This is a genomic window from Pseudomonas sp. 8O, assembly GCF_902506495.1.
GTDB classification, from domain to species: Bacteria; Pseudomonadota; Gammaproteobacteria; order Pseudomonadales; family Pseudomonadaceae; genus Aquipseudomonas; species Aquipseudomonas chaetocerotis.
Genome location: NZ_LR733264.1, coordinates 1,150,378 through 1,205,471, shown reverse-complemented (window position 1 = coordinate 1,205,471; position 55,094 = coordinate 1,150,378). Strand labels below are relative to the sequence as shown.

Here is a 55,094-nt window from a genome sequence, read left to right as displayed (position 1 = left end):
ACGTGCTGAGTCTGGAGAACCTGTCACGCATCAATGCCGACTGGATCTTCCTCGCCACGCTCAATCCGGATGGTCGCAAGGCCCTGGAAGACGCGCGCAAGCAACCTGCCTTCACTCGCCTGTCAGCCGTCGTCGACGGTCATGTGGTGACCGTCGACGGCCAGATCTGGAGCAGCAGCTCCGGTTACCTGGCGGCTCAACAGGTACTCGATGACGTGGAGAAGGCTCTGCTCGACTGATGCTCGCTGCACGCCTTTCCGTCCCTCAGGCGCTGAGCTACACGGCTGTGTGCCTGTTGCTTTTGTGCGTCGCGAGCCTGCTGTTGGGCGCGGGTGACATCGGCATCCTGCCCAGCCTGCAAGCCCTGCTCGGCGGCAGTGATGAGGATGCTCGCTTCATCGTCTTCGAACTGCGCTGGGTGCGCACCGAACTGGCCCTGTTGGTCGGCCTCGCCCTTGGCGCGGCCGGTGTGCTGCTGCAAGCGGTGACGCGCAACCCGCTGGCCGAACCCGGATTGCTCGGGGTCAGCGCCGGCGCCTCGTTCGCCGTGGTGCTGGCGATCAACCTGGGCGCCTCGGCTGCCAGCCTGCATCTGGGCGTGGCGATGCTCGGCTCGCTTGTCGGTTGCGTGCTGGTATTGCTGGTCACGCGTATGCGTGGCGTCGGTGACGATCCCGTACGCCTGGTGCTGGCCGGCGCCGCGTTCTCCAGCATGCTTGGCGCGCTCAGTAGCCTGCTGCTGTTATGGGACCAGCGCACCGCCGATGAAATGCGCTTCTGGGTCATCGGTGCCCTGGCGGGTCGCCCGCTGGACACGCTCGACTGGAGCCTGCCGGGGTTGCTCGGCGGACTGTTGATGGCGCTACTGGTGGTGCGTCCGCTGGCGGCCCTGGCGCTGGGCGAGCGCGTCGCCAGCGGCCTGGGTCACCATCCGCAACTGACGCGCCTGGGCACCTTGCTTGCGGTCGCAATCCTGGTCGGCACCGCCACCGCTGCAGCCGGCCCCATCGCCTTTATCGGTCTGATCGTGCCCTACATCGCACGTCGCCTGGTCGGCTCGGACATCCGCCGCACCCTGGGCTTGAGCATGCTGCTCGGCCCCTGCGTCCTGCTGCTGGCTGACGTCATCTCGCGCCTGCTGGTGCGCCCCTACGAACTGCCGGTGGGCGTGGTGACCGCCTTCGTCGGCGCGCCGATCCTGATTGCCGTGGTGCGCAACCACCGCTTGCCGACCCTGTGACATGAATATTTCTTCCTCACGCCCCCTGCTCGCCCCGGCCGGCCATCACCTGCTGCGCCTGGGTGACTACAGCCTGATGCTGCACAGGCGCAGCATGGTCGTCGCATTGATCCTCAGCCTGCTGCTGGCCACTGTCGCCACCTGGATACTGGCGGCAGGCGACGACGCCCTCACGCCCAGCAAAGCCCTGCTGGCCGCCTTCGGCCAGGGCGAGGCGCTGCAGGTGTTCCTGATTCAGGAGCTGCGCATGCCCCGGCTGATCGCCGGCCTGCTCAGCGGCGCCGCTCTCGGGGCTGCCGGATGCCTGCTGCAGACCCTGGCGCGCAATCGCCTGGCCACGCCGGGGGTGATCGGTATCGACAACGGCGCCACCGCCTTCGCCGTCGCGTCCATCGTCGCCGTACCTACCAGCCTGGCGCCATCGGCCCTGGCGCTGAGCGGCGCCGCCAGCGCTGCGATACTGACCTTTGCCCTGGCCGCCGGCGGTGGCGCACGCGGCTATCGCTTCATCGTCGTCGGCATCGCCATCGGCGCATTGTTCGGCGCGCTGACCAACCTGATGCTGGCACGCAGCGACATGGATGCCGCCAACGCCGCCTACCCCTGGACGGTCGGCAGCCTCAATGCACGCCCGGCCGACTCGGTTCTGCTGCTCGGTATCGGCCTGGCCGCGGGCCTACCGCTGGCCAAGCTGCTGGTCAATGCCCTGAGCCTGATGCGCTTTTCCGACAACGTCGCCATCGGCCTCGGTGTACGTCTACAACGCATGCGCCTGCTCACCCTGGCGCTGTGCGTCTGGCTCACGGCGCTGGCCGTTGCGGTGGTCGGTCCGGTCGGCCTGATCGCCCTGGCTGCGCCGGAAATGGCCCGCCACCTGTGCAACCGCCACGGCGTGCCGGTGCTCAACGCGGCGCTGTCCGGCGCACTGATGATGATCCTCGCAGACTGGCTCGGTCGTACCCTGCTGGCGCCCATCGAAATCCCGGTCGGCATAATCGCTGCTGTGGTGGGCGGCCCCTACCTGCTGTGGATTCTGCTGCGCCAGGCCCCAAGGAGCTCGACATGACCCTGCTTTCCTCACTGCTCGGCGACGCACGCCAGTCCGACGTGCGCCTCGAAGCCCGCGACCTGAGCATGGGCTATGCCCAGACCCGCATCATCGAAAACCTCGACCTGATGATTCCCAGCGGCCAGGTAAGCGCCATCGTCGGCCCCAACGGCTGCGGCAAATCCACCCTGCTTGCCGGCCTGGCTCGTTTGCACAAACCCTTATCAGGCAGCGTCCTGCTCGACAGCAAGGCCATCGGCAGCCTGCCGTCACGTGAAGTGGCGCGTAGGCTTGCACTGCTGCCGCAAGATGCCAGCGCCCCAGACGGCCTGACGGTCAGCGAACTGATCCGCTTCGGCCGCCAGCCGCACCAGAGCCTGCTGCGCCAGTGGAGCGAGGAAGACCAGGCCATCGTCGATGCGGCACTGGTCGCCGCCGATCTGCTGGAACTGGCCGACCGGCCGCTGGAGTCGATGTCCGGTGGTCAGCGCCAGCGCGCCTGGATCGCCATGGCCATCGCCCAGGCCACGCCTCTGCTACTGCTCGACGAACCCACCTCGGCACTGGACCTGGGCCATCAGATCGAAGTGTTCGAACTGATCCGCCAACTCGCTGCAGCCGGCAAGACCATCGTCATGGTGGTACACGACCTCTCCAGCGCCTGCCGCTACGCCGATCACCTGATCGCCATGCACCAGGGCCGGATCGTCGCCAGCGGCCGCCCGGATGAGATCGTCACGTCGGATCTGGTCGAGCGTCTTTACGGCGTACGTTGCACGCTGCTGCGCGATCCGCTGAGCGGCACGCCAGTGATTGCGGGGGTCAGCAGGCTTTGAGCAGCAGGGAATCATCTTGCCATCATCATCTTAAAAACATGTAGGAGATCACCTCATGAAATATGTCGCCATCTCTTACACGGACAGAGTTTTGCCGACCAATCAATCAGTTATATATCCAAACTGAGTTACGGCCGCTCAAGCCGAGAATGCGCATTCTTTGAGCACGGGGGAGGTCTGGACTATGGTCCAAACAACTCCATTTCGAAGGGACTCGACCGATGAAGCCCGTCACGAGAACCGCCGCCCTGGCACTTTCGCTCTTCGCTGCACCGGCTTTCTCTGCCGGCGAGCTGCAAGGTCAACTCAACGTTCAGATCACCATCGGCACCGGCTGCACGGTAACCAACGGCACGGCCGGCGGCTCCAGCAACACCTTCGGATCACTGTCCTTCGGTGACTACAACGACCTCGCCAACCTGATCGATGGCCGCTCCTTCGGCAGCGCCGGGGGCAGCTCGTTTGGCTTGCAATGCAGCTTGGGAACCGACTACAGCGTTGCACTGAGCGCCGGGCAGAACGCGTCCGGCAGCCAAAGGCGCATGATCAATGCCGGTGAGTACGTCGCCTACAACCTCTATCAGGACAGCAGCCGCACCGAACCCTGGGGAGACGGTGGCGCCACAGGCACAGTGCTTTCCGGCACTGGCACCGGTGCCAACGAAGAAATGATCGTCTACGGCCGCGTGCCCTCACAGACCACCCCAAGCCCAGGTACCTACACGGACACCGTACAAGTCACCATCGCCTGGTAGGTACCACACACCCAAAGCAAGAGGATCTCGAACTTTTCCGGGAAGAATAGCCATGCGCTGCCTGATCGCCTCCCTGCTTTTGATGGCCCCAGCAGTCCTGCCGGCAGTCGACAAGACCGCCACCATCGGCCTGAATGTCGAGGTGTTACCGGCCTGTCAGGCGGGCAGCAGCAGCGGTTCGGGCGTCAGCTTCGGGACCCTGGATTTCGGCACCCACCTCAGACTCGACAACCTGCTTACCCTGGTTGGTCAACCAGACGCAGGTGCCTTGCGCGTCAATTGCCAGCAGAACATCCCCTATCGCGTACTGATCAATGCCGGCTACAGCGGCACCACCAACAATCGGCAGATGGTCGGTCCCGACTCCGCCGTAATCAGCTACAACCTTTACACCGGCGCGGACTACGCCATCGTCTGGGACAACAGCACGGGAGTCAGCGCCACCGGCAATGGCCAGGATCAGTGGCTGGCAATCTACGCCCGCGTGCCGGCACAGAATGCCCCGCCTCCCGGAAGCTACAGCGATACCCTGACCGTCACGGTGAGTTGGTGATGCCGTGCCGGGCCCATTCACTCGTGGTCACTCACCTTCTCTGCCTGACCGTACTGGTCATGCACGCCTTGCCGGCTCGTGGCGACACGGGCATCAACGACCAGATCGTCAGCCAGAGCTTCCAGTTGCGCGCGGAAATCGTACCGGGCTGTCTGCTCGGTGCCGGGGGCAGCGACGCCACCTCGTTCGGCAACATTTCATTCGGCCAGGTCAGCACCCTGCCCAGCAACCTGGATGCGGCCAGCACACCAGACAATGGGTCCATCGTACTGCAGTGCTCTCCCGGCACTGCCGTCACGCTGTCGCTCAATGCCGGGCTCAATACCGGCAGCGTGGCCGGCGGACGCTACCTGGCGCGTGGCGCGGAGCGCCTGCGCTACCAGCTGTACCAGGACGCCGCACGCAGCATCATCTGGGGCGACGGCAGCAACGGAGGCACGCGCATGAGCATCAATTTCCCTGTTGGCGGCGCCACCCAGACCTACACGGTCTATGCCCGCCTGTTCAGTGTCAGCCCGTTGCCTTCGGCCGGCATCTATACCGACACCGTCACCGTGACCGTGAGTTATTGAATCATGAGCACACGCCCCCTCTTCGCCTGCTGCCTGGCGCTGACCACAGCGCTGGCGAGTCTGGCCATACAGGCTGCCAGCTCCATCCTGATCTGGCCGATCAATCCGCTGATCGAAGCCGATCGACAGAAATCAGCCGCGCTGTGGCTGGAGAATCGCGGGCAGGAACCAGTGGATGTGCAGGTGCGCGTACTGGCCTGGGAGCAGGAGGAATTCGAAGATCGCCTGACGTCGCAGAAGCAGGTCGTGGGCAGCCCGCCAATGGCAACGCTGCAACCGGGCAAGCGGCAGCTGGTCAGGCTGGTCAACCTGGAGCCGCCGAGTGCCGGCACGCTGCGCACCTACCGTGTGCTGGTCGACGAGGTTTTGCCGCCACAACCGCGGCCGTCCCAATTGGGCGTGCAATTCCAGATGCGTTACTCGGTGCCCTTGTTCGTGGTCGGGCCTGGGGCCTATCTGGATGACGGTGCGCGAGATGCGCCAGGCCAGGGCCAGCCACTGGCTCCCGATCTGCGCTACCGCGTCGTTGACGGTAGCAACGGCGCCTTCCTTTACCTGCGCAACCTCGGCCCCGCCCCGGCCCGGCTATCCCAGGTCGATCTATCGCGAGACAGCGGCAAACAGCCACTGGCCGAAGGGCTTCTCGGTTATGTGCTACCTGGTGCGCAGATGCGCTGGCCTCTGCCGACAGGCGTGCGCAGCGGCCAGGTGCAGGCACGCATCAACGAAAGTCGACAGAAGCAGCCGCTGGCCGCTGAGTAGATCGCTGGTACTGCTGCTACTGGCCACCTTGCTGTCAGTCCCGTCAGCCCATGGCGATGACGCACAGCAGTTCGCCGAGGCGCAGTTGCTCTACCTGGAGTTGATCGTCAATGAGCTGTCCAGCGGCAAGGTGGTGGAAGTGAGAGAACATCAGGGCCGTTTATTCGCCCAACGCGACGATCTGCTCGCCGCAGGCGTGCGCCTGCCCTCGGAGACGACGCCCTGGGTCGCTCTGGACCGGATCGACACCCTGCGCAGCGAATATCAACAGGACAGCCAGCGTCTGCTGCTCACCCTGCCCAGCGAATGGCTGCCACATCAGCGTTTCGGCCCCAGCAGCCTGAGCGAGCCGATGCAGGCGCAGAGTGCGTTCGGCGTGCTGTTCAACTATGACCTCTACTACAACCACACCGACAACGCTGGCCACTACGCCAACACCTGGCTGGAACAGCGGGTGTTCGACGGCTTCGGCATGATTTCCAACACGGGCGTCTATCGCCACAGTTTCTCCGGGCCGGGCTATCGCGATGGCTATACCCGCTACGACAGCACCTGGCGTTTCAACGATCAACAACGCATGCTCAGCCTCAGCGCTGGCGACCTGATCACCGGCGCGCTGACCTGGAACAGCGCGGTCCGCCTTGGTGGGCTGCAGATTTCACGCAACTTCTCTTTGCGTCCGGACTTGGTCACTTACCCATTACCGCGGTTCGATGGCGATGCTGCAGTGCCCAGCACCGTGGATCTGTTCATCGACGACGCCCGCCTCGGTCAACAGGAGCTGCGCCCCGGCCCCTTTACCCTCAACACCGTGCCTTACATCAGCGGCGCCGGCACCGCGACGCTGGTGACCACGGATGTGCTGGGGCGCCAGGTATCCACCACCGTACCCTTTTATGTGACCGATACCCTGCTGCGCCAGGGGCTTTCGGACTTCTCCCTGTCGCTGGGCAAACTGCGCCGCAACTATGGCGTGGACGATTTTTCCTACGGCAGCCTGGTGAGCAGCGGCAGCCTGCGCTATGGCCTGACCGACAGCCTCACCCTGGAAAGCCATGCCGAAGCCGGCGCAGGCCTGCGCCAGGCTGGTATCGGCGCTACCGTCGGACTTGGTCTGATGGGCACCCTGACCAGTTCCGTGAGCCAGAGCAGCGGTATCGGCAACGGCCAGCAGTACAGCCTCGGCTACAGCTACTACGCGCGTCGCTTCGGCATCACCGCGCAGCGCATCCAGCGCACCTCGGGCTATGCCGACCTGAGCGTCGCGAACGCCCTGGATAACGACCTGGCCGGCGGCCCGCTGAGCAAGATCCTCGATCAACTGACCTTCAGTTTCAGCCCGGAGGGGCTAGGATCATTCGGCATCGGCTACTTCGCCAGTGAGGAACACAGCGGGCGGCGCACACGCCTGCTCAACCTGTCCTGGTCACGCAGCCTGTGGGGCAGCGCCAGCTTCTTTCTCTCCCTCAACCGCCAGCTGGACGACGCCTCGCATGCCATCCAGGCACAACTGGTCATCCCGTTCGACCTGTACTCCACTCTGACCACAGGCGTGGAGCGAGACAGCAACGGTAACCAGCGCGCACGCGCCAATTACAGCCGCAACCCACCCAGCGACGGCGGTCTGGGCTGGAACCTTGGCTATGCCGGCGGCGACAATGAATACCGCCAGGCTGACCTGACGTGGCGTACCCAACATGCACAGGTGCAGGCAGGCGCCTACCAGAACGACGGCATCACTACCCGGTGGGGCGGCGTCAGCGGCTCGCTGGTGGCCATGCAGGGCCAGGTATTCGCCAGCAACCGGATCGACGATGCCTTCGTGCTGGTCAGCACCGAGGGTTATTCAGATGTGCCCGTGCGCTACGAACATCAATTGCTGGGTCGTACCGACTCGGCAGGTTACCTGCTGGTGCCCTGGGTGCCGTCTTACTACCCCGGCCAGTACGAAGTCGACCTGCTGAATCTGCCGAGCAACCTGCAACTGTCGGAAACCCAGAAGCGCATCGCCGTGCACCAGGGCAGCGGCGCATTGCTCGCCTTCCCCATGGTGATGAGCCTGTCAGCCAGCATCCAGTTGGTCGACGGCCTGGGACAACCACTGCCACGCGGCAGCCAGGTGCTGCATCGCCCCAGCGGTCAGCGCACCTACATCGGCTGGGACGGCCAGTTGTATTTCGAAGGGCTGGCGAAGGACAACCAACTGGAGGTACTCCTGGCCGATGGCGGCAGCTGCAGCAGCCGCTTCTCGCTGGACGACAGCGCCGTGGAAATGGCCGTGGTCGGCCCCCTCGCCTGCCTGCAGCAGGACGGTCAGCCATGATTCGCTGGCTGATTTACGCACTCCTGCTGTGCGGCACACTGGTAAGTGTGCCGGCCCATGCCTGTAGCACTTATGCCGGGGGCTCGGTCAATCTGGGCAACACCAACTCTCTGAGTTTGCGCACCTCACAGCAACAAGCAGCAGCCGGCGCGGGCCTCGCCTGTCCGGGATTGCTGCAGGTACTGGCGGGTGCTTACGTCCGGGTCACGTTGCAGAACCCCGGCACTCTGGCTCTGCAGGACGGCCAGGGCAATCAGATCCCTTTTCAGGTGTTTCAGGACGCCGGCTACAACCAGGCGCTGGTAGCCGGTCAACCGCAACAGCTCGGTGCAATCAACCTGCTGGCGCTCGGTGGCAGCTCCAGCGCCATCGGCCTGTATTTCCGCACCAACCCGGGCCCCAACGTACCAGCCGGCACCTACACCGCCACCATCACCCTGCGCTGGGACTGGGCGATCTGCACAGTCGGCGCGCTCAATATCTGCGCCTGGAACCGCAGCCCCGGATTGACGCAAAGCTGTGTCGTGATCTGCGGTGCCCCCACCAACTGGGGTACAGGGTCACTCGCCACACTGACCGTCACCCTGGTGGTCAGCAAGGCCTGTCGCGTCGATACCTTGCCCAACGTGGACTTTGGCGCCAACGCCCTGATCAGCCAGTTCAGCGCGCAACAGCGCACCTTCGCCGTGACCTGCACCAACACCGAGGGCTACACGCTGAGTTTCGACAACGGGCAGAACTACCAGGCGCCCTGGCGACGCCTGACCAATGGTAGCCAGTTCATTCGCTACAACCTCTACTACAGCGGCAGCAGCCTGATCTGGAACGCCGCCTCACCGCTGACGGCCAGCGGCACGGGTAACTCGCAGAGCTTCAACTACCAGGCGATTCTGGACCCCGGGCAAGCCAACGCGCCGGTGGGCGTCTATACCGACAACGTGTTGCTGATCATCAACTACTGAAGCATTACCAGTAGATCACCAGCGTCGAGCCGGCATCACCGCCGGCAGGCAGCACCATCGAGGTCGCCTCTGCATTCAGGCTCGACGGTAAGGCTCGCCCGTGAGCGTCCTGCACCTGATAGACGGCATGCTCACAGTCACGCGCGGACAAGTGCACGGCAGCAACATCGCCACGAACAGCAACCTCGCAACGCTTCAGAATGGTCAGGCTGATCTGTAGCTGCCCGCTGATCTGCTCAGCAAAACAAAGGTTGGCAGTGGCGCACAGCGCGGTGGCCACGAACAAGGCAAGAAATCGGTGAAACAACATGATGACGGTCTACGGTAAGGATGGCCTGCTGCGGTGAAGGTCAAAATCCATCCGTAGAAACGGTCACGACATCAGGATGTGGACCGCAGGCAGGAGAATACGGTGATATCACATTGAAATCACCGTCATTCCGACGAACGTGGTTCAGGCCAAGGGTTGCGCGACGAAGCGCTTGCCCGGCACCACGATCTGCTCCTGCGCGGCGATCAACGGCAGATCGCGCGCGCCGTCCGCAGTCTGCTCGACCAAGGCGTAGAGCGTTGCCGTAGCCAGTTCCAGTGCCTGCGGCAACGCTTGCCCGGCCAGCAACCGGCCCAACAACGTGGCCGAGAACACATCGCCCATGCCGTTGGGTAGCGGGTGCAGTGCCAGGCGCGGGGTGCGTACCAGCCAGGCGCCCTCGCCGTTCACTGCCAGCGTGCCCAATTCGCTTTCAGGGATGTCCGGCGTCGCCAGGCTGGTGACGATGACCACGTCAGGGCCTCGACCGCGCAACTGCCGAGCAATCTTCACCGCCTCCTGCAGATCGGCCGGTTTCGAGCCCGTGAGCAGTTCGAACTCGAACTGATTGGGCGTGATGATATTGGCGAAAGGAATCGCCTGATCGCGCAAAAAATCGGGAATCGCCGGGTTGACGAACACGCCGCGCCCGACGTCGCCCATCACCGGATCGCACAGGTAACGCAGCGTCGGGTTGTGCTGGCGAATCTCGCCCACCGCTTCAAGGATCACCCGGCCCGTATCGGCATCGCCCAGGTAGCCGGACAGTACCGCCGACAACCGCGGCAGCACCCCACGTTCACGCAGCCCGAGCAGCACTTCGCGCACATGCTCGGCACCGAACACCTGCCCGCGAAACTGGCCGTAACCGGTGTGGTTGGAGAACTGCACCGTGTGAATCGGCAGCACCTCGAAGCCCAATCGCTGCAACGGAAATACTGCAGCAGCATTGCCGACATGCCCCCAGGCGACATGCGACTGAATGGACAGAACGAGGGGCGGTAGCGTGGCGCTCATGACGATCTCTGCTGGCTGGGTACGACGGGGCACAGATTATTCGCCAAGCGGCCTGGGCATACCACTACCTGTTCAAGCGCCGAGCTGTTAGAGACGGTGCCCGGTGACTGAGTCATGTCTCGACAGCTTGAACGCCTCGGCAAGCCAGAGACTTGAGGTGCACTACAAAGACTTGCCGACACCCCGGACAACGCCTCTCGAACCGGGCGCCCGACGAATGGGCAATTACCGCATTGACATATCGGTAAATCTCGATACTATTACCCCCCATGGAACTGATCAATGTATTCAAAGCCCTCTCGAATCCCACCCGCCTTGGAATCCTCAAGGGGTTGAAGGATCCGGTTAAGAACTTTCCTCCCCAAGATGAAGGGGACGTTCATACCGTGGGCGTGTGCGTCAGCAGTATTCAGGAAGGTGTCGGTCTGTCGCAGTCGACGGTGTCCGACTACCTCGCGACGCTGCAACGTGTAGGCCTGGTCGAAGTCCGTCGGATCGGACAGTGGACCTACTACAAGCGTAATGAAGCCAATATCCGTGCTCTGGCCGAGCTCATAGGCAAGGAGCTGTAATTTTTTGACCTTTAACATCGATATTTCCCGATATCCCTTTTAACCGAAACAAAGCCTGACAACAGAGAGCCCCTAGGCACAGTCGCGTAATTTTTTTGCATCATTACATCGAAAATTCCCTATATCCCTTTTTCCAGAAGTGAGGAAACACAATGAAAGCGCAAATTCTCAAATCCTTTGGCGGCCCGAACGCGTTCGAACTGAGCGAAGTGGCCAAACCCGTACCGCAGGCAGGACAAGTACTGGTGCGGGTTCACGCAACCTCCATCAACCCGCTGGATTACCAGGTACGCCGGGGCGACTACGTTGATTACGTCCCTCTCCCCGCCATTACTGGGCATGACGTATCCGGCGTCGTCGAAGCTGTAGGCCCGGGTGTGACGAGCTTCGTGCCAGGTGACGAAGTCTGGTACACCACGCAGATTTTCGAAGGCGATGGCAGCTATGCCGAGTACCACGTTGCATCCGAAAGCATCATCGGCAAGAAGCCGGCATCGCTGAGCCACCTCGAGGCGGCAAGCTTGACGCTGGTGGGCGGGACAGTCTGGGAAGCACTGGTCGGGCGTGTATCGCTGCGTGTCGGGGAAAGCATTCTGATCCACGGCGGCGCCGGTGGCGTCGGCCACGTGGCGATCCAGGTGGCAAAAGCCATTGGCGCCCGGGTGTTCACCACCGTGCGTGAAGCGAACTTCGAGTTCGCCCGGGGTCTGGGTGCCGACGTGGTCATCGACTACGAACAAGAGGATTACGTTGACGCCATCCTGCGGGAAACCGATGGCCACGGCGTGGATGTGATCTTCGACACCATCGGCGGCGACACCTTGACCCGTAGCCCCGACGCGCTCGCCCAGCTCGGCCGTGTGGTTTCGATCGTGGACATCGCCAAGCCGCAGAACCTCATTCAGGCCTGGGGCAAGAACGCCAGCTACCACTTCGTCTTCACCCGCCAGAACCGCGGCAAGCTCGATGAACTGAAGGCATTGGTCGAGCGCGGCCAACTGCGCCCCCATATTGGCGCGGTCTATTCGCTCGCTGATATCGGGCTCGCGCATGCGCTGCTGGAGACGCCCAACAATGGTCTTCGCGGGAAAGTCGCGATTGCCGTCGAGCCATCGCTCGCCCCGTAAGTACTTAGGTTCAACGACCAAACTGACTTCAGAGGAATACCGCAATGATTTATGAAATCGCAGTGCTGCCTGTTCACCGTGCACAGACCGAACAGTTCAAACAGGCATTTGCCGACGTGGTTCACTTGCTCCAGCGCGCCAAGGGCTACCACGGCCATATGTTCGCGCAGGGAATCGAAAGTCCCGAGACGTTCAACCTGATCGTGCGCTGGGCTTCACTTGAGGACCACGCGCCGGGTTTCGAAGCGAGTGACGACCATCAGACGTTCATGCTGGGCCTGGAGAAGTACTTCTCGCAAGAACCAACTGTCTACCACATCCAAGAGGCCGCTTTTACCAATGGAGACAATCAGGGCCTGGCCAGCGCCTTCGATATTGAAGCGCCAAAAGCTTGAGCCTGCAGCCCTGACTTCGCCGCTACTGATGGCCACCATTTGATCTGACAGTATTTGAAATACAAGACTGTCAGATCAACTTACCTGAACACAATTCCATCGTTTGCTCCGCGAGCGAGTTGGCAACCACGCCCAACTCCCCTGGAGACATTCGACATCAATTTAGCTTTTCCGGAGTTTAAAAATGATCAGCAAACATGCAAAAAACCTGGCAAATATTTTCATTACCAGCTCTGTCTTACTTCTATCCGGTAACGCACTCGCTGAAAGCCCGGTTACCACTTACAAGTATGGATTGAAACTTGATGTAGCCAAGGTGCTATCCATATCAAAGCCGAAAACCCATACCTGCAAGCCTGTCGATCACCTGATGAAATACATGGACTCGGCTGGAAAGATCCAGACTCTGAAGTTCAAGGCCCTCTCTGATGCATGCAGCAAAGGGCACTGACATAACGCAGTGACGCCAAGGATGGCAATGGGCGACAAGAACGCGGATCTGCGTACAGCGTGTCGAACAACGCCCGTGCGACCATGCCCCACTCATTATTGGCAATCGCTCGCAATACTGGCATATAGCCGTAAAAGCCGCGTTATCATGCCCGCGCCAGCGTTCGGCATGACGACAAGGAGCAGTAGATGAGCGATTCGCGCCAGGCGGCTTTTGCCCGGGAATGCGACCTGATCATGAAAGGTGGCATCACCAGCGGCATCGTCTACCCGCTGGCCATCACCGAGATCGCCAAGGCGTTTCGCCTGCGCAGCATCGGCGGCACCAGTGCAGGCGCCATCGCTGCAGCAGCAGCTGCCGCTGCCGAACTTGGCCGCCAGCGCTATCAGCAAGGTGAGTTGAGCAGCGACCCGGCCGGCTTCGCGACCATCGAACGACTGCCCCAACACCTCTGCATGCCCGCCGCGAATGGCCACGGCACCAAACTGCAGGCGTTGTTCAAGCCGGCCCCGGCAGTGCGTGCCCTGTTTGATACCTTCATCGCCCTCCTCGAGGTCAAGGGCAAAGGCCCCTGGACGCGGTTGTTCGCGCCACTGAAGGTCATGCTCATACGCCTCAAGCTCAGCGCCCTGGTCGGCGCCCTGCTGGCAGGCGGGCCGCTATGGTGGAGCGCGGCCAGCAGCGCCAGCCTGCTGGTTTGGCTCTGGGTCTTGCTGTTCGCCGCGTTGGGTGGCGTGTTTGCCGTGGTCCTGCGCCTGGCTCTGGTGGCATTACGTGAACTGCCAGCCAGCGGTTTCGGCCTGTGCAGCGGCATGCCAGAGGCTGATGACGACGCCCCGGATGAAGCCCTGACCGCGTGGTTGACCCAGTACTTAGATCAGCTCAGCGGCCAGCGCGACTATTGCGCCGCTCAGCCCGATGTCATCGAGTGCGAGCGGCCATTGACCTTCGGCGACCTGCGTCGCCATGGCATCGACCTGCAGGTGATGACCACCTGCCTGAGCATGGCGCGGCCTTTCCGCCTGCCCTTTCGCGATGACGAGCAGGTGCGCGAGAACAACCAGTTCCACTTCCGCCAGGAGGAGTTCGCGCGGCTATTCCCCCACCGCGTGGTGGCCTGGATGCATGCTCACCAGCGCCCCGGCGATGATCGTGGCGACGGGTATCTGCGCCTGCCACTGCCCGATGACCTGCCGGTGATCGTCGCCGTACGCATGAGTCTGAGCTTTCCCCTGCTGCTCAGCGCCGTCCCACTGCACGCCGTGGACTACCGCACGAGCGGGAAGAAGCTGGAGCGCTGCTGGTTCACCGATGGCGGCATCAGTTCCAACTTTCCCATCCACTTCTTCGATGCCGCGCTGCCCAGGCGCCCCACCTTCGGCCTCGACCTGGGGCCAACCGACGGCGCCGACGAACAACGCGTGCGCTTCCCGCGTAACAATGGCGATGCGCGGCTTGCCTACTGGCGCCGCTTCCCCCAGAAAGGTCTGCCAGCCCTGCGCGGTTTCCTTGCCCAGCTCAGCAACGTCGCCAAGGACTGGAACCACGAAACCCTCTCGCTGATGCCCGGCTTTCGCGACCGTATCGGCCTGATCCAGCTGACCCGCGAAGAAGGCGGCCTCAACCTGACCATGCCCACCGAGCGCATCGAGCGACTGACCCGCTACGGACGCGAAGCCGGCCAGCAGTTCGTCCTGCGTTTCGGCGACCCACAGCACTGGCAGCCAGGTGCTCAGGCCTCGCCGATGAACTGGGAAAATCACCAGATCATTCGCCTGCGCCTGCAACTGGCCAGCGTCGCCGAACAACTGCAGAGCCTGGAAAGAGCCTGCCGCGAACTGCACGGCACAGAGCAGGATTACCAGCGCTTCTTCAGCATCGATGCCAAGCGCTACAGCTATCCCTTCAAAGGTCTCAGCGACCTGGAGCAGGACCCGGATACCGGTCTGTACCGCACCCAGGCCGGCCTGGCCCAGGCCATGCTTGGCAAGCTGCGGGAGATCGCCCAGATGATCGAACAGCACCCGGACAGCCACCCGGCCAAGGGCGCCCCCAAACCCACGCCCGAACTGAAACTGCGGCCGCGTCTGTAGGGTGTCGACAAACGACAAGGCTCCCAGATGGGAGCCTTGTATGCACACTCACTGCAGTGATCAGCTACCCGGATGGGCGTAGGCCTCTTCGAAGAAGTAGTCCTTCCAGGATGTGGCCTTGTTCTTCAGCACGCCCAGTTCATGCAGCTGCTCGGCGTAGATGAAGGTGCGCTGCGGCGAGACGGTGAAGTCGTTCTCCAGGTCTTCGATGATCTTCTTCACGAAGTCCAGCGGCAGCTTGGAGTTCTCCACACGAATGTACGTCTCTGCCGCAGCAGCCTTGTCGGCCTTGATGATCTGCTCGGCTTCCACGAGCGCGTCATAGAAGGCCTTGTAGGTCTTGGGGTTCTCGTCGTGGAATTTCTCGGTGGCGTAGAGCACATTGAACGTGGCCTGGCCTCCGAGGATGTCGTAGCTGCTGATCAGCTTGTGCACCTTGGGGTTCTCCAGCGCCTGGTACTGGAACGGCGGGCTGGAGAAATGCGCGGTGATTTCCGAACCTCCCTTGATCAGCGCGGCCGTGGCGTCCGGGTGCGGCAGGCTGACGGAAATATTGTCGAAGCGCTGGAAGTCATCCTTACCATAGCGCTTGGCGGCCTCGAGCTGCAGGGTGCGCGACTGGAAGCCGACACCAGCAGCAGGTACGGCAAGACGATCCTTCTCGGACAGATCGTCCAGCGACTTGACGTCTTCACGGTTGCTCAACACATACCCCGGCAATGAGCCCAGCGCCGCCACCGCTTTTACGTTCTGTCTTCCATGGGTGCGATCCCACACGGTGAGCATCGGCGGCACACCTGCCGAGACCACGTCGATGGCACTGGCCAGCAGCGCTTCGTTCATCGCGGTGGCGCCGGAAATGGTGCGCCACTCGACCTCTATCTTGTCCAGGCCCTGAGCCTTGGCGTGCTTCTCGATCAGTTGCTGGTCCCTGACCACGTGCAGCACCAGGTAACCGATGCCGAACTGCTGAGCGATGCTGATCTTGCCTTCGGCCTGCGCGGCCAGCGGAGTTGCCAATGCGCCGAGCAGGCCGAGAGCGGCGGCCAGACGGCCGAATGTGAATGTGTTGGTCATCGTGTATTTCTCGTTATGTGATCAGTGAGTTGGTCTTGTAGGGTGGGCCGGGCGGCGATCCGCTTCAGCCCACCAATTGGGTATGCCGCTGGTGGGCTGAAGCCCACCCTACGGGGTGATAAAGGGCTACTAGCGCTGCATCCCCCAGCGCTTGACGGTCACCCGCTCGACCGTGGCGAACACCAGGTTCTCCACCAAAAGGCCAATCAGGATCACCGCTGCCAGACCGGCGAAGACCTTGTCGGTGTAGATCTCGTTGCGGTTCTGGAAGATGTACCAACCCAGGCCGCCCTTGCCGCTGGAGGCGCCGAACACCAGCTCGGCGGCGATCAGGGTGCGCCAGGCGAAGGCCCAGCCGATCTTCAGACCCGACAGGATCGACGGCAGCGCCGCCGGAATCAGGATGAACAGCACGAAACGCAGGCCCCTGAGGCCGTAGTTGCGCCCGGCCATGCGCTGGGTCTCGGAGACACCGAGAAAACCGGCGTAGGTATTGAGCGCCAGCGCCCAGAGCACCGAATGCACCAGCACGAAGATCAGGCTGTTCTCGCCCAGGCCGAACCACAGCAGCGACAGCGGCAGCAGCGCGATGGCCGGCAGCGGGTTGAACATCGAGGTCAGCGTCGACAGCAGGTCGCGCCCCAGTTGGGTCGACACCGCCAGGGTGGTCAGCAGGAAGGCCAGGCCAATACCGAGCAGGTAGCCCTTGATCAGCACCGACAGCGAGATCGCTACCTTCTCCAGCAACTCGCCACTGCCGATGCCTTCGACGAAAGCCTTGGCCGTTTGCACGAAGCTGGGCAGCAGCAGGTCGTTGCCCTGATAACGTGCCGCCAGCTCCCAGATCAGTGCCAACACCAGCAGGATCAGCGTCTTGCGCAGCCAGCCCTGTTGCCACAGGCGTTGCAGCAACGGCAGCTCACGTTCCCGCTTGAGATCCGGCAGAGGCTGCAGAGCAACTTCGTAATCGTCTCGGCGTGCGTGGGAAAGACTCATGGTGCACGCTCCTCAGTAGGCAATGCGGATGTCATGGAAGCCCAGCTCGGCAGCGGCACGCGCGCCCTCCTCGCTGTCTTCCTCGAACAACAGGTGATGGATGCGTTGTGCGGTCTGCTGGAAAGCCGCTCCGCCCAGGCTGTGCAGGTCAAACTGATGGCTGCCCACCTCCGCCCGCACCCGCCCCGGATGTGGCGACAGCAGCAGGATGCGGTTGCCGACGATCAGCGCCTCCTCGATGGAGTGGGTGACGAACAGCAAGGTGAAGCGCACCTCCTCCCACAGTTGCAGCAACTCCTCCTGCATCTTGCGGCGAGTCAGTGCGTCGAGCGCGGCGAAGGGCTCGTCCATCAGCAGGATCTTCGGTTGCATGGCCAGCGCCCGGGCAATCGCCACGCGCGCTTTCATGCCGCCGGACAGGGTGTGCGGGTAGGCATCGGCGAAGGCGACCAGGCCGACCTTCTCCAGATAATGCATGGCACGCTCTTCGGCGTCGCGGCGCCCCAAGGTGCGCGACGCCAGCAGCGGAAACATGACGTTCTGCTTCACCGTCTTCCACGCCGGCAACTGGTCGAACTCCTGGAACACCACGATGCGATCCGGGCCTGGCTCGCGCACCTCGGCGCCATCCAGGCGGATGCTACCGCCGACCGGCTCGATGAAACCGGCCACAGCCTTGAGCAAGGTGGACTTACCGCACCCCGAAGGGCCAAGCAGCACGAAACGATCGGCGCGATCCACCTCGAAGCTGACTTCGTGGGTGGCGCGCACCACGCGCTGCGGTGTGCGGTATTCGAGGCTGACCTTGTCCACCTGCAAAACGGTGTCGAAAGCCTTGGCGGTTGACTGTGGGTTGCTGGCCGTGTGGCCTTGCAAGAGCGCATTCATGACGTTCAGCTTCCTTGGCCGATGGCGGGGTCTTCGAAGAAGTAGTCCTGCCAGGAGGTGGGCTTGTTATTGATCGCGCCAACGCGCTGGAGGAACTCGGCCAACGGGTAGGTGTTGGTCGGCGTCACGCTGAACTGGAATTGCTCGTTATCGATGATCTTCAGTAGATCCTCACGGCTGATCTTGGCGCCGGTCACGCGGATGTAGGTGTCGGCGGCCGCGCCCTTGTCGTTCTGGGCGAAGTCGGCAGCCTCGGCCAGTGCAGCGACGAAGGCCTTGTAAGTCTTGGGGTTGTCGTCGCGGAATTTCTCGGTGGCATAGAGCACGGTCGGCGAGTTCGGGCCGAGCAGCTCGTAGGTGTCGAGCACCACATGCACGTTGCGGTTCTCCAGCGCCTGGTTCTGGAACGGCGGGTTGGAGAAGTGCCCGGTCAGCTCGGTGCCGCCGGACAGCAGCGAGGCAGCGGCATCAGGGTGCGGCAGTGCCACGGTGTACTTGTCCAGGCGGTCGAATTCCTTGTCGCCCCACTGCTTGGCGGCGGCGTACTGGAGGAAACGCGACTGCACCGAGACACCTACCGCCGGTACGGCGATGCGATCCTTCTCGGTGAAATCGGCGATGGTCTTGACCTTCGGATTGTTGCTCAGAAGGTAGTACGGGAAGTTGCCCAGCGAGGCCACGCCCTTGACGTTCTGTTTGCCGTGGGTGCGATCCCAGACGGTGAGCAACGGGCCAATGCCGGCACCGGCGATATCGATGGCGCCGGACAGCAGCGCATCGTTAATCGCCGCGCCGCCAGAGAGTTGTTGCCAGTCGACCTTGATGTCCAGACCATCGGCCTTGCCGTGCTTCTCGATCAACTGCTGGTCACGCACCACGTTGAGCAGCAGGTAGACGATGCCGAACTGCTCGGCGATGCGGATCTGCCCCTCGGCATGCGCTGCCTGAGGCGCCGCCAGCGAGCCTGCCAGCAGGCTCAAGGAAAGACCGATACCACTGGCCAGCCGGCCAAAACGTGGAATGAAAGGAAAGCGTTTGCCTAGAGACATGGCGTGACTCCATCCGGATGCAAGCGAAAAGGAAATTAGGGTGTTGCGGTCAATCAGAACGGCACGTCGCCTTGGATCGTCGTGCGGTGCATGCGCCGGCGAAGGTGGCTCGGGCAGCCCGTGGCCAGGTGGACCAGCGCTCGGTTATCCCAGAACACCATGTCGTGCGGCTGCCACTGATGGCGGTAGATGAACTCGGGTTTGGCGCTATGGGCATAGAGTTCGGCGAGGATCTGCCGACTCTCGTCCTCGGGAATATCGAGAATATGGGTGGTGAAGTTCTCGTTGACGAACAGGCCCTTGCGCCCGGTTTCCGGGTGAGTGCGCACCACCGGGTGAACCACCGACTTGACCTCAGCCAACTGCGCCTCGGTCAGGGTCGGGCGACGGATGCCGGCGAATACCTCATCGGCATAGTGGGCCGTATAGGAATGCGCAGCGCGCTTGCCGTCGATGGCTTGGCGCAATTCGGCTGGCAGGGTTTCATAAGCCAGTTGCTGGCTGGCGAACAGCGTATCGCCGCCCTCCTCCGGCAGCTCCTGAGCCAACAGCATGGAGCCCAGGCTGGGGAACTCCTTGTAGGACAGATCCGAATGCCAGAACTTGCCGGCATCGCCCAGGCCGATGGGCTGACCGTTCTCGATGATGTTGGAGATGATGAAAATCTCCGGGTGATCGGCCAGCAGAAACTGCTTGAGCACATGGATCTGTAGCGGGCCGAAACGTCGGCTGAAGGCGATCTGCTGCTCGGGCGTGATGCGCTGGTCACGGAACACCAGAAGGGCATGATCGAGATGGGCGCGATGAACGCGGGCGAAGTCTTCATCGCTGAGCGGCCTGGTCAGATCCAGGCCGATGATCTCGGCACCAACGGGCGCATCGAAGGGGCGAACCTCGAATGACTGTGCCGACGCCGCGGCGGTGGTATGGGCTACTGCCGACATAGAAAACTCCATGCAAAGGCGCCAATCGGCGCATCACTTTGACCGGCCGAGGGTTCGGCCATGTGTTCAGTGCGGCGCGCCGATTGGTCGGCAGGTACGCATGGAATGGAACTTTATAGGTATAAGAAAATTAATTTAAATACCAAATAAGAATATTCATATGACCTGTCAGCGAGTCGCGCCATCAGGTGTCACGCTCGCCGCCGCTATCCGGCGCTTCGTCAGCCAGACAGTCGTTTGCTTTAGACAAACAGGACCGGCATAGACCGCTGAATCAATCGCAAATAGCCGACCTCGACCAGCAGATAGTTGTCGTCAAGAGGGTCAGCTATGGCCAATAGCGGCCTCATAGAGTTCGCCTCTAATTCAAGCTACCCACCAGGACGGGAACGCTTCCTGGCCTCAGCTACTTCCTCTTGAAGGCTTCCCGGCGAGACTCGCGCTCGCCAAGGAAACGATTGCTGATCACCGCTTCCAGGTCCTTGCGCTCCACAGGGTCGCCGCAGTGAGGGCAAACGCTGGCCACGCCAACGTCATGGCCGCACGCGCGATGCACGAAATGCACGGCCAAGCCCTCATCCGGGTTCTTGCACCACTTCTCGCCCCAAGCGCGTAGCGCGTAGATCACGGGATAGAAGTCCCAGCCCTTGTCAGTCAGAAGGTATTCGTAGCGCAGCGGCTTTTCGTTGTAGGGCCGGCGTTCGACTAGGCCGTTGGCTTCCAGCGCTTTCAGGCGCGAGGTCAACATCTGAGGCGTAGCTGCGGTCTGGATCTGCATTTCCTCGAAGCGTGTCGCGCCCATGTACAGCTCACGCATGATCAGAATGGTCCATTTGTCGCCCACCAAATCCACCGAGCGCGCCACCGGGCACACCGTGTCGTTTGTCTCATCCTGCATTGGCATAGCGCTGTTTTCTCCGTGGTAACTATCTTTTTCATAGTAATGCAACCAGGATGGCAATGCCTCACGGATCACCTCTCAAGGCCTCATTCCAATTGACGCTATGATTTTCATAGTTAATATGAACCCCGTAAGGCTTACGCAGCGCAATGGGCAATCGAGGCATTTGCCCGTGCAGCATAAGTCCCAGCCCCTCTCCCCTATCTGGAGCACCGTCATGAGCCACCCTGTGTATTCCCCGGAGCGGACCGCTCTGCTGCTGGTCGACCCCTACAACGACTTCCTGTCCGATGGCGGCAAGCTGTTTCCCATGCTCAGAAGCGTCGCGGACGACGTTCATCTGCTCGACAACCTGCGCACCACCGTTGCCGCTGTTCGAGCGCAGGCCATCCAGGTGTACTACGTGCCACATCGGCGCTGGCAGCCCGGCGACTACGACCACTGGGATCACCCCAACCCGACCCAACGCCTGATCCAGCAGCGCCACACTTTTGCCAAGGGCTCCTGGGGCGGCGAATGGCATCCCGACTTCGTGCCGCAGGAGGGCGACATCATCGTCCAGGAGCACTGGGGACAAAGCGGGTTCGCCAATACCGACCTCGACTTCCAGCTCAAGCAGCGAGGTATCACACACGTGATCGTCGTCGGCCTGCTGGCGAACACCTGTATCGAATCAACCGCACGCTTCGCCATGGAGCTGGGTTACCACGTCACACTGGTCCGAGATGCAACAGCCGCCTTCAGCAAGGAAATGATGCACGCGGCGCACGACCTGAACGGGCCAACGTTTGCGCACTGCATCGTCAATACCCACGGGCTCGTGCAGGCCCTGCAGCAGTGAAGGGATGGCATCATGTCTGTCTCTTCTTCAGCTCCGATGAGCGTTTCCAGTCGACTGGTCACCCTCATGGCCCTGTGCTGCGCGCTGGCCGTCTCGACCATCTACTATCACCAGCCACTTCTGCCACAGATGGCCGCGTCGTTTGGCCTGGCGCCGACACAGGCCGGTCTGATCGCCACGTTGACGCAGCTTGGCTATGCGGCAGGCCTGCTGTTCATCGTGCCGCTCGCCGATTGCCGACAGCCACGCCAGCTCGCGTTGCTGGCCATCGCGCCAAATGCCGTCGCCTTGATCCTCTGCGCCGTGGCGCCGAACTTCACAGTGCTGTGCGTGGGCAGCCTCCTGGTCGGTGTGACGGCAATCACTGCGCAGATCATCATTCCCTCCCTGTCGGGACTGGCCACTCCGGCTGAGCGAGGTCGCATCGTCGGCAGTCTGCTCAGCGGCCTCTCGGCTGGCCTCTTGCTGGCGCGCATGGTTGGAGGGTTCGCCGGCGAAAATATGGGGTGGCGTGCCGTCTTCGTATTGGCCTCGCTCAGCGATGTGTTGCTGCTGGTCATTGTTGCCAAGAGCCTGCCCGCCACTACGAGCCTGACGACGATAAGCTATGGCAGGCTCCTGCGTTCGCTGGGCAGCCTGGTCCGGGAGGAAGGCGTGCTGCGTTACTGTGCGGCGAGCGGCTTGCTGATGTTCGCCGCGTTCAGTGCGCTGTGGGCCTCGCTTGCTGCGCTGTTGGCACAACCACCCTACGGTTTCGGCTCCGCCACCATCGGCCTGTTTGGCCTGGTCGCGCTGTTGGGCATCGTCGCGTCACCCCAAATTGGCGCACTGACCGATCGTCTGGGCGTACGCACCCTGGCCATCGCCGGCGCAATGACCCTCGCCCTGGGTTTCGCCTGCATCGCAGCGGGCGGGCAAAGTCTTGGCTGGCTGATCCTCGGCATGGTGCTGCTCGACGTTGGCAATCGCGCCGGACTGATTGCCAACCAGGCACGCGTATTCACCCTGAGACCCGAAGCTCGGAGCCGGCTCAACACCGTATTCATGGGGTCGTATTTTCTGGGCGGAGCGATTGGCGCTGCATTGGGGAATTACGGCGTACACCGAGCAGGCTGGATAGGCCTTGCCGCTGTTGGCATCCTGCTGTCTTGTGCGGCCATAGCGCTAAATGCTCTTGCCCCCGTGAGTCGAGCTCGATGATGGACGAGCTTCGCCCATGATCGATTCGAAGACGACGCGGCAGCGCACCTTCTGCTGGTTTGCTCAGGCTTCGAGCCCTGCCGTAAGTCGGTGTTAAATAATAGGTGGACACGTCACTTACCCAGCTGCGCCGTCCTCCCCAGCGCGCATATCCCTCATGCGCAGTAGCTCCTGAATGACGCGTTCCTGCTCTGCGTAATCGCCCTCGCCCATGTGCGCATGGCGAATATGCCCCTCGGCATCGATGAAGTAATGCGCGGGCCAGTACTGATTGCCGAATGCACTCCACACCTGATACTGGTTGTCGATCGCCACCGGGTGGCGGATGCCCAGTTGTTTGATCGCCTGACGGACGTTGGCGACGATACGCTCATGGGGGTATTCCGGAGTATGCACACCCACGACCACCAATCCCTGCTCGGCATAGCGCTGCGCCCACTGATTCACATAGGGCAGGCTGTTGCGGCAGTTGATGCAGTCATAGGTCCAGAAATCCACCAGCACTACCTTCCCCCGCAATTGGGTCCAGTCCAGTGGCGCGCTGTTGAGCCACTGCGTAACGCCGCTCAGTTCAGGTGCCAATCCCAGGTCTGGCAGATGAACAGGCACGGCCGCTCGAGCGCTGCCGACCAACCCTTCGAACACACGAGGCACCACCTCGAGCACCCGGCGTTCCAGGGTGGACAGCAGGCCCGACATCGCCGGGTTGGCCAGTTGCGCATTGAGCCCACTGGCGATGCCGATGATCGCCAACAACGCCACCGCACCGGTGCCTCGCCGCAGCCACTCGATCAGGCGCAGCGAGGGCCGCAACCGCCGTAACGCAACGCGTCCGAGAAGGATCAGGATCGCCAGTGCCACCGCGCTGCCCAGGCCGAAACTGAACAACAGCAGAGTGGTGTTCGCGCTGGGCCCCTCGAGCATGGCCCCCGAAAGAATCAGCCCGAGTATCGGCCCGGCACAGGGTGCCCACAGCAAGCCACTGGCAACGCCCAGCAGCCAGGCCGAGAGCGCAGGCGGCAGGCGGCGGGCATCGCCCTGCAGGCGAGCGCCCAGCCACAGCCAGGGGCAGGACAAACAGGCGCTGACTCGCGCGGAGAGCAGCGCCAGCGCTGACAGCGTGAGGATCGCCAGAGCCAGGTAGCGGCCCCATACGCTGGCCTCGATCACCCAGTTGGCAGACACCGCCGCCAGGCTTGCCAGTGTGGCGAAGCCCGAGGCCAGCCCTAGCAGGGTCAGCAGGGTTGTACGAACGTTGCCACGGGTGCTGCTCAGCAGCAGCGGAATGACCGGCAGAATGCAGGGGCTGAAGAGCGTCAGAACCCCACCGAGAAAGGCGATGAGCAGCATGGTTACCTCGAAAACGCAAAAGGGTCAGGCCCGGCGAAACCGGGCGCAGCGGGCAAGGGCTGGGGTTCAGTTTTCGTTTTCGCAAGCCTTGGCCTGCTTCAGATAGGCCAATCTGCGCTCGTGGCCCTGGGAATCCAGGTAATCCATGTGCGCCTCCACGACCTGGCAACGCAATGACGGTACCTCTTCCAGCACCAGAACCTTCTGTACATCCAGTTGCATGCCGTAGTGGTAGCGTTCAACCGGGATCTGCTCTGCGGCGTGCAGGTTGAGGCTGCCAAAGGGCAGTACCAATGCCAGTACAAGGGAGGTGCGAGTGATCGCTTTCATGACAATCTCCTGATGATGGTGCGAGGGCGATGGGTCGCATCTGCCGGGCGCCCAATTGCACGCTCAGGAGGTATCGCCGATGTGTCCGGAGGGAAGAATGATTGCAGCGCCAGGTATCACCTGGGCACCCGGATACACTGCAATACAAAGGGTGGCGGGCAAGCGTCATCGGGCCAGATAGACTGGGCGCCGTCACTGCAATGAGAGATGGCCATGGAGCATGTCGATCACATCCTGATCGTCGACGACGACCGGGAAATCCGCGAACTGGTAGGCAACTACCTGAAGAAGAACGGCCTGCGCGTGAGCCTGGCCGCCGATGGCCGGCAAATGCGCGCCGTCCTCGACGGCAACGCGGTGGACCTGATCGTGCTCGACATAATGATGCCCGGCGACGACGGCCTGAAGCTGTGCCGCGAGCTGCGCGTGGGCAAACACAAGGCCACGCCGGTGCTGATGCTCACCGCGCGCAACGAGGAAACCGACCGCATCGTCGGCCTGGAGATGGGCGCCGACGACTACCTGACCAAGCCATTCTCGGCCCGCGAACTGCTCGCACGGATCAACGCCGTGCTGCGCCGTACCCGCATGTTGCCGCCGAACCTGCAGATCAGCGAGAGCAGCCGGCTGATCGGTTTCGGTCAGTGGCGCCTGGACACCAGCGCCCGCCACCTGCTGGACGCGGTCGACATCGTAGTCGCCCTCAGCGGCGCCGAGTACCGCCTGCTGCGGGTGTTCCTCGACCACCCGCAGCGGGTGCTTAGCCGCGAGCAGTTGCTCAACCTGACCCAGGGCCGCGAGGCCGACGTCTTCGATCGCTCCATCGACCTGCTGGTCAGCCGCCTGCGCCAGCGCCTACTGGACGACGCCCGCGAGCCGGCCTACATCAAGACGGTGCGCAGCGAGGGCTACGTCTTCTCGCTTCCCGTGCAACTGATCGAGCCGAACGCATGATGCCCCTGCTCCGCTGGCCGCGCAGCCTGGCCACGCGCCTAACACTGATCTTCCTCACTGGCCTGGTGCTGGCCTACGGCCTATCGTTCGGCTCACAGTTCTACGAGCGCTACCTAACCGGGCGCAACGTGATGCTCGACAATCTGGAGAGGGACCTGAGCACCTCCGTGGCGCTGATCGATCGCCTGCCGGCCGAAGAACGTGCTAGCTGGCTACCGGTCCTGGAGCGGCGCAACTACCACTATCGACTGGACGGCGGTCTGCCCGGCACCCCGATGTCCATGGACGACATGCCCATGGCCGTGCCCTCCATCGAACGGGCCATCGGCAAGCGCTTCGCTCTGCGCTTCGAGACCATCGAGGGGCCGCGCCCGCATTTCCAGGTACACATCCGCCTCAGCGACGGTAGCCCGCTGGTGCTGGATGTCACCCCCAGCAGCATTCCAGTGGCCCAGTGGCTGCCGCTGATGCTGGTTCTGCAGTTGCTGGTGCTGGCACTCTGTACCTGGCTGGCAGTACGCACGGCGATTCGTCCACTGACCCGCCTGGCCCGTGCGGTGGACCACCTCGACCCAGACACCCCGGCGCCACCACTGGATGAGCGCGGCCCCACGGAGGTGCAATACGCGGCCCGCGCGTTCAATGCACTGCAGGGCCGCATCGCCGCCTACCTGAAAGAGCGCATGCAGCTGCTGGCGGCCATATCCCATGACCTGCAAACGCCGATCACGCGCATGAAGCTGCGCGTCGAGCAGATGGACGATTCGCCGGAACGCGAGCGCCTGTGGAGCGACCTCGACGAGATGCAGCACCTGGTGCGCGAGGGCGTGGCTTATGCACGCAGCATGGAAGGCAGTCGCGAGGCGCTGTGTCGGGTCGATCTGGACGCCTTCCTCGATAGCCTGGTGCTCGACTACCAGGACAGCGGCCAGGCGGTGAGCCTGGACGGACGCAGCGGCGCACTGATCGAGACCCGCCCGCACGCGCTGCGCCGGGTACTGAGCAATCTGCTCGACAATGCCCTCAAGTTCGCCGGCAGCGCCCAGCTGCAGGTGAAGCGCGACGCACACGGCGTGCGCCTGCTGGTGCTGGACGAGGGCCCCGGCATCGCCGAAGCCGAACTGGAGGACGTGTTCAAGCCGTTCTACCGGGTGGAGAGCTCGCGCAACCGCAGTACCGGCGGCACTGGTCTCGGCCTGGCCATCGCCCTGCAGTTGAGTCAGGCTCTGGGCACCCGCCTGAGCCTGCGCAACCGCGAGCACGGCGGCCTATGCGCCGAACTGGAACTCACTGTAACGGGTTGAGAAGAGGATACAGAACGATACAAGACGGCCCTGAGCGGGACACACGCAAGATAAAGCGGCTGGCGAGCATGGCGGTCAACGCGGCACACAACGCGCCGCGCCCATCCAAGGAGCTCTCCCCATGACCCGATCCGCCACCTTACCCAGCCTGCACGGCTGGCGCCTGTTCAGCCTGTTATCGCTGCTCGTCCTCGTCGCCACCGCGCTAGCCCTGCTCTGGCAGCCGCAACTGGTAGAGGCACTGCGCAGCGCCATCCGCGTCACCGCGCGTACCTCCTTCGCCCTGTTCCTGATCGCCTTTCTCGCCTCGTCCCTGGCCCTCCTGCTGCCCAGCCCGACGACCCGCGCGCTGCTACGCGAGCGACGCTACTTCGGCCTGGCCTTCGCCTTCTCCCACCTGGTCCACGGCGTGCTGATCCTGACCTATGCGAAGCTGTTTCCCGAGGTGTTCTGGAACGGCCGCTCGGTGGCAGCGAGCATCCCCGGCTCGGTGGGCTACCTGTTCATCCTGCTGCTCAGCCTCACCTCCTTTCCCAGGACAATGAAGGCCCTCGGTGGCCGTGGCTGGAAGCTGCTGCATGGCACCGGTACCTGGGTGCTGGCGGCGATCTTCTGCCTGTCGTTCTACAAGCGCATCCCGATGAGCCCCTGGTACGCGCTGGGCTTCGCCCTGATCTTCTCCGCCATCGTGCTCAAGCTCGTCGCCAAGTTGGCCCAGCGTCTGCGCCGTGAGGTACAGCCGACCCGCGCTCCGCTCGTCACTACTCGCTGAGGTCAACATGTCCAACACCGCCTTCACCCCACTGCAAAACGCCTTCGCCCACCTAGACCGCCTCGGCGCCTGGGGCGCCGATCTGCCGTTGCGCCTGTTCCTAGCCTGGGAGTTTTTCGAAGCCGGCCTGGAGAAATGGTACGCGCAGAACTGGTTCGGCCAGCTGCAATTCCCCTTCCCCTTCGACCTGCTGCCGGCCGAGCTGAACTGGCAGCTGTCGATGTGGGTAGAGCTGATCGCGCCGCTGCTCCTGCTGCTCGGCCTGGGTACGCGCCTGGCGTCGGCAACGCTGATGGTGCTGACCATCGTGGCCGTCGCCGCCGTGCACTGGCCGGCGCAATGGTCGAGCCTGGCAGAACTGGCCCTGGGCTACTCGATCAGCGACCACGGCCATGGCAACTACAAGCTGCCGCTGATCTACCTGGTAGCCCTGTTGCCGCTGCTGCTCGGCGGTGCGGGGCGCCTGAGTCTGGACGGGCTGCTACGCCGCAAGGTCTGATCCACAAAACCAAAAGCCCGCGCACCTTAACGGGTGCGCGGGCTTTTTATGGCCGCGGTTCAGGCGCCGGGACGAGTGCCCAGCACCACGCCCTGGCCGCGCAAGTCTTCCAGCAACGCCTGCCCGGCCGGCACGATTTCCTCCGGTGCAACGCCGATGGCCGCGGCCAGCCGCGCCAGATGCGCCCGGCCGCTGATAAGGCGTTCCTGCAGCGACAGCAGCAGCGCATGAGCCAGCGGCGCCAGACGTGAGAAGTACACGCGACGGTCCGTATCACGCCGTGCCAGGATCAGCGTGGGCTGCTCCGGAGCCTGCTGCGGCAGATGGCCCGGGCCGATCTCCACCACCGGCCAGCGGTAGGCCAGTGGCAGCGCCAGGGGCGACAACACCGGCACACCCTCGAGCAGGTCACCCTGCGGGTCGTGATGCGGCTCCGACGCATCGCTGAGCAGCAGAACGCTCTCCACTCGCTCGTAGTGGGCCAACTCGGCCAGCCACGGCGGCAGGTCCGCAGCCTCACCGGTTTCCAGGTAGTCGACGAACTCGCTGCCCAGTTCGGTGAACAACGGCGTGTGGCAGCGATGGTCGGCGTAGAAGGTCGTTACCAGTGCCTGCCAGCGGGCCGCCCCCAGGCTCGCCCGAGCAACAGGGAAAGCACCGGCCAGCAGCGATTCGAGATTGCCGAGGAACAACTGCCGGTAGACCGCCAGACGCCGCGCCTCGATGTCCGGCGGGGGCGCGTGGCGTTGCGGGTCACGCACGTGGTTGGCCATGCGCATCAGTTGCTCATACAGTGCTTCAGCCATGGCGCACCTCCAACTGCACGGCACGCTGGTAGCGGCGGATGTACCCGATTTCGGCCAGCAGCTCGGCCAGCGGTGGAAAGTTGAAGTCCCGTTCCAGCAGCGTCGGCACCGCGCCAAAGCGCGCGTAGGCCTGCTCCAGCAAGCTCCACACGTCACCCTTCACCGCCGCGCCGTGGGTATCGATTTTCAGGTCCGGCGCCTCGTCATAATGGCCGGCCACATGCAGGCAGATCACCCGCGCGGCGGGAATCGCCGCCAGGTAGGCCGCCGCGTCGTAACCATGGTTGATGGCGTTGACGAACAGATTATTGACGTCCAGCAGCAGATCGCAGTCTGCTTCCTCCAGCACTGCACGGAGGAACTCGATCTCGCTCAGCGCCTGGTAGGGTGCGGCGTAGTAAGAGATGTTCTCCACCGCGATGCGCCGGCCAAGCGCGTCTTGGGCCTGGCGGATGCGAGCGGCGACGTGACGCACTGCTTCGTCGGTAAACGGCAGCGGCAGCAGGTCGTAAAGCTGGCCATCGTCCGAGCAGTAGCTCAGATGCTCGCTGTACAGCGGCACCCGGTGGCGTTCGAGGAACTGCCGGGTGCGGCGCAGTAGGTCGAGGTCCAGCGGTGCCGGGCCGCCAAGCGACAGGGACAGGCCGTGGCAGGTCAGCGGGATACGTTCGGCCAACGCGGCCAGGCCGTCGCCGTGGGCGCCGCCGACGCCGATCCAGTTGTCCGGAGCGCATTCGAGGAAGTCGACGCTGCCTGGCACCATCGCCAGCAGCTCGGGAAGCAGAGCACGGCGCAGGCCGAGGCCGGCACCGTGCACCGAAGAATGAGCAGTCATTGGGCTTCTCCAGATGGACGAACGCCCTCCCGGTCGGAGACAGGGAGGGCGTGGTTACAGGGAACGGATCAGTCGCGGGCCTGGCTCATTTGGGTGAACAGCTCGGCCGGCACCTTCTTGCCGTTACTGGTGTACTGGTTGCTGCGAAACTTGTAGACCTCGGCCTCGGACAGGTAGCCGTCGGCGTTGCTGTCCATGGCCTTGAACTCGTCGCTGCCGTTCGGCGCCACGGCGAGCAACTCCTTGAGCGAGACGCGGCCATCGCCGTCGGTGTCGGTACGGGCGAAGGAGGCATCGCCGCACTTGCCTTCACCGCATTTGCCTTCGGCCTGGGTCGCCTTGGCTTCGCCGCCAAACTTGCCTTCGCCAAACTTGCCTTCGCCACACTTGCCTTCACCGCACTTGCCCTCCCCAGCCTTGTCGGCGGCGGCCAGCTGATAGCCCTGAGGCAGTTGCTCCACGGCGAAGGCGGTGGAGGCCAGGTTCATGCCACCAGCCAGGGCGACAGCGAGCAGGCCGATGCGGGTCTTGTTGGATACGGGGGTACGGGACATGGGAATTCTCCGGTGCTGAGCGCGATGATGCGTGGATATGCCATGAGGCAGTTGGCCCGGAGAGTCCGCACGGCGCGGGCCACTCTCGGGTCCGGCTATTTGGCCGCGCATGTGTGTCGGGCACGTATCAATGGCCGACACGCTTTGTATGCCAGCACCACAGGGTGCGAAACCGATACAGAGTGATACGTAGGCTCAGACCTGAGCAGTCCAGCGGCGCTGCTGCTCCATGATGAAGTCGACGAAAGTGCGCAGGCGCAGGGGCATGTGCCGGCCATGGGGATACAACAGGGTGAAGGGCCGCGAGCGTCCGGCGAATGGCTGCAACACCTCGACCAGCGAACCATCGGCCAGCTCGCGCTCGACGATAAAGCGATAGGTCTGGAACAACCCCGCGCCGTGCTTGGCCAGGGTCACGCCGCCTAGCACATCGTCCGAGCAGACGTAACCGCCCTCGGTGAGTATCTCCCGCTCGGTCCCGTCCTCACTAAACAGCCACGTGATGCGCCGGCCGCTGCTGGGCAGCTCGAACTGGATGCAGTCGTGCCGCGCGAGATCATCCAGGGTCTGTGGCGTGCCCGCGCGCGCCAGGTATTCGGGGGTGGCCACCACCACCAGCCGGGCATCCTCCAGCGGCCTGGCGATCAGCGTCGAGTCCGGTTGCGCACGCACGCGGATGGCCAGGTCGTAACCCTCGCCGACGAAATCGATGTTGCGGTTACCCAAATGCACGTCAACCTGCACCTTCGGAAAGCGCCGGCGGAACTCGGGTAACAGCGGCAAGATGCGGTGATGTCCGTAGGTGGTGGGCAGGCTGATACGCAGGGTGCCGGAGGGCTCCTGCTGCTGGCCGGTCAGCGTGCGCTCAGCCTCTACCATCTGGGTAAGCGCCTGGCGGCACTGCTCGTAGTAACCGCGTCCGCCCTCGGTCAGACGGATGCTACGGGTAGTGCGTACGAACAGTCGCGAGCCCAGGCGCTCCTCGAGCCGGCCGATCGAGCGGCTGACCGCCGCAGGTGTAACCCCAGCCGCCAGCCCGGCCGCGGTGAAGCTGCCCAGCTCCGCCGCCAGGCAGAACAGCTCGATGCTGCCGAGCATCACATCGTCGAATTGTCGCTGCATTAATTACACCGTGTACTAACTGAAGTTCTCCGAGCCATATTTATCCACCTATACAACAAAAATATAGTCCTCCCAACGGCGCCACCTGGCGCCTCCTCATCGGGAGAATCGACATGAGCAACAGCAGAACGGTAGTCATTACCGGTGCCTCCAGCGGCATCGGTTTCGGCCTGGCCAAGGCCTTCCTCGCCAGCGGCTTCAACGTGGTCGGCAACGCCCGCTCCGCCGAACGCCTGGAACAAGCCAGGGAACAACTAGGCAGCCCCACCGCCTTCGTCGGTGTGGCCGGCGACATCGCCAGGCCGGACACCGCACGCCACCTGATCCAGGCCGGTATCGAGGCCTTCGGTCAGGTCGACGTGCTGGTCAACAATGCCGGTTTCTTCCTGCCCAAGCCTTTCATCGAGTACAGCCCAGAGGACATTGACGGCCTGCTGGAAACCAACCTCAAGGGGGTGGTCTACGCCTCTCAGGCCGCCGCCACGCATATGATCGGGCGGCGCCAGGGGCAGATAATCAACATCACCGCTGCTGTGGCGCTGCAGCCTAACCTCGCCGTGCCCGCCGCCCTGCCAGTACTGATCAAGGGCGGCCTGAATCAGGTCACCCGCGCCCTTGCGCTGGAGCTGTCGCCCCACAACATCCAGGTCAATGCAGTGGCCCCAGGTATCATCGAGACGCCGATGCACGACCCGGCCAGCTTCGATTTCCTCAACGGCCTGCAGCCGGCCGGACGCATCGGCCGCGTCAGCGATATCGCCGACGCCGTGCTCTACCTGGCCAATGCCCGGTTCACCACGGGCGTGGTATTGCCGGTCGACGGCGGAATGAGCGTCGGTAAATGGTAATGGGCTGAACCTGACGGGGCGGCCCGCGCCTCCCCGCTTGACAACATCCACCCACACAGGAGCGACATCATGCCCTTCGTCAGCGTCCGTATCACCCGTGACGGCGTCACCCGCGAGCAGAAAGCCCAGGTCATCAAGGAAATCACCGAGACTTTGCAGCGCGTACTTAACAAGCAGCCCGAACTCACCCACATCGTAATCGAGGAAGTCGACACCGATAACTGGGGTTACGCGGGCATGACCACCACCGAGTACCGCAGCAAAAAACCACTGGGATGAGCGCGATCCAGACTCGCCAGCACGAGCCTTGGAGGCGGGGTCAGGTCATATGTATTGACTATCCTGGAGGCGCAGACCAGCGCCTCCAGGGACGTACAAAGAAATCCATGAATGCGGCGCACCAAATAGGTCGTCGCCAGTGAAATCCGGCATCAACAGGGTTAACGACGGGTGGTTGACCGCTTTTGACGAAAGCACTCGTTATAGCCCGTAAATCTGCACTGACTGCTCTACTCCTGCCCACTCCGCCCGATTCCTTCGACGCGTTTCTGCAGCAGGCGGATGCCGCCCTTTACCTGGGGAAGACGCCGCTCGCATGCGCTCGGCCAGTTGCTGAGCGCCGGCGCTGTCGGTGCCCAGGGGCGATGACCACGAATTCCTCGCCGCCCAAGCGGCAGACCAGGTCGCCCTGGCGTGCCGTGGCCTTGAGCACAGCGGCGACCTGGCTCAGAACACGGTCACCGGCCTTGTGACCATGGGTTCGCGTAAGTTGAGAGGGGCAACAGGAGCCTAGCACTGGGTGGCGCGCAGCGGCGCCCTCGCCTCTCTCTGCACTCCAGAGGCATTCGGCATGGCATTTCAAACCAGCGAATCGTAGGCACATGGCGCCGGGAAGGCAATTTGCCATTTATGCACTCCGGCAGGGGCAGCCTGGCTGTGCTGGCCTATCGTGCGAAAAAAGAACGCCGAGTCGGCTGAGCCGGCTCGGCGTAAACGCAAACCCGTTTGCACAGGTTTACTACCGTGTTCAACGGTGGGCAGCTAGGACACAAAAAGAGCCGCCTTACAGTTTCGATCAGAAGGCAGGCAGTACCGCGCCGTCATAACGTTCTTCGATGAATGCCTTCACTTGCGGGCTGGTCAGCGCGGCGGAGAGCTTCTTGATCGCCTCGCTCTCCTGGTTGTCCGGGCGGGCCACCAGGTAGTTGACGTAAGGCGAGTCGCTGCCTTCGATCGCCAATGCATCGCGCTTGGGATTGAGCTTGGCCTCCAGCGCATAGTTGGTGTTGATCAGCGCCAGATCGACCTGATTCAGCACGCGCGGCACGGTGGCCGCCTCCAGCTCGCGGAACTTGAAGTTGCGCGGGTTATCGACGATGTCACGCGGCAGCGCCTGGGCGCTGGTGGGGTCCTTGAGGGTCAGCAGGCCGGCTTTCTGCAACAGCAGCAGCGCACGGCCGGTGGTGCTGACTTCGTTGGGAATGGCGATGGTGGCGCCGTTCGGCAATTCGTCGAGGGACTTGTACTTGGTCGAGTAGGCGCCGAAGGGCTCGACGTGCACGCCCTGCACGATCACCAATTCGGTACCACGCTGCGCATTGAAGGTGTCCAGGTACGGCTTGGTCTGGAAGTAGTTGGCATCGAGATTCTTCTGACTGACCTGCAGGTTAGGTTGCACGTAGTCGGTGAAGACCTTGATATCCAGATCCACGCCTTGCTTGGCCAGCTCGGGCTTGATCAGTTCGAGGATTTCAGCGTGCGGCACCGGCGTGGCGGCCACGCTCAGCTTTTCGCCAGCCTGGGCCAGGGAGGCAGTCAGGGCAGCGGCCAGGGCAGTCAGCAGCAGGGTCTTGTTCATGATGTCCTTGTTCTCAGTCTATGGCACCGGCTGGATCGACAGCCCGGCACGTTTGGCAGGCACCCGGCGGATAGGGCGGGCTGGGCGCAACAGTACGGAGAAAGGTTTATGCCATAAAATAACTATTAATTATTTTCTTATGCCAAAAAAATAATATTCCGCTTCTGCTTGTGAGCCCAGCCTCCTCGCCCCTAGAGTGAAAAGCCTTCGCTCCCAGGAGGCTCCCATGCTCACTGCCGCTCTCGCCCGCTTCCCCCGCCTGCAATTGATCCCTCAGGCCACCGCTCTGCAGCACCTGCCGCGCCTGTCCCAACACCTGGGCCGCGATATCTGGATCAAACGCGACGACCTCACCCCGTTGGCGCTCGGCGGCAACAAGGCACGCAAGCTCGAATACCTCGCTGCCGATGCACAGGCCAAAGGGGCCGATGTGCTGGTCACGGCCGGCGCCATCCAGTCCAACCACGTGCGGCAGACCGCAGCGGTCGCCGCCCAGCTCGGCCTGGGCTGCCTGGCCCTGCTGGAAAACCCCATCGACAGCCAGAGCGACGACTACCTGGGCAACGGCAATCGCCTGCTGCTGGACCTGTTCGGCGCCGAGGTGGAAAACGTCGCCAACCTGGACAACGCCGACCAACTGCTGGAGGCCGCCTGCCAACGCCTCGGTGCAGCCGGGCGTAGGCCATACCTGGTGCCCATCGGTGGCTCCAATGCCCTGGGCGCACTCGGCTACGTGCGCGGCGGCCTGGAGCTGGCCGAGCAGATCGCCGCCAGCGGCCAGGACTTCGCCGCCGTGGTGCTGGCCTCCGGCAGCGCCGGCACTCATGCCGGGCTGGCCCTGGCGCTGGAGAGTGCGCGCCCTGGTACACGTGTGATCGGTGTCACCGTTTCGCGCAGCGAGGCCGCACAAAAGCCCAAGGTCGAGGGTCTACTCCAGCGCACCGCTGAACTGCTGGGCGTGGAGATGCCGCACGGATTGAACCTGGAGCTATGGGACGCCTATTTCGCACCGCGCTACGGCGAAGCCAACGCCGCCGGCCTCGAGGCCATCAGCCTGCTGGCGCGCCTGGAAGCGATCCTGCTCGACCCGGTCTACACTGGCAAAGCCTTCGCCGGGCTGTTCGATGGCCTCAAGCGTGGCGCCTTCCCAGGCAATGGACCGCTGCTGTTCCTGCACACGGGCGGCTCGCCGGCCCTCTTCGCCTACAAATAAAAATGAATATATAGATAATTTTTAATTATTTAGAAGCATAAGAATTTCCACCTAGAGTGGCGCCACCTTCCCACTTGCATGAGGTCACCATGACATTCTCAACCCTGCGTCGCCGTTTCCTCTTCGCTAGCCTGGCCCTCATGTTGGGCGCCAGCCTCAGCGCACCGAGCTTCGCCGCCGACCTGCTCGATGACATCAAGGCCCGCGGCGCCATCAAGGTCGGACTGGAGGGCACCTACCCACCCTTCAACTATCAAGACGCCAACGGTAAGCTGACCGGCTTCGAAGTGGAGCTGGCCGAAGCGCTGGCCAAGGAGCTGGACGTCAAGGTCGAGTTTCAGCCGACCAAGTGGGACGGCATCCTCGCCGCGCTGGAATCCAAGCGCCTGGACGTGGTGATCAACCAGGTGACCATCTCCGACGAGCGCAAGAAGAAGTACGATTTCTCCACCCCCTACACCGTCTCCGGCATCCAGGCGCTGACCCGCAAGGCCGATGGCGACAGCATCAAGAGCGCCCAGGATCTGGCCGGCAAGAAAGTCGGCGTAGGCCTTGGCACCAACTATGAACAGTGGCTGAAAGACAACGTGCCGCAAGCCGACATCCGCACCTACGATGACGACCCGACCAAGTTCCAGGACCTCAACGTCGGCCGCATCGACGTGATCCTGGTGGATCGCCTGGCCGCCTTCGAAATGGTCGAGAAAACCGGTGGCCGCCTGGCCGTGGCCGGTGACGCCTTCTCCCGCCAGGAGGCTGGCATCGCCATGCGCAAGGGCAACCCCGCCCTGCTCGCCGCCATCGACCAGGCGCTGGCCAAGCTGAGTGCCGACGGTACCCTCAAGCAACTCTCCGAGAAATGGTTCAAGGCTGACGTCACCCGATGATCGAGTCCGCCCTACAGCTGGCTCTGGAGTCCGCGCCCTTTCTGCTCAAGGGCGCCTACTACACGGTCGTACTCAGCCTGGGCGGCATGTTCTTCGGCCTGCTGCTGGGCTTCGCCCTCGCCGTCGGACGCCTGTACGGGCCAGCCCCACTGCGCTGGCTCACCCGCCTCTACGTCTCCTTCTTTCGTGGCACGCCGCTGCTGGTGCAGCTGTTCCTGATCTACTACGGCCTGCCGCAACTGGGCATTCAGCTCGATCCGTTGCCCGCAGCGCTGATCGGCTTCTCGCTGAACATGGCCGCCTACACCTCGGAGATTCTCCGCGCTGCCATCGCGTCCATCGACCGTGGCCAATGGGAAGCGGCCGCCAGCATCGGCATGAGCAAGACGCAGACGCTGTATCGGGCGATCCTGCCGCAGGCCGCGCGCACCGCCCTGCCGCCGCTGGGCAACAGTTTCATTTCCCTGGTCAAGGACACCGCCCTGGCCGCCACCATCCAGGTGCCGGAACTGTTCCGTCAGGCGCAGTTGATCACCGCGCGCACCTTCGAAATTTTCACCATGTACCTGGCGGCCGCGCTGATCTACTGGGCGCTGGCCAGCATCCTCGCGCACTTCCAGGCGCGCCTTGAGGCCAGGGTCAACCGGCACGAGCAGGACAACTGATGATTTCCGTGCGCAATCTGCGAAAAGCCTTCGGCAGCAACGAAGTACTCAAGGGCATCGACCTGGACGTGGCCGCCGGCGAAGTGGTCGCCATCATCGGCCCCAGCGGCTCGGGCAAGACCACTCTGCTGCGCTGCCTCAACCTGCTGGAGCAACCCAGCGCCGGGCAGATCACCGTGGGCGATATCCATATCGATGCGGATAAACCGCTCAAGGGCCAGCAGAAGCTGATCCGCCAACTGCGCCAGCAGGCCGGCTTCGTGTTCCAGAACTTCAACCTGTTCCCCCACCGCACAGCGCTGGAAAACGTCATCGAAGGGCCGGTGCAGGTGAAGAAGGAGCCACGCGAAGCAGCCCTCGCCCATGCCCGCGCCCTGCTCGCCAAGGTGGGCCTGAGCGGCAAGGAAAACGCCTACCCCAAACGCCTGTCCGGCGGCCAGCAACAGCGCGTGGCCATCGCCCGTGCCCTGGCCATGCGCCCGCAGGTGATCCTCTTCGACGAACCCACCTCGGCCCTCGACCCCGAACTGGTGGGCGAAGTGCTGACCACCATCCGTGATCTGGCCGAAGAAAAACGCACCATGGTCATCGTCACCCACGAGATGGCCTTCGCCCGCGACGTGGCAGACCGGGCGATCTTCATCGACCAGGGCCACATCGTCGAACAGGGCCCGGCCAAGACCCTGTTCACCGCACCCCAGCACGAACGCACGCGGCAGTTTCTCAGCAAGTTTCTGCTGGAGCGCTCGGTTTAGTCAGTCGCAGGCGTGCGCCGTCACTGTTGCCCTGGCAGCCTGTTTGAGTGCGCTGCTCCGCACACAGCGGCGAGGAAAGCGGTAGTAAGCGATACTTTTGGGCCGCTTGCGGCCATTACCGGCCTCTCGCATGAGATTTTTAGTGGCAAATAAACAGTTCTTTTTGTTGCGTTGGCCAATGCTGCATGGGTACGCACCTCTAGCTTACAATGTTCAGTGTTGACGGATATCAGTTCGCTCAGCGCTGCTCAAAACTGGCACCAAGAGCCCATACCACGTACGCGCTCAAAAAACAGCCACTTGAGGCATCTCCATGACAGAAGCAGTCATTACACTATACGAAGAAACAATTGGGGACAGACCACGATATTGATGCTCCTGCATCAACAGCTACTGGCCTGTTCATCCCTGTTGCGAGCATCCGCTTTCCCAGATTTTTGCTCTCTACCTTCTTCTTCAAACCTAGGCGAGTTCAGAGATCTAGCAGCATCAACCGNGCGCTCGCCCAGCTCGGCCGTGTGGTTTCGATCGTGGACATTGCCAAGCCGCAGAACCTCATTCAGGCCTGGGGCAAGAACGCCAGCTACCACTTCGTCTTCACCCGCCAGAACCGCGGCAAGCTCGATGAACTGAAGGCATTGGTCGAGCGCGGCCAACTGCGCCCCCATATTGGCGCGGTCTATTCGCTCGCTGATATCTCAAGCGCACATGCGCTGCTGGAGACCCCTAACAACGGTCTTCGCGGAAAAGTCGCGATTGCCATCGAGCCCTCGCTCGCCCCATAAGCGTGCACTTTTAATCATTTAACTGAATATGAAGGAGTGCCCCCATGATTTATGAAATCGCTCTGCTGCCCGTTCACAAAGAACAAATTGAACAGTTCAAACGTGCATTTGCCGAGGTTGCGCCTCTGCTCCGCCGCGCCAAGGGTTATGGCGGCCACATGCTCGCGCCCGGTATTGAAAGCCCCGAGCGATTCAACCTGATCGTGCGCTGGGCTTCACTTGAGGACCACACGCCGGGCTTCGAGGCGAGTGACGACCACCAGACTTTCATGCTGGGCCTGGAGGAATATTTTTCGGAAGAGCCGACGGTCTATCACATCGAGGGGGCGCCCTTCACTACCGGAAAAGATGAAGATCAAAACGGCATCTTCGGCGTGGCAGTACCTTAAATTGCGCGCAAGCGCCCACAGACAGTGAGGTGAAGCAATGGCCAAGGCCGCTGATGTTGTTGTGCAATGTCTGGAAAACGAAGGCGTCGAGTACGTATTCGGCATTCCGGGTGAGGAAAACCTCGACCTGCTGGAGTCTCTGCGCAAGTCGAAGATCAGGCTGGTACTGACCCGTCATGAGCAGTCTGCTGGTTTCATGGCCGCTACCTACGGCCGCCTGACCGGCAAGACCGGCGTCAGCCTGTCGACCCTCGGCCCTGGTGCCACCAACCTGGTGACCGCCGGTGCCTACGCCTATCTGGGCGGCATGCCGATGATGATGATCACCGGCCAGAAGCCGATCAAGAAGTCCAAGCAGGGCCGGTTCCAGATCATCGATGTGTGCGGGATGATGGCGCCCATCACCAAATACACCCACCAGTTCGCCTCGGCCGACAACATCCCGGCTCGCATGCGCGAAGCTTTCCGCCTGGCTGAAGAAGAAAAGCCCGGTGCCGTGCACCTGGAACTGCCGGAAGACATCGCCGCCGAGCAGACCGAAAGCACGCCGATCCCGCCGAGCCTGCACCGTCGCCCGCTGGCCGAGCACAAGGCGATTGAAGGTGCGGTCGAGAAACTGCAGAACGCCCGGACTCCAATTCTGGTGATCGGCGCTGGCGCCAACCGCAAGATGACCGCCAAGGTGCTCAAGCAACTGATCGACAAGACCGGCATACCCTTCGTCACCACCCAGATGGGCAAGGGCGTGGTAGATGAGCGTCACCCACGCTTCCTGGGCAATGCCGCGCTGTCCGCGGGCGATTTCGTACACCGCGCCATCGAGGCTGCCGACCTGATCGTCAACATCGGCCACGACGTAATCGAAAAGCCACCGTTCTTCATGGTGCGTGGCGGTACCGAGGTTATCCACATCAGCTTCCGTTCCGCCGAAGTCGATGCCGTGTACTTCCCACAGGTAGAAGTGATCGGCGATATCGCCAACGCCGTTTGGCAGATCGGCGAAGCATTGCAGATTCAGGAACATTGGGACTTCAGCCGGCTGATGACGATTCGCGAGGCCAATGAAGAACAGATTGTCGAAGGCGCTGACGACAACCGCTTCCCGATCTACCCGCAACGCTTCGTCGCCGACGTACGCCAGGCCCTGCCATCCGATGGCGTCGTCGCGCTGGATAACGGCATCTACAAGATCTGGTTCGCGCGCAACTACAAGGCGCACAAGCCGAATACCGTGCTGCTCGACAACGCTCTGGCAACCATGGGCGCTGGCTTGCCGTCGGCCATGGCGGCGCACCTGGTCTGCCCGGATCGCCCGGTGGTCGCAGTCTGTGGTGACGGCGGTTTCATGATGAACAGCCAGGAGTTGGAAACTGCGGTACGCCTGAAGATGAACCTGACGGTCATCATCCTGCGCGACGGCGGCTACGGCATGATTCGCTGGAAGCAGTCGAACATGGGCTTCACCGATTTTGGCCTGGATTACGGCAACCCGGACTTCGTCATGTATGCGCAAAGCTACGGCGCTCAGGGCCATCTCGTGGAAAGCGCCGAGGGCTTCCTTCCTCTGTTACAGCGCTGCATCAGCGAGCCAGGCGTGCACGTGATCGATTGTCCGGTGGACTACTCGGAGAATGACTTCATTCTCAACAGTGAGATCAAGAGAAGAAGTGCCCTGGTCTGATCTCTCGATACCCGCGTCTCTCAATGGCGGCACTGCGGTGTCGCCAGTCTTTCCGTATTGAAATCGGAGTTCATCATGCAACTCAAAGACTCTCAGCTGTTCCGCCAGCAGGCCTTCATCGATGGTGCGTGGGTTGACGCGGACAGTGGTCAGACAATCAAGGTCGACAACCCGGCAACGGGCGAGATTCTGGGCAGCGTGCCGAAAATGGGCGCCGCCGAAACCCGCCGAGCCATTGAAGCCGCGGACAAGGCACTGCCGGCGTGGCGCGCGCTGACCGCCAAAGAACGTGGGAACAAGCTGCGTCGCTGGTTCGAACTGATGATCGAGAAGCAGGACGACCTTGCGCGCCTGATGACGTTGGAGCAAGGCAAACCATTGGCCGAAGCCAAGGGTGAAATCGTGTACGCCGCTTCCTTTATCGAGTGGTTCGCCGAAGAAGCCAAGCGTATTTACGGTGACGTCATTCCGGGCCACCAGCCGGACAAGCGCCTGATCGTGATGAAACAGCCGATTGGCGTCACCGCCGCCATCACGCCCTGGAACTTTCCGGCCGCGATGATCACCCGTAAAGCCGGCCCGGCCCTGGCCGCCGGTTGCACCATGGTGCTCAAGCCTGCCTCGCAAACCCCATTCACCGCGTTCGCCTTGGCTGAACTGGCGCAGCGTGCCGGCATCCCGAATGGCGTATTCAACGTGGTATCTGGCAGCGCCGGCGACATCGGCAGCGAGCTGACCGGCAACCCGATCGTACGCAAACTGACCTTCACCGGCTCGACCGAAATCGGTCGTCAGCTGATGGCCGAATGCGCCAAGGACATCAAGAAGGTCTCGCTGGAACTGGGTGGTAACGCGCCGTTCATCGTGTTCGACGACGCAGATCTGGATAAGGCCGTCGAAGGCGCAATCATTTCCAAGTACCGCAACAACGGCCAGACCTGCGTCTGCGCCAACCGTCTGTACATCCAGGATTCGGTCTACGACGCATTCGCCGAGAAGCTGAAGGTGGCTGTGGCGAAACTGAAGGTCGGTAACGGTCTGGAAGATGGCACCAACGCCGGCCCCCTGATCGACGAAAAAGCCGTGGCCAAGGTCAAGGAACATATCGCCGACGCAGTTGCCAAAGGTGCCACCCTGCTGTCCGGCGGCAAATCCATCGAAGGCAACTTCTTTGAGCCGACCATCCTGACCAACGTGCCAAACAATGCCGCCGTGGCCAAGGAAGAGACATTCGGCCCACTGGCTCCACTGTTTCGCTTCAAAGACGAAGCCGAAGTCATCGCCATGGCGAACGACACCGAGTTCGGTCTGGCCTCGTACTTCTTTGCGCGTGACCTGAGCCGTGTGTTCCGTGTGGCGGAAGCCCTGGAATACGGCATGGTTGGCGTCAACACCGGTCTTGTTTCCAATGAAGTCGCACCGTTCGGCGGCATGAAGGCCTCGGGCTTGGGCCGTGAAGGCTCCAAATACGGTATCGAGGACTACCTGGAGATCAAATACCTGTGTCTGAGCGTATGAGGTTCTCGGTGCAGTGAGCGCTGGTCACGCAAACTTACCAAGTTTCACAACGCCTGTGCCTGTCAGCGTTGGCCCCAGAAAACTCCTGAGCTGAAGCATGCAGATTGATAAGTGAATCCAGCGATTCTCAGAGGTCTGCATATTGTCTGGGGCAAACGCTTAAGAAACGGAAGCTGTAGCAGTCATAGGTCATGTTTCAGCACACCTCGCCACCTGCTCAGGAACGCCCACCATGCTCGTGAACAAATTGTCCCTTCAATGGAAAATTACACTTCTTGCGGGGCTCTGCCTGTTAGCGACCGTAGCGATCCTTATAGGCGTTTCGCTGCATCGCATGAGTATCTCCACTGAACTGGTAAAGGCGACCAGTACGCAAATGCTGGCGACTTCCGCGCAAGAGCGCTTGGAAGGCGAAGGTAAGGCACAGGCCTTGATGATTCAGCGTTACTTCCTGTCGTCCTATAAGGATGGGGCGAACCTGACTCGACAGGTAATTGCCACTCTCAAGCTAGCTCGGGAATTACAAATCGAGCCTGGCGTAGTGCGCCTTAACCTGAATCAGCAAGTAAAGGAAGCACTGCAGGCGAGCCCTCAGTTACTGAGCATCTACATGATCGCCGAGCCGAACGCCATCGGTGAGGACACTCAGTTTCTGGGCCAATCCGATGCAGCCAGTAATGAAGTGGGGCGTTTCTCTGCCTATTGGGCCCAGCAAAACGGTCAGATCAGCGGTCTGGCACCTTCCGAAGCAGTGATTAACGACACCACCCCCATGCTCGATGGCAGCCCTTACAACACTTGGTACCACTGCCCGCTGCAGAGCCGAGAACCCTGCCTGCTGGAACCCTACTTCGATGAAACATCGGGTCAGAAAGAACTGATCACGACGCTCGCCTTTCCGGTGATTGACGATGCGAAAGTGCTTGGCGTAGTGGGGATGGATATCCGCATCGGTACGCTTCAGGAGCTGGCCCTAAGTGGCAGCGCAGGGCTTTTCGAGGGACAAGGTGGGATCAGCATCGTCACGCCAGCAGGCTTGTTTGCAGGGCACAGTCGGGACATTGCTCGACTTGGCGATCAGTTGGCCCAGGTCTTCCCTGAAGCGGCGGCAGATATAAAGAGCCTGCTCAATCAGGGACGGATCAGCAAACGTGATGCAGGAGGTAGCCTGCAGGTTCTGGCGCCCTTCGAACCCATACCGGGCTCTAAAGCGTGGGCAATCATTCTGGAAATGCCGACGAACGTTCTGCTGGCGCCGGCCAGGGCGCTGGAGTCTGAAATGGATGCGCGCAAGTCCGAAGGCGCTTGGCTGGAGTTAGTCATCGGCTTGGGTACAGCGATCCTGGGATTACTCCTGGTATCACTGACGGCCCGAGGCGTGACTCGGCCCATTCTCGGAGTTGCGAACATGCTCAAGGATATTGCATCCGGAGAAGGTGATCTGACACGGCGCCTTGAATATGGTTACAAAGATGAACTTGGGGAGCTTGTTGGTGGGTTCAACCGGTTTCTCGACAAGCTTCAACCTATTTTCGCGGACGTTAAGAGCTCAGTTCTGGACGCGCGCAGTACGGCGAATCAAGCGGCTGCCATCGCCAGTCAGACCAGTTCGGGTATGCATCAGCAATTCCATGAGGTCGAGCAGGTCGCGACGGCTTCGAACGAGATGAGTGCGACAGCACAGGACGTCGCTCACAGCGCGGCTATGGCTGCCGAAGCTGCACGCAACGCCGATCAGGCGTCACGCGATGGGCTGGCTGTAATAGATGTCACGACTCAAGCGATTTCGCAGCTTTCAAGCGAGATGAGCGCAGCTATGGCCCAGGTACGGACACTAGCCAACAGCAGTGAGCGTATTGGCTCGGTGTTGGAGGTAATTCGAGCGGTTTCCGAACAGACGAATCTGTTGGCGCTGAACGCCGCAATCGAGGCAGCACGCGCCGGAGATGCTGGGCGAGGTTTTGCCGTGGTGGCAGATGAGGTCCGCAGCCTGGCCAGGCGCACCCAGGATTCGGTCGAAGAAATCCGAGAGGTGATTGAAGGGCTGCAGAAGAATACCCGCGAGGTCGTTGCATCCATCCATGACAGCCACACACATGCTCAAGGCAGTGTTGCGAAAGTGGAGCATGCTGTAGCTGCGCTCAAGAGTATTGGTGACGCTATCGCGGTAATCACCGATATGAATATGCAGATTGCCAGTGCAGCAGAAGAGCAGAGCGCCGTGGCTGAGGAAATCAATCGCAACGTGGCAGCCATACGGGACGTAACGGAGTCTCTTTCTGGCCAAGCGGATCAGTCGGCACAGGTCAGTCAGGACCTGAACCGTCTCGCCAATCACCAACAAAATCTAGTGGAGCATTTCAAGGTTTGATTGGCCAGCTATTCACTTTATAAAACTCAAGTGTCTTGCTACTGCCTTAGGCTCAGATATGGCTGTAGCCTTGATTCCACTCCAGGGCAGTGGCCTCGCGTTTGAACGCTGCGAAAGTACGTCCTAGCTTGCTAAGCGGACACCTCTCTAACGGCAAGGATTCTCGCCTGGATCGGTGTCCGGGATCAGCAGCCCCGTGCAGCTAGGCCTCAATATTGCGCACTTACGGGATGAGCGAGGGCTCGACGGCAATCGCGACTTTTCCGCGAAGACCGTTGTTAGGGGTCTCCAGCAGCGCGTGCGCGCTTGAAATGTCAGCGAGCGAATAGACCGCGCCAATATGGGGGAGCAGTTGGCCGCGCTCGACCAATGCCTTCAGTTCATCGAGCTTGCCGCGGTTCTGGCGGGTGAAGACGAAGTGGTAGCTGGCGTTCTTGCCCCAGGCCTGAATGAGGTTCTGCGGCTTGGCGATGTCCCAGGCGGGGCATGTGGGGATCTTCCTTGGTTTTTTGATCAGTACGCGCATGTAGCCGTAAGGAGGGAATAGGGTCAAGCGCAACGGTGAAAAGTGGAGAGACTATTTCTCCTCCGGAATGACCGCTCCTGGCCGATAGCAGCCCGTCGTCACTGGCTGCTATCGGCCAAATGTAGTCAGTCAAAAACTCCAAAAACAGTGGTAATTCAGAAGTTGGAGCATCGAGCACCACGCAGCTGACTTAATCAGTCAGTGCTCGCCGTAAAGCAGTGAACAGTCGCAAGCATCTTCGCAAACATGAGCGTCCAGTTTGGGGCCGATGATCATTTTTCTTTGGGGGACTGCAGTAGAACGCCCAAAGCAGTGATGCCCAGTAGGACTGCCGCTAACAGCAGATTGATCGGCACTCCGATCTCACGCAACGCCTGGCTGGCATATACATCTGTACCGGGAATCAGGTAAGCCACGAACAGACCCGGCCAGAAACTGCCTGGCGCCAATGCCGCCGCCCATACCTGACCACGCTTCAGTGCGACCAGAGAAAACAGGCTGACCAGAACCAGCGTAGTGAACTGCATGCCGATATGAAACCGCGCATGCCCTGGCCAATCCGGATTGAACAGATGGGTGGCATTGAACACATCGGCGATGGCCACTATCGCCACGGTAGCGACGATAGCGAAACCAAGCAGGGTGTTACCAAGTAATGGGCGAGTCATGATGGCCTCCTTCACAGGCTTGGATAGTCAATGAAGCCCGCATCCTCGCCGCCATAAAGTGTGGCGCGGTCGGCTTGAGCCAGTTCGGCGCCACGTGCAAAACGCTCCGGCAGGTCGGGATTGGCCACGAACGGAGTGCCGAACGACACCAGTGCGGCCTCGCCAGCCTTGAGAGCCGTCTCACCGCTCGCTGCGTCATAGCCACCGTTGGCAATCAATGGGCTGTTAATTTGCGGACCGAAAGTTGCCAGTACGTCACGCGGCCAGTGCGGGAAGTTGTCCAGCGGAAACAGCGCGCGCATTAGGTGCACATAGCCAGGCTGCAGCTTGTTCAATTCGCCCAGCAGGTAGCTGTAGAGGGCCAGCGGATCGCTGTCGATCATGCTGTTGAAAGGAATCACCGGCGACAGCTTGATCCCCACGCGAGCTGAGCCCCAAACTTCGATCAGCGCCTGCATTACCTCCAGCACGAACCGACTGCGCTTGGCGATGCTTCCGCCGTACTCGTCCGTGCGCAGATTGGCCGAGTCCACAAGAAACTGGTTCGGCAAATAGCCGAATGCGGCGTGCAACTCAACACCGTCAAAACCCGCACGCTTGGCGTTTTCAGCGGCTCGACGGTAGTCACCGATGACGTCCTGGATTTCGCTGAAGGTCAGTGCGCGCGGTACCTCGTAATCCTTCATACCTTCCAAGGTGAAATGCTGCTGGCCCTGGATCGCAACAGCAGACGGAGCTACGGGTAACAAACCACCACGCACGCTGGAATGACCGACCCGGCCGGTGTGCCAGAGCTGCGCGAAGATCTTGCCACCTGCCTCATGCACCGCCGCCGTTACCTGTTGCCAGGCGACAATTTGCTTATCGCTGAAGAGGCCGGGGGTGAGCGGACTTCCGACGGCGTCTGCCGAGATATTGATTGCCTCACTGATGATCAGTCCGGCACTGGCACGCTGGGCGTAGTAGGTGGCCGTGGATGCCCGCGGTACCCCGGCAGCATCGGCCCTTGAGCGCGTCATCGGCGCCATCACCATATGGTTGCGCAGATCAAGATCATGCAGACGAGCCGGGCTAAGCAATTGAGCGGTCATGGGGGAAGTCTCCAAGTTCACGCAGAGGGATATCAGGCGTGAACAGATCATCCGGCCCAGCATGTATAGGATAAAGTCACAAAATCAGGAATGATTGCTCCACCAGTGGAGCAATGGAGTTCTATATGAAGCTGCTCAATGACATGGCCCTGTTCGTTGAAGTGATCAAGGCCAACAGCTTTCGCGGCGCCGCCGAGGCAGTTGGCTTGCCCAACTCCACGGTCTCGCGGCGAATTGCAGAACTGGAGCGACGTATCGGTCTGCGCCTGCTCAACCGCACCACGCGGCGTATCGAACTCACAGAAGGCGGTCGCCTTTACTATGAGCGCTGTCGGCGCATCGTCGACGAAGCCCGCCTGGCCCATGAAGAGATCTCTGATCTGGTAGACAATCCCAGCGGCCTGATTCGTCTGTCCATGCCCATCGACTTCGGTGTGGTCTACCTGGCACCGCTATTGGCCGAGTTTGCCGAACGCTACCCGCTGATCCAGTTCGATCTGGATCTCACACCAAAGCGTCTGGATCTGATCCGTGACCCGGTTGATCTCGTGATCCGTATCGGCGCCCTACCCGACTCGCAGTTGATTGCCCGCCCCCTTGGTACCCTGCAGCGAAACCTCTTTGCCAGCCCAAGTTATCTGGCCCGCCATGGTGTACCGAGCAGCCCAGCAGAATTACTGCAACATCAGTGTCTACGCATGCTAGATGCGCCCTGGATCCTGCACGCTGCAGAGCAGAAAGTGAGCCTGCCGATCCAGGGACGCTACCTGCTGAACAATATCGGTATGCTGCGTCGCCTAGCCTTGCTCGGTCAGGGTATCGCTATGCTGGTGGACGAGATGATCGGCGAGGATCTTGCCCAAGGCCGATTGCAGCGCGTATTGCCCAGCTGGCGGGCAGAGGCCCTGCCGGTTTACGCGATTACCGAGACCCGCCTGGTGCCGGCCAAGGTGCGGGTGTTGATCGACTTCCTCTCTGAGCAGTTCAACAGTGAGTGAAGTACGTCCAGTGTATGCGCTGTGGCAATTGCGCTGCCAGAATGCCGGACAACGGGCGTAGGCCAGTGCGCCGACGTTAATCATTGAATCGCCCCTGGTTTTGCAGCCGCTTTATGACCGCTTTTGACCGTTCCCTCGCTCTGCGTGGGAACGCAGCCCTCGACGCTCCAGCGTCCACCACGGGCAGTTGCACGCTGTGCTGTGACGCAGAGCGTCACAGGCTTGCTCCCACGCCGGAGCGTGGGAACCATCAACACTGTAACGACTCAGGCGAGGGCATGCCCTCGCCTTTCATGATCGTTCCCACGCTCTGCGTGGGAATGCAGCCCTTGACGCTCCAGCGTCCACCACGGACAGTTGCGCGCTGTGCTGTGACGCAGAGCGTCACGGGCTTGCTCCCACGCCGGAGCGTGGGAGCCATCAACGCGAAGCTTGCCCACCTTGCTTCCCCCCGAAGACGCAGCCCTCCTGCTCCCTCACCTCGTTCAACTTGTTGCGCGTGCTCATCCTGCCGCCTGCGATACCGGCGACCCCATGTTCCAGAACATGGGTGAGTATTCCCCAGGCGGGCTCATCGTCTTCGAAGATTTTGATCATGTTGCCTCCGTGCCTTTCAATACCCGAACCCACCCCATGACATTCATCACCAATCGGTGACGGATAATCACCCGCTGCTCGAGCGCTTCCAACGCTGCGGCTCATCGAATGCGACGCGGCTCACGCCGAGCCAACGCGGTCAGGCAGTATTCGATGCCATTCGGTATCCTGCTCACGGCTCGGGGGATCCGAGGCCAGTTCAATCAATCAGGGAGCGTCGATGTGGCAAGGAAGCGCCAGCAGCAAGCACGTTTGTTTTCAATCCCGGCAATGGCCGCTCTGCTACTCACCCTGCACGGCTGCGCGGCTTTCCTGCACTTTCCGCAAAACGTCCCCGCGTTCAACGATGACTTCAGATTATTTCACGGCGAGCAGTATCGCTCCCTGCAATGGCAGGCGTTCACCAGCATGCCGAGCTTCGGCGATATCGAGGTGCAGTTGCCTGCCGGAATGTCACTGGGGCAACACTCCCCTGGCTCTCCTCCGGTAAAGCTTCTTTACGCGAAGAATCGCGCTGCTGGCCTGATGGGCACCCAATGGCGACAACTCCATGTGTATGGCGTGCCGGACAGCAAGACCATGCGTTTCCCGGTACCGCGCCTGGATGGCTATCACCCCAAAGCCCTGGTTTTTTGGGTGCGCGATGCCAGTGCCGATAGCAGCGCCAGCAGCATGCGCGTTCTATTCAGACTTGCCGAAACCGAGGTCATCGATCCCGACGATCCGGATCGGCATGTGGCGTTCTGGAGAGATCACAATGATCAGTGTTTCGCACGCGGCCGAGTGCAAACCATCGAGTCCACATTAGACAAGGACGACAGCTACCCACTGCAGTTCGACAGCACCTTGCGTGGCCTGTGCGTGTTTCACCCAACCTCAGGCGACGGCGTCGTGGCGACCGATACGCCCAGCTGGCACCTGCGCTCGAACGTACGGGTGAAACTCCTGAAGCACTACCAGAACCCCAGGTACCGCAGCCAGTGGCAACCGTATCCGCAGCAGGAGAACGCCCAATGATCCAGATCCGCCATGTTCGAGTGCTGGTCTGGCTGTCATGCGTGCTGAGCGGTTCGGCACTTGCCCATGCCAAGCCCGTGAGCGTCTATGCAGGCACCATCGGCAATGAGCCTGTCGAGTTGGTGCTGATCCACGATCATCAGCGCGACGCGATCTCGGGCCACCTGTTCGACCAGGGCACCGGCCGTTATCTGACGCTCGAGGAAACACCGCACGAGGAAGGCGACAAGCTGCTGATCAATCTCATGACCAATCCACGCATGCCGGGCGCCGCCCTGCTGCTGCCGGGTTTGCAAACCGCCCAGGGCAATCTCGAGGGCCAACATCTCGATTTGCAGAGCCGTCATGTGCAGGCGCTCGAACTGAAAAGGGTTGGCTACTTCCCCACTGATGTACGTGAGTCATACGACGGCGTCCTGCTGCAGCCATACGCGGATGGCGACTTCGTGTTCCGCGTTCACGCCCGCCGCGCCTCTGGCGTACATGGAGGGCAGGTTTTCCGAATAGACGTCACCCGGCGCGATTGCTCGCCGGTACAGGCGCTGGAAGATCTTGATCTTGTGTTCTTCGGCAGCGAAACGCTGCACTTCGCCGATTTCGACGGCGACGGCATCATCGATTTCCGGGTAACCCCGCGGCTGCGTCGCCAAAGCGACAATGCACTGGTCAGTGGCAATTTCCGTTATTACCTGTATCGGCACGATCAGGGAGGTTATCGACGCCATACGGCGCTGGAGGCATTGGGCGCGCAAGGGCCGCTGAGAGTTGCTCCCAATGGCGTGATCAGCCTCCGCCCGGACAAGGGCGTCGACTACCGCGCAGGCACCATCGAATGGCAGCACTACCGCTTCACCGCAGCCGACACGCTCGAACTGGAGCGTACGAGCCAGGAACACTTCTAACGACAAGGAGCGTCGCCATGCAATCCTCCCTGCTCCCTGCGGCATTGATCGCTATCGTGCTCGCCGTAAGCAGTACCCAGTCGCTGGCCTCGCATGCCATCTATCAGGGCAGCATCGGCAAAAGCCCGGTGACGCTGGTGATCGAGCACGCCAATGGCGTGACCCGCGGCATTTATTCATATGACCGCTACCGCACGCCAATCAGGCTGAAGCCGACATTTCTCAATACCCCCATGCGAAAGGCCATGGACGAGCTTGATCCCGAGGGGCTTCCAGTTGCACGGCTGCACTTCAACACCACCAACTTTTACCCGAATACACCCCTTATCAGCGGCACCTGGACCGACTACCGCAGCGGCCGTTCGCTGCCCCTGACGCTCAAGCCACAGGGGTTTCTCGAGGATTTCCTGCGTGATGAACATTCAGGAACGCAAACCCATTCGCTGCTTCAGGCGGAGTCCAGCGAGCGCTTCTACTTCCAGATTCCGATGATGCTGTCCTACGACGCGATTGGCGCGATCGAGGTGATGGACAAGGCTACCGGCAAACGGGTGCAGGTCCTTGCCCTCTCCCTCCCGAACATCTGCAACCGCGGGATCAATACCGTCCGTGTCGAGCAGCAAGACGAACACCTGCACGTGCATGTCGACAAACGCCAACACTGTGCCGGCGCGTCGTTCAAGTGGGATGAGGCCGAACGTCGATTCATACGGCTTTGAGGGCGCTCACTCGACACAAGACCTTGTCTCTCATCGTGGCTCTCACCGTCGGCAGCAGATCAACAGCGCCATTGCTGTAGTTACAGGCCCCAAGTGATACCATTGCGCGCTTCGACGTCGCCCTGAGCAGCACCAGGCCCCGGCGCCACAATGCCCGACACTCCCCCCATGCCTCACCAGCCTATCGGCTCGTCTGCCGGCAGGGGCGTAGCGTTCACTCATATGCGCAGGTTCGTCTTCCTCGGTTCGGGCCGGGCTGAAAGGCTCGAAAGCGGTATCACCCTTTAAACAGCGCACCTCAAGTTATTGATAGGTAAGTCCTTTGATTTCCACCGCTAACATCACCATGCAGTTCGGCGCCAAGCCGCTGTTCGAGAACGTTTCCGTCAAGTTCAACAACGGCAACCGCTACGGCCTGATCGGCGCCAACGGCTGCGGCAAGTCGACCTTCATGAAAATTCTTGGCGGCGACCTCGAGCCTTCCGGCGGCCAGGTGATGCTCGAGCCGAACGTGCGCCTGGGCAAGCTGCGCCAGGATCAGTTCGCCTACGAAGAATTCAACGTGATCGACACCGTGATCATGGGCCACGAGGAGCTGTGGAAGGTCAAGGCCGAGCGCGACCGCATCTACTCGCTGCCGGAAATGAGCGAAGAAGACGGCATGAAGGTTGGCGAGCTCGAAGGTGAGTTCGCCGAGATGGACGGCTACACCGCCGAGTCGCGTGCGGGCGAGCTGCTGCTGGGCCTGGGCATTCCGCTCGAGCAGCATTTCGGCCCGATGAGCGAAGTCGCCCCCGGCTGGAAGCTGCGCGTGCTGCTGGCCCAGGCGCTGTTCTCGGACCCGGACGTGCTGCTGCTCGACGAGCCGACCAACCACCTGGACATCAACACCATCCGCTGGCTGGAAACGATCCTCACGGCGCGCAACAGCACCATGATCATCATTTCCCACGACCGTCACTTCCTCAACTCGGTCTGCACCCACATGGCTGACCTGGATTACGGCGAGCTGCGCCTGTTTCCGGGCAACTACGACGAGTACATGACGGCCGCGACCCAGTCGCGCGAGCAGTTGCTGGCCGACAACGCCAAGAAGAAAGCGCAGATTTCCGAGCTGCAGAGCTTCGTCAGCCGTTTCTCGGCCAACGCCTCGAAAGCCAAGCAGGCCACCAGCCGCGCCAAGCAGATCGACAAGATCCAGCTGGCTGAGGTCAAGCCGTCGAGCCGCGTCAGCCCGTTCATTCGCTTCGAGCAGACCAAGAAACTGCACCGCCAGGCCGTGACCATCGAGAAGGTATCCAAGGCCTTCGACGACAAGGTGCTGTTCAAGAACTTCAGCTTCACCGTCGAAGCCGGCGAGCGCGTGGCGATCATCGGCCCCAACGGTATCGGCAAGACCACCCTGCTGCGCACCCTGGTCGGCGAAATGACCCCGGATGCCGGTTCGGTGAAATGGACGGAGAGCGCCGAGGTTGGCTACTACGCCCAGGATCACGCCCATGATTTCGAAGATGACGTGACCCTGTTCGACTGGATGGGCCAGTGGACGACCGGTGAGCAGGTGATCCGCGGCACTCTCGGGCGCATGCTGTTCTCCAACGACGAGATCCTCAAGTCGGTGAAGGTCATCTCCGGTGGTGAGCAAGGCCGCATGCTGTTCGGCAAGCTGATCCTGCAGAAGCCCAACGTGCTGGTGATGGACGAACCGACCAACCACCTGGACATGGAGTCGATCGAAGCGCTCAACCTGGCGCTGGAGAACTACCCGGGCACGCTGATCTTCGTCAGCCATGACCGCGAGTTCGTAGGCTCCCTGGCCACGCGCATCATCGAGCTGTCGGACAACGGCGTGACCGACTTCAGCGGCACCTACGACGACTACCTGCGTAGTCAGGGCATCATCGTCTGAAACTCCCAAGAAAACTCCCCTCTCCCATTTATGGGAGAGGGGTTGGGACGGAGGGCTGGACGACAGCACGCTCTGCCCAAAAACAACAAAGCCCGCTTTCCAGACTGTGTGAAAACCTAGCAGTCTGAGAGCAAGCTGAAGACAATGCCTCCATCAGTCGATGGGGGCATTGTCGTTTATGGGCTATATCCAGGGTGAAGGTCGTCAGCAAAGCAGCCTGTTTCCTCCCACATTGGAGGAGCTGGTACCGGAGGATCATCTGGTACGGGTGATCGAGGCCTATGTCGCTCGTCTGGATCTGCAGGCTCTGGGTTTCAGCAAGGCCGAGCCGCTCAAGACTGGACGTCCTGGCTATGATCCGGCGGATCTACTCAAGCTTTATCTATACGGTTACTTCCAGCGCATCCGCTCCTCCCGGCGCCTGGAAGCCGAGTGCCAGCGCAATGTCGAGGTGATGTGGCTGCTGGGCCGATTGGCACCGGATTTCAAGACCATTGCCGATTTTCGCAAGGACAACAGTGCTGCGTTTCAGGCGACCTGCCGCACCTTCGTCCAGTTCTGTCGCCAGGTAGGACTGATCGGCGGGCAACTCGTGGCCATTGATGGCAGCAAGTTTCAGGCGGTAGCGTCGCAACGCAAGCATCTGAGCCTGACGAAACTCAAGCGCCAACAAGCCAAGCTGGAGGCGCAGATCGCCCGTTATCTGGCAGAACTGGACGAGGCTGACCGCAGTGAGGCGGCTGAAGGGGTTGATCGCAGTGCGGTCAAGGCTGCGCTGCAGCACCTGGAGAGCCGACATGCCGATAACCTGACAGCCCAGGCGTTGATGGAGGTACAGGGGCTGGATCAGTTCGTCGTGGGTGAGGACGAGGCCCGCATGATGCGTACCCACCAGGGGGCTCGTGTGGTTTATAACGTTCAAAGCGCGGTAGATGGCGAGCATGGGCTGATCTTGCATCATGCCGTCACTCAGGACGGCAGCGATAACCAGCAACTGGAACCTATGGCCAAGGCCGCCCAGGCGATTCTGGCGCAGGAAGAGCTGACGGTTACAGCCGATGCCGGCTACTCCAATGGCGAGCAGTTTCAAGCCTGTGACGATGCAAAGATCACGGCCTATGTACCGGCAAACCGGGGGATCAACAATCAGGGTGACGATACACCGCTGTTCGAGCGTGACGCCTTCACCTATGACGCCACCCACGACCAGTACCAATGCCCGGCGGGCAAATGGCTACTGTTCAAGCAGGTCAGTGGCCTACAACGTATCTATGCCGCGCAAGGTGACTGCATGGGCTGTCCATTGAAATCACGCTGCACCAAGGCTAAACGTCGACACGTGAGTCGGCATGTCCATGAAGCCGCGTTCGAACGCATGAATCAGCGAATGCAGGCAGATCCGGAAATGATGGTCAGGCGTCGATCCATCGTCGAACATCCCTTCGGCAACCTGAAGCAGTGGATTTTGGGTAATGGCCGCCTCCTGCTCCGACAACAGCGAGGAGCGCGAACGGAAATGGCCCTGGCGGTCAACGCCTACAACCTGAAACGTGCCATCAATGTGCTGGGTGCCCGTCGGTTGATCGAGCTATTGGGATAAGTCCCGTCTTCCATTTCCAGGCATCAAAAACACCAACGCCCCGAACCAGTCGGGGCGTTGGATTTGCCTATCGTCAGTGCGTTTTCACACGCTCTGTTTCGCGGGCTTTGTTATTTCAGTGCTCTGCTCAGGCAGTGGCGAACAGCTCGGAGATACGCTGCGCAGCACCTTTCATGGCTTCGGCGCGCGGCTCTTCGCCATAGGCCAGGCCTTCGGCGCGAACGATCTCGATATCGTCGATGCCGACGAAGTTCAGCATGCGCACCAGATAGTCCTCATGCGCCTGGCCAGACGGCTGGCCGGCATGAATGCCACCGGCGCTGGAGGCGATCACCACGGTCTTGCCGCCAGCCAGCCCTACCGGGCCGTTCTCGGTGTACTTGAAGCTCTTGCCGGCGACGGCGATGCGGTCGATCCAGGCCTTCAGTTGGCTGGGAATGGCGAAGTTGTACATCGGCGCACCGATGACGATGGCATCGGCAGCAAGAAACTCTTCCAGTGTGCGTTCGGCCAACTCGGCTTCGTGCTTCTGCGCGGCGTCACGCAGCTCGGCCGGGGTGCCGGCGGCTACCAGAGTGGCAGCGGAAAAGTGGCTCAGCGCATCGCTGGCCAGGTCGCGGTAGGTCACCTGAGCATCTGCAGTGACAGCGCTCCAGGCC

General features: G+C 61.7%; 58 protein-coding genes and 2 pseudogenes (2 of these 60 only partly in view). 39 read left to right on the top strand and 21 right to left on the bottom strand.

The features are described 5' to 3' along the window. The 10 genes from GV002_RS08300 to GV002_RS08255 form a co-directional block, all read left to right on the top strand. Positions 1–239 carry the final stretch of an ABC transporter substrate-binding protein gene (locus tag GV002_RS08300; protein WP_160017865.1) on the top strand. Its footprint begins 676 nt before the window's first position, so only the last 239 of its 915 coding nucleotides appear in the window; its start codon lies beyond the left edge, outside the window; the stop codon is at positions 237–239. After that, positions 239–1,240 (top strand): FecCD family ABC transporter permease, encoded by a 1,002-nt coding sequence (locus GV002_RS08295; RefSeq protein ID WP_160017864.1) that lies wholly within the window; start codon positions 239–241, stop codon positions 1,238–1,240. Before GV002_RS08300 ends, GV002_RS08295 begins: the two co-directional genes overlap by 1 nt. A 1-nt stretch (position 1,241) precedes the next feature. Then, positions 1,242–2,306 carry a FecCD family ABC transporter permease gene (locus GV002_RS08290; RefSeq protein WP_160017863.1) on the top strand — a complete coding sequence of 355 codons (1,065 nt, stop codon included), beginning with the start codon at positions 1,242–1,244 and terminating at the stop codon, positions 2,304–2,306. Next, entirely contained in the window at positions 2,303–3,124 is an 822-nt protein-coding gene (locus GV002_RS08285) for an ABC transporter ATP-binding protein (protein ID WP_160017862.1), read from the top strand. Before GV002_RS08290 ends, GV002_RS08285 begins: the two co-directional genes overlap by 4 nt. 221 nt (positions 3,125–3,345) lie before the next feature. Continuing rightward, on the top strand, positions 3,346–3,879 hold the full coding sequence (locus GV002_RS08280; protein WP_160017861.1) for a spore coat U domain-containing protein: 534 nt from the start codon (positions 3,346–3,348) through the stop codon (positions 3,877–3,879). Between the two features lie 52 nt (positions 3,880–3,931). Continuing rightward, the gene (locus GV002_RS08275) at positions 3,932–4,432 is read left to right on the top strand and encodes a spore coat U domain-containing protein (RefSeq protein WP_160017860.1); all 501 of its coding nucleotides are present in this window, start codon (positions 3,932–3,934) and stop codon (positions 4,430–4,432) included. Further along, positions 4,432–5,004 carry a spore coat U domain-containing protein gene (locus tag GV002_RS08270; protein WP_160017859.1) on the top strand — a complete coding sequence of 191 codons (573 nt, stop codon included), beginning with the start codon at positions 4,432–4,434 and terminating at the stop codon, positions 5,002–5,004. The genes GV002_RS08275 and GV002_RS08270 overlap by 1 nt, the downstream gene beginning before the upstream one ends. A 3-nt stretch (positions 5,005–5,007) precedes the next feature. Next, positions 5,008–5,766 (top strand): molecular chaperone, encoded by a 759-nt coding sequence (locus GV002_RS08265; RefSeq protein WP_160017858.1) that lies wholly within the window; start codon positions 5,008–5,010, stop codon positions 5,764–5,766. Then, positions 5,654–8,089, top strand: a complete 2,436-nt coding sequence (locus GV002_RS08260) for a fimbria/pilus outer membrane usher protein (protein ID WP_372241820.1) — start codon at positions 5,654–5,656, stop codon at positions 8,087–8,089. The genes GV002_RS08265 and GV002_RS08260 overlap by 113 nt, the downstream gene beginning before the upstream one ends. Continuing rightward, positions 8,086–9,051: a spore coat U domain-containing protein gene (locus tag GV002_RS08255; protein WP_160017856.1), complete on the top strand. Its 966-nt coding sequence runs from the start codon at positions 8,086–8,088 to the stop codon at positions 9,049–9,051. Before GV002_RS08260 ends, GV002_RS08255 begins: the two co-directional genes overlap by 4 nt. Before the next feature lie 4 nt (positions 9,052–9,055). Here the strand turns inward: GV002_RS08255 and GV002_RS08250 are convergent, their stop codons facing one another. Together GV002_RS08250 and pdxY are read right to left on the bottom strand one after the other, a co-directional pair. Then, on the bottom strand, positions 9,056–9,361 hold the full coding sequence (locus GV002_RS08250; protein WP_160017855.1) for a hypothetical protein: 306 nt from the start codon (positions 9,359–9,361) through the stop codon (positions 9,056–9,058). Between the two features lie 144 nt (positions 9,362–9,505). Continuing rightward, positions 9,506–10,378 (bottom strand): pyridoxal kinase PdxY, encoded by an 873-nt coding sequence (pdxY, locus tag GV002_RS08245; protein WP_160017854.1) that lies wholly within the window; start codon positions 10,376–10,378, stop codon positions 9,506–9,508. A 269-nt stretch (positions 10,379–10,647) separates the two neighbouring features. On the opposite strand from pdxY, the gene GV002_RS08240 reads away from it, so the two are divergent. From GV002_RS08240 to GV002_RS08220, 5 genes are all read left to right on the top strand, one after another. Then, positions 10,648–10,950 (top strand): ArsR/SmtB family transcription factor, encoded by a 303-nt coding sequence (locus tag GV002_RS08240; RefSeq protein ID WP_072423782.1) that lies wholly within the window; start codon positions 10,648–10,650, stop codon positions 10,948–10,950. Between the two features lie 152 nt (positions 10,951–11,102). Continuing rightward, positions 11,103–12,077 (top strand): zinc-dependent alcohol dehydrogenase family protein, encoded by a 975-nt coding sequence (locus GV002_RS08235; protein ID WP_160017853.1) that lies wholly within the window; start codon positions 11,103–11,105, stop codon positions 12,075–12,077. Between the two features lie 44 nt (positions 12,078–12,121). Next, on the top strand, positions 12,122–12,472 hold the full coding sequence (locus GV002_RS08230) for an antibiotic biosynthesis monooxygenase family protein (RefSeq protein WP_160017852.1): 351 nt from the start codon (positions 12,122–12,124) through the stop codon (positions 12,470–12,472). A gap of 184 nt (positions 12,473–12,656) precedes the next feature. Further along, entirely contained in the window at positions 12,657–12,923 is a 267-nt protein-coding gene (locus GV002_RS08225; protein WP_160017851.1) for a DUF2790 domain-containing protein, read from the top strand. 188 nt (positions 12,924–13,111) lie between these two features. Next, positions 13,112–15,016 (top strand): patatin-like phospholipase family protein, encoded by a 1,905-nt coding sequence (locus GV002_RS08220; RefSeq protein ID WP_160017850.1) that lies wholly within the window; start codon positions 13,112–13,114, stop codon positions 15,014–15,016. 60 nt (positions 15,017–15,076) lie between these two features. Here the strand turns inward: GV002_RS08220 and GV002_RS08215 are convergent, their stop codons facing one another. The 6 genes from GV002_RS08215 to GV002_RS08190 form a co-directional block, all read right to left on the bottom strand. Further along, positions 15,077–16,093, bottom strand: coding sequence for an ABC transporter substrate-binding protein (locus GV002_RS08215; RefSeq protein ID WP_160017849.1), 1,017 nt, complete (start codon positions 16,091–16,093; stop codon positions 15,077–15,079). 129 nt (positions 16,094–16,222) lie between these two features. Next, positions 16,223–17,089 carry an ABC transporter permease gene (locus GV002_RS08210; protein WP_160017848.1) on the bottom strand — a complete coding sequence of 289 codons (867 nt, stop codon included), beginning with the start codon at positions 17,087–17,089 and terminating at the stop codon, positions 16,223–16,225. A 12-nt stretch (positions 17,090–17,101) separates the two neighbouring features. Further along, positions 17,102–17,977, bottom strand: coding sequence for an ABC transporter ATP-binding protein (locus tag GV002_RS08205; RefSeq protein ID WP_160017847.1), 876 nt, complete (start codon positions 17,975–17,977; stop codon positions 17,102–17,104). Between the two features lie 5 nt (positions 17,978–17,982). After that, positions 17,983–19,026: an ABC transporter substrate-binding protein gene (locus GV002_RS08200; RefSeq protein WP_160017846.1), complete on the bottom strand. Its 1,044-nt coding sequence runs from the start codon at positions 19,024–19,026 to the stop codon at positions 17,983–17,985. 53 nt (positions 19,027–19,079) lie between these two features. Further along, positions 19,080–19,970: a TauD/TfdA dioxygenase family protein gene (locus GV002_RS08195; RefSeq protein WP_160017845.1), complete on the bottom strand. Its 891-nt coding sequence runs from the start codon at positions 19,968–19,970 to the stop codon at positions 19,080–19,082. Positions 19,971–20,376: 406 nt separating this feature from the next. Beyond that, positions 20,377–20,874: a winged helix-turn-helix transcriptional regulator gene (locus GV002_RS08190; protein WP_160018906.1), complete on the bottom strand. Its 498-nt coding sequence runs from the start codon at positions 20,872–20,874 to the stop codon at positions 20,377–20,379. Between the two features lie 214 nt (positions 20,875–21,088). Between GV002_RS08190 and GV002_RS08185 the strand changes: the two genes are divergently transcribed. Together GV002_RS08185 and GV002_RS08180 are read left to right on the top strand one after the other, a co-directional pair. Further along, positions 21,089–21,712, top strand: coding sequence for an isochorismatase family cysteine hydrolase (locus GV002_RS08185; RefSeq protein ID WP_160017844.1), 624 nt, complete (start codon positions 21,089–21,091; stop codon positions 21,710–21,712). A gap of 12 nt (positions 21,713–21,724) precedes the next feature. After that, positions 21,725–22,912 (top strand): MFS transporter, encoded by a 1,188-nt coding sequence (locus tag GV002_RS08180; RefSeq protein WP_160017843.1) that lies wholly within the window; start codon positions 21,725–21,727, stop codon positions 22,910–22,912. Between the two features lie 117 nt (positions 22,913–23,029). Here the strand turns inward: GV002_RS08180 and GV002_RS08175 are convergent, their stop codons facing one another. Both GV002_RS08175 and GV002_RS08170 read right to left on the bottom strand, forming a co-directional pair. After that, positions 23,030–24,262 carry a cytochrome c biogenesis protein DipZ gene (locus GV002_RS08175; RefSeq protein WP_160017842.1) on the bottom strand — a complete coding sequence of 411 codons (1,233 nt, stop codon included), beginning with the start codon at positions 24,260–24,262 and terminating at the stop codon, positions 23,030–23,032. A gap of 66 nt (positions 24,263–24,328) precedes the next feature. Beyond that, on the bottom strand, positions 24,329–24,592 hold the full coding sequence (locus GV002_RS08170; protein ID WP_160017841.1) for a DUF2790 domain-containing protein: 264 nt from the start codon (positions 24,590–24,592) through the stop codon (positions 24,329–24,331). Positions 24,593–24,805: 213 nt separating this feature from the next. Between GV002_RS08170 and GV002_RS08165 the strand changes: the two genes are divergently transcribed. The 4 genes from GV002_RS08165 (at position 24,806) to GV002_RS08150 (ending at position 28,121) form a co-directional block, all read left to right on the top strand. Next, complete coding sequence (locus tag GV002_RS08165) at positions 24,806–25,546, top strand: response regulator (RefSeq protein WP_160017840.1); 741 nt, start codon at positions 24,806–24,808, stop codon at positions 25,544–25,546. Continuing rightward, positions 25,543–26,850, top strand: coding sequence for an ATP-binding protein (locus GV002_RS08160; RefSeq protein WP_160017839.1), 1,308 nt, complete (start codon positions 25,543–25,545; stop codon positions 26,848–26,850). The genes GV002_RS08165 and GV002_RS08160 overlap by 4 nt, the downstream gene beginning before the upstream one ends. 121 nt (positions 26,851–26,971) lie before the next feature. Beyond that, positions 26,972–27,622: a ferric reductase-like transmembrane domain-containing protein gene (locus tag GV002_RS08155; RefSeq protein ID WP_160017838.1), complete on the top strand. Its 651-nt coding sequence runs from the start codon at positions 26,972–26,974 to the stop codon at positions 27,620–27,622. A 7-nt stretch (positions 27,623–27,629) separates the two neighbouring features. Further along, positions 27,630–28,121 carry a DoxX family protein gene (locus tag GV002_RS08150; protein WP_160017837.1) on the top strand — a complete coding sequence of 164 codons (492 nt, stop codon included), beginning with the start codon at positions 27,630–27,632 and terminating at the stop codon, positions 28,119–28,121. A gap of 59 nt (positions 28,122–28,180) precedes the next feature. Here the strand turns inward: GV002_RS08150 and GV002_RS08145 are convergent, their stop codons facing one another. The 4 genes from GV002_RS08145 to GV002_RS08130 form a co-directional block, all read right to left on the bottom strand. Next, a complete protein-coding gene (locus GV002_RS08145) occupies positions 28,181–28,927 on the bottom strand; it encodes a DNA-binding domain-containing protein (RefSeq protein ID WP_160017836.1) in 747 nt (248 codons plus the stop codon). Next, positions 28,920–29,762: a DUF692 domain-containing protein gene (locus GV002_RS08140; RefSeq protein ID WP_160017835.1), complete on the bottom strand. Its 843-nt coding sequence runs from the start codon at positions 29,760–29,762 to the stop codon at positions 28,920–28,922. Before GV002_RS08140 ends, GV002_RS08145 begins: the two co-directional genes overlap by 8 nt. Before the next feature lie 68 nt (positions 29,763–29,830). Then, positions 29,831–30,316, bottom strand: coding sequence for a hypothetical protein (locus GV002_RS08135; RefSeq protein WP_160017834.1), 486 nt, complete (start codon positions 30,314–30,316; stop codon positions 29,831–29,833). 195 nt (positions 30,317–30,511) lie between these two features. Next, complete coding sequence (locus GV002_RS08130; protein WP_021488862.1) at positions 30,512–31,438, bottom strand: LysR family transcriptional regulator; 927 nt, start codon at positions 31,436–31,438, stop codon at positions 30,512–30,514. Between the two features lie 113 nt (positions 31,439–31,551). Between GV002_RS08130 and GV002_RS08125 the strand changes: the two genes are divergently transcribed. Both GV002_RS08125 and GV002_RS08120 read left to right on the top strand, forming a co-directional pair. Then, entirely contained in the window at positions 31,552–32,286 is a 735-nt protein-coding gene (locus GV002_RS08125) for an SDR family NAD(P)-dependent oxidoreductase (protein ID WP_160017833.1), read from the top strand. Positions 32,287–32,355: 69 nt separating this feature from the next. Continuing rightward, positions 32,356–32,565: a tautomerase family protein gene (locus tag GV002_RS08120; RefSeq protein WP_021488860.1), complete on the top strand. Its 210-nt coding sequence runs from the start codon at positions 32,356–32,358 to the stop codon at positions 32,563–32,565. Positions 32,566–32,857: 292 nt separating this feature from the next. Here the strand turns inward: GV002_RS08120 and GV002_RS24285 are convergent, their stop codons facing one another. After that, complete coding sequence (locus GV002_RS24285; protein ID WP_256667080.1) at positions 32,858–33,169, bottom strand: diguanylate cyclase domain-containing protein; 312 nt, start codon at positions 33,167–33,169, stop codon at positions 32,858–32,860. A gap of 192 nt (positions 33,170–33,361) precedes the next feature. Beyond that, complete coding sequence (locus GV002_RS08110) at positions 33,362–34,144, bottom strand: MetQ/NlpA family ABC transporter substrate-binding protein (RefSeq protein WP_160017832.1); 783 nt, start codon at positions 34,142–34,144, stop codon at positions 33,362–33,364. Positions 34,145–34,370: 226 nt separating this feature from the next. Here GV002_RS08110 and GV002_RS08105 point away from each other — a divergent pair, with 226 nt between their 5' ends. The 10 genes and pseudogenes from GV002_RS08105 to GV002_RS24570 all read left to right on the top strand — a co-directional run bounded on the left by GV002_RS08105 (position 34,371) and on the right by GV002_RS24570 (position 44,408). After that, a complete protein-coding gene (locus tag GV002_RS08105; RefSeq protein ID WP_160017831.1) occupies positions 34,371–35,357 on the top strand; it encodes a D-cysteine desulfhydrase in 987 nt (328 codons plus the stop codon). Positions 35,358–35,446: 89 nt separating this feature from the next. Then, positions 35,447–36,244, top strand: a complete 798-nt coding sequence (gene tcyJ, locus GV002_RS08100; protein ID WP_160017830.1) for a cystine ABC transporter substrate-binding protein — start codon at positions 35,447–35,449, stop codon at positions 36,242–36,244. After that, positions 36,241–36,909 (top strand): cystine ABC transporter permease, encoded by a 669-nt coding sequence (gene tcyL, locus GV002_RS08095; protein WP_045735909.1) that lies wholly within the window; start codon positions 36,241–36,243, stop codon positions 36,907–36,909. Before tcyJ ends, tcyL begins: the two co-directional genes overlap by 4 nt. Further along, positions 36,909–37,664 carry an L-cystine ABC transporter ATP-binding protein TcyN gene (gene tcyN, locus GV002_RS08090; protein ID WP_160017829.1) on the top strand — a complete coding sequence of 252 codons (756 nt, stop codon included), beginning with the start codon at positions 36,909–36,911 and terminating at the stop codon, positions 37,662–37,664. Before tcyL ends, tcyN begins: the two co-directional genes overlap by 1 nt. 497 nt (positions 37,665–38,161) lie before the next feature. Continuing rightward, the coding region (locus GV002_RS08085) for a zinc-binding dehydrogenase (RefSeq protein WP_160018905.1) at positions 38,162–38,449 on the top strand (288 nt) is incomplete at its 5' end. Between the two features lie 44 nt (positions 38,450–38,493). Then, a complete protein-coding gene (locus GV002_RS08080) occupies positions 38,494–38,838 on the top strand; it encodes an antibiotic biosynthesis monooxygenase family protein (protein WP_160017828.1) in 345 nt (114 codons plus the stop codon). Positions 38,839–38,875: 37 nt separating this feature from the next. Next, complete coding sequence (locus GV002_RS08075) at positions 38,876–40,519, top strand: acetolactate synthase large subunit (RefSeq protein ID WP_160017827.1); 1,644 nt, start codon at positions 38,876–38,878, stop codon at positions 40,517–40,519. A 75-nt stretch (positions 40,520–40,594) separates the two neighbouring features. After that, positions 40,595–42,037 (top strand): NADP-dependent succinate-semialdehyde dehydrogenase, encoded by a 1,443-nt coding sequence (gabD, locus tag GV002_RS08070; protein WP_160017826.1) that lies wholly within the window; start codon positions 40,595–40,597, stop codon positions 42,035–42,037. 232 nt (positions 42,038–42,269) lie between these two features. Beyond that, positions 42,270–43,502 (top strand): annotated as a pseudogene (locus tag GV002_RS24575) (chemotaxis protein); the annotation flags it as partial. Between the two features lie 150 nt (positions 43,503–43,652). After that, positions 43,653–44,408, top strand: coding sequence for a methyl-accepting chemotaxis protein (locus GV002_RS24570; protein WP_372241828.1), 756 nt, complete (start codon positions 43,653–43,655; stop codon positions 44,406–44,408). Between the two features lie 223 nt (positions 44,409–44,631). Here the strand turns inward: GV002_RS24570 and GV002_RS08060 are convergent. From GV002_RS08060 to GV002_RS08050, 3 genes and pseudogenes are all read right to left on the bottom strand, one after another. Then, positions 44,632–44,883 (bottom strand): annotated as a pseudogene (locus tag GV002_RS08060) (zinc-binding dehydrogenase); the annotation flags it as partial. A gap of 323 nt (positions 44,884–45,206) precedes the next feature. Next, the gene (locus GV002_RS08055; protein WP_256667049.1) at positions 45,207–45,602 is read right to left on the bottom strand and encodes a hypothetical protein; all 396 of its coding nucleotides are present in this window, start codon (positions 45,600–45,602) and stop codon (positions 45,207–45,209) included. Positions 45,603–45,613: 11 nt separating this feature from the next. Next, positions 45,614–46,693: an alkene reductase gene (locus GV002_RS08050; protein WP_160017824.1), complete on the bottom strand. Its 1,080-nt coding sequence runs from the start codon at positions 46,691–46,693 to the stop codon at positions 45,614–45,616. Positions 46,694–46,818: 125 nt separating this feature from the next. Here GV002_RS08050 and GV002_RS08045 point away from each other — a divergent pair, with 125 nt between their 5' ends. After that, positions 46,819–47,691 carry a LysR family transcriptional regulator gene (locus tag GV002_RS08045; RefSeq protein ID WP_160017823.1) on the top strand — a complete coding sequence of 291 codons (873 nt, stop codon included), beginning with the start codon at positions 46,819–46,821 and terminating at the stop codon, positions 47,689–47,691. Between the two features lie 420 nt (positions 47,692–48,111). Here the strand turns inward: GV002_RS08045 and GV002_RS08040 are convergent, their stop codons facing one another. Then, entirely contained in the window at positions 48,112–48,288 is a 177-nt protein-coding gene (locus tag GV002_RS08040; RefSeq protein ID WP_160017822.1) for a hypothetical protein, read from the bottom strand. 153 nt (positions 48,289–48,441) lie between these two features. Between GV002_RS08040 and GV002_RS08035 the strand changes: the two genes are divergently transcribed. The 5 genes from GV002_RS08035 to GV002_RS08015 all read left to right on the top strand — a co-directional run bounded on the left by GV002_RS08035 (position 48,442) and on the right by GV002_RS08015 (position 54,435). Next, complete coding sequence (locus tag GV002_RS08035) at positions 48,442–49,305, top strand: hypothetical protein (RefSeq protein ID WP_160017821.1); 864 nt, start codon at positions 48,442–48,444, stop codon at positions 49,303–49,305. Then, positions 49,302–50,207: a hypothetical protein gene (locus tag GV002_RS08030; RefSeq protein ID WP_160017820.1), complete on the top strand. Its 906-nt coding sequence runs from the start codon at positions 49,302–49,304 to the stop codon at positions 50,205–50,207. Before GV002_RS08035 ends, GV002_RS08030 begins: the two co-directional genes overlap by 4 nt. Before the next feature lie 17 nt (positions 50,208–50,224). After that, positions 50,225–50,926 (top strand): hypothetical protein, encoded by a 702-nt coding sequence (locus GV002_RS08025; protein ID WP_160017819.1) that lies wholly within the window; start codon positions 50,225–50,227, stop codon positions 50,924–50,926. Between the two features lie 322 nt (positions 50,927–51,248). Beyond that, a complete protein-coding gene (locus GV002_RS08020) occupies positions 51,249–52,835 on the top strand; it encodes an ABC-F family ATPase (RefSeq protein ID WP_074677976.1) in 1,587 nt (528 codons plus the stop codon). A gap of 178 nt (positions 52,836–53,013) precedes the next feature. Then, positions 53,014–54,435: an IS1182 family transposase gene (locus GV002_RS08015; protein WP_178094626.1), complete on the top strand. Its 1,422-nt coding sequence runs from the start codon at positions 53,014–53,016 to the stop codon at positions 54,433–54,435. Between the two features lie 127 nt (positions 54,436–54,562). On the opposite strand, the gene GV002_RS08010 is transcribed toward GV002_RS08015, so the two are convergent. Next, positions 54,563–55,094, bottom strand: partial view of an FMN-dependent NADH-azoreductase gene (locus tag GV002_RS08010; RefSeq protein ID WP_112211121.1) — the 3' portion only. 77 nt of this gene lie beyond the right edge of the window; only the last 532 of its 609 coding nucleotides appear in the window; its start codon lies beyond the right edge, outside the window; it ends in the stop codon at positions 54,563–54,565.

Excerpts from the sequence above, each read along its gene's own strand:
- GV002_RS08155 (WP_160017838.1), top strand. The coding sequence starts at position 26,972 with ATGACCCGATCCGCCACCTTACCCAGCCTGCACGGCTGGCGCCTGTTC.
- pdxY (WP_160017854.1), bottom strand. The coding sequence starts at position 10,378 with ATGAGCGCCACGCTACCGCCCCTCGTTCTGTCCATTCAGTCGCATGTC.
- GV002_RS08140 (WP_160017835.1), bottom strand. The coding sequence starts at position 29,762 with ATGACTGCTCATTCTTCGGTGCACGGTGCCGGCCTCGGCCTGCGCCGT.
- GV002_RS08265 (WP_160017858.1), top strand. The coding sequence starts at position 5,008 with ATGAGCACACGCCCCCTCTTCGCCTGCTGCCTGGCGCTGACCACAGCG.
- GV002_RS08175 (WP_160017842.1), bottom strand. The coding sequence starts at position 24,262 with ATGCTGCTCATCGCCTTTCTCGGTGGGGTTCTGACGCTCTTCAGCCCC.
- GV002_RS08205 (WP_160017847.1), bottom strand. The coding sequence starts at position 17,977 with ATGAATGCGCTCTTGCAAGGCCACACGGCCAGCAACCCACAGTCAACC.
- GV002_RS08225 (WP_160017851.1), top strand. The coding sequence starts at position 12,657 with ATGATCAGCAAACATGCAAAAAACCTGGCAAATATTTTCATTACCAGC.
- GV002_RS08195 (WP_160017845.1), bottom strand. The coding sequence starts at position 19,970 with ATGTCGGCAGTAGCCCATACCACCGCCGCGGCGTCGGCACAGTCATTC.
- GV002_RS08190 (WP_160018906.1), bottom strand. The coding sequence starts at position 20,874 with ATGCCAATGCAGGATGAGACAAACGACACGGTGTGCCCGGTGGCGCGC.
- GV002_RS08135 (WP_160017834.1), bottom strand. The coding sequence starts at position 30,316 with ATGTCCCGTACCCCCGTATCCAACAAGACCCGCATCGGCCTGCTCGCT.
- GV002_RS08025 (WP_160017819.1), top strand. The coding sequence starts at position 50,225 with ATGCAATCCTCCCTGCTCCCTGCGGCATTGATCGCTATCGTGCTCGCC.
- GV002_RS24570 (WP_372241828.1), top strand. The coding sequence starts at position 43,653 with ATGCATCAGCAATTCCATGAGGTCGAGCAGGTCGCGACGGCTTCGAAC.
- GV002_RS08240 (WP_072423782.1), top strand. The coding sequence starts at position 10,648 with ATGGAACTGATCAATGTATTCAAAGCCCTCTCGAATCCCACCCGCCTT.
- GV002_RS08220 (WP_160017850.1), top strand. The coding sequence starts at position 13,112 with ATGAGCGATTCGCGCCAGGCGGCTTTTGCCCGGGAATGCGACCTGATC.
- GV002_RS08130 (WP_021488862.1), bottom strand. The coding sequence starts at position 31,438 with ATGCAGCGACAATTCGACGATGTGATGCTCGGCAGCATCGAGCTGTTC.
- GV002_RS08215 (WP_160017849.1), bottom strand. The coding sequence starts at position 16,093 with ATGACCAACACATTCACATTCGGCCGTCTGGCCGCCGCTCTCGGCCTG.
- GV002_RS08270 (WP_160017859.1), top strand. The coding sequence starts at position 4,432 with ATGCCGTGCCGGGCCCATTCACTCGTGGTCACTCACCTTCTCTGCCTG.
- GV002_RS08235 (WP_160017853.1), top strand. The coding sequence starts at position 11,103 with ATGAAAGCGCAAATTCTCAAATCCTTTGGCGGCCCGAACGCGTTCGAA.
- GV002_RS08160 (WP_160017839.1), top strand. The coding sequence starts at position 25,543 with ATGATGCCCCTGCTCCGCTGGCCGCGCAGCCTGGCCACGCGCCTAACA.
- GV002_RS08105 (WP_160017831.1), top strand. The coding sequence starts at position 34,371 with ATGCTCACTGCCGCTCTCGCCCGCTTCCCCCGCCTGCAATTGATCCCT.
- tcyN (WP_160017829.1), top strand. The coding sequence starts at position 36,909 with ATGATTTCCGTGCGCAATCTGCGAAAAGCCTTCGGCAGCAACGAAGTA.
- GV002_RS08295 (WP_160017864.1), top strand. The coding sequence starts at position 239 with ATGCTCGCTGCACGCCTTTCCGTCCCTCAGGCGCTGAGCTACACGGCT.
- GV002_RS08230 (WP_160017852.1), top strand. The coding sequence starts at position 12,122 with ATGATTTATGAAATCGCAGTGCTGCCTGTTCACCGTGCACAGACCGAA.
- GV002_RS08145 (WP_160017836.1), bottom strand. The coding sequence starts at position 28,927 with ATGGCTGAAGCACTGTATGAGCAACTGATGCGCATGGCCAACCACGTG.
- GV002_RS08285 (WP_160017862.1), top strand. The coding sequence starts at position 2,303 with ATGACCCTGCTTTCCTCACTGCTCGGCGACGCACGCCAGTCCGACGTG.
- GV002_RS08200 (WP_160017846.1), bottom strand. The coding sequence starts at position 19,026 with ATGTCTCTAGGCAAACGCTTTCCTTTCATTCCACGTTTTGGCCGGCTG.
- GV002_RS08035 (WP_160017821.1), top strand. The coding sequence starts at position 48,442 with ATGCCATTCGGTATCCTGCTCACGGCTCGGGGGATCCGAGGCCAGTTC.
- GV002_RS08050 (WP_160017824.1), bottom strand. The coding sequence starts at position 46,693 with ATGACCGCTCAATTGCTTAGCCCGGCTCGTCTGCATGATCTTGATCTG.
- GV002_RS08170 (WP_160017841.1), bottom strand. The coding sequence starts at position 24,592 with ATGAAAGCGATCACTCGCACCTCCCTTGTACTGGCATTGGTACTGCCC.
- GV002_RS08180 (WP_160017843.1), top strand. The coding sequence starts at position 21,725 with ATGTCTGTCTCTTCTTCAGCTCCGATGAGCGTTTCCAGTCGACTGGTC.
- GV002_RS08275 (WP_160017860.1), top strand. The coding sequence starts at position 3,932 with ATGCGCTGCCTGATCGCCTCCCTGCTTTTGATGGCCCCAGCAGTCCTG.
- GV002_RS24285 (WP_256667080.1), bottom strand. The coding sequence starts at position 33,169 with ATGTGCCTACGATTCGCTGGTTTGAAATGCCATGCCGAATGCCTCTGG.
- tcyL (WP_045735909.1), top strand. The coding sequence starts at position 36,241 with ATGATCGAGTCCGCCCTACAGCTGGCTCTGGAGTCCGCGCCCTTTCTG.
- GV002_RS08080 (WP_160017828.1), top strand. The coding sequence starts at position 38,494 with ATGATTTATGAAATCGCTCTGCTGCCCGTTCACAAAGAACAAATTGAA.
- GV002_RS08165 (WP_160017840.1), top strand. The coding sequence starts at position 24,806 with ATGGAGCATGTCGATCACATCCTGATCGTCGACGACGACCGGGAAATC.
- GV002_RS08150 (WP_160017837.1), top strand. The coding sequence starts at position 27,630 with ATGTCCAACACCGCCTTCACCCCACTGCAAAACGCCTTCGCCCACCTA.
- GV002_RS08120 (WP_021488860.1), top strand. The coding sequence starts at position 32,356 with ATGCCCTTCGTCAGCGTCCGTATCACCCGTGACGGCGTCACCCGCGAG.
- GV002_RS08040 (WP_160017822.1), bottom strand. The coding sequence starts at position 48,288 with ATGATCAAAATCTTCGAAGACGATGAGCCCGCCTGGGGAATACTCACC.
- GV002_RS08045 (WP_160017823.1), top strand. The coding sequence starts at position 46,819 with ATGAAGCTGCTCAATGACATGGCCCTGTTCGTTGAAGTGATCAAGGCC.
- GV002_RS08280 (WP_160017861.1), top strand. The coding sequence starts at position 3,346 with ATGAAGCCCGTCACGAGAACCGCCGCCCTGGCACTTTCGCTCTTCGCT.
- gabD (WP_160017826.1), top strand. The coding sequence starts at position 40,595 with ATGCAACTCAAAGACTCTCAGCTGTTCCGCCAGCAGGCCTTCATCGAT.
- GV002_RS08015 (WP_178094626.1), top strand. The coding sequence starts at position 53,014 with ATGGGCTATATCCAGGGTGAAGGTCGTCAGCAAAGCAGCCTGTTTCCT.
- GV002_RS08255 (WP_160017856.1), top strand. The coding sequence starts at position 8,086 with ATGATTCGCTGGCTGATTTACGCACTCCTGCTGTGCGGCACACTGGTA.
- GV002_RS08260 (WP_372241820.1), top strand. The coding sequence starts at position 5,654 with ATGTGCTACCTGGTGCGCAGATGCGCTGGCCTCTGCCGACAGGCGTGC.
- tcyJ (WP_160017830.1), top strand. The coding sequence starts at position 35,447 with ATGACATTCTCAACCCTGCGTCGCCGTTTCCTCTTCGCTAGCCTGGCC.
- GV002_RS08030 (WP_160017820.1), top strand. The coding sequence starts at position 49,302 with ATGATCCAGATCCGCCATGTTCGAGTGCTGGTCTGGCTGTCATGCGTG.
- GV002_RS08125 (WP_160017833.1), top strand. The coding sequence starts at position 31,552 with ATGAGCAACAGCAGAACGGTAGTCATTACCGGTGCCTCCAGCGGCATC.
- GV002_RS08185 (WP_160017844.1), top strand. The coding sequence starts at position 21,089 with ATGAGCCACCCTGTGTATTCCCCGGAGCGGACCGCTCTGCTGCTGGTC.
- GV002_RS08055 (WP_256667049.1), bottom strand. The coding sequence starts at position 45,602 with ATGACTCGCCCATTACTTGGTAACACCCTGCTTGGTTTCGCTATCGTC.
- GV002_RS08290 (WP_160017863.1), top strand. The coding sequence starts at position 1,242 with ATGAATATTTCTTCCTCACGCCCCCTGCTCGCCCCGGCCGGCCATCAC.
- GV002_RS08250 (WP_160017855.1), bottom strand. The coding sequence starts at position 9,361 with ATGTTGTTTCACCGATTTCTTGCCTTGTTCGTGGCCACCGCGCTGTGC.
- GV002_RS08110 (WP_160017832.1), bottom strand. The coding sequence starts at position 34,144 with ATGAACAAGACCCTGCTGCTGACTGCCCTGGCCGCTGCCCTGACTGCC.
- GV002_RS08210 (WP_160017848.1), bottom strand. The coding sequence starts at position 17,089 with ATGAGTCTTTCCCACGCACGCCGAGACGATTACGAAGTTGCTCTGCAG.
- GV002_RS08075 (WP_160017827.1), top strand. The coding sequence starts at position 38,876 with ATGGCCAAGGCCGCTGATGTTGTTGTGCAATGTCTGGAAAACGAAGGC.